This window comes from Citrobacter rodentium NBRC 105723 = DSM 16636 (genome assembly GCF_021278985.1).
In the GTDB taxonomy this organism is placed as follows: Bacteria; Pseudomonadota; Gammaproteobacteria; order Enterobacterales; family Enterobacteriaceae; genus Citrobacter_A; species Citrobacter_A rodentium.
This window is the reverse complement of record NZ_CP082833.1, coordinates 4477464-4535134: the sequence shown is the minus strand read 5'-3', so window position 1 is coordinate 4535134 and position 57671 is coordinate 4477464. Positions and strand designations below refer to the sequence as shown.

44 protein-coding genes (2 of these 44 cut by a window edge) are annotated in these 57671 nt (G+C 55.5%); 25 read left to right on the top strand and 19 right to left on the bottom strand.

Annotated features, from left to right (window positions below):
- The 3 genes in view from K7R23_RS21590 to K7R23_RS21580 are tightly spaced (at most 17 nt apart) and all read right to left on the bottom strand, a layout consistent with a single transcriptional unit that may run on beyond the window.
- Window positions 1-620, bottom strand: the 5' portion of a protein-coding gene (locus tag K7R23_RS21590) for a transketolase (RefSeq protein WP_012905290.1). Its footprint begins 178 nt before the window's first position; the window shows 620 of its 798 coding nt (coding positions 1-620); it begins with the start codon at window positions 618-620; the stop codon falls past the left edge of the window.
- A 12-nt stretch (window positions 621-632) separates the two neighbouring features.
- The gene (locus tag K7R23_RS21585; protein ID WP_012905291.1) at window positions 633-1898 is read right to left on the bottom strand and encodes a PTS ascorbate transporter subunit IIC; all 1266 of its coding nucleotides are present in this window, start codon (window positions 1896-1898) and stop codon (window positions 633-635) included.
- A gap of 17 nt (window positions 1899-1915) precedes the next feature.
- The gene (locus tag K7R23_RS21580; protein ID WP_024132576.1) at window positions 1916-2191 is read right to left on the bottom strand and encodes a PTS sugar transporter subunit IIB; all 276 of its coding nucleotides are present in this window, start codon (window positions 2189-2191) and stop codon (window positions 1916-1918) included.
- 120 nt (window positions 2192-2311) lie between these two features.
- On the opposite strand from K7R23_RS21580, the gene K7R23_RS21575 reads away from it, so the two are divergent.
- On the top strand, window positions 2312-3160 hold the full coding sequence (locus K7R23_RS21575; RefSeq protein WP_012905293.1) for a MurR/RpiR family transcriptional regulator: 849 nt from the start codon (window positions 2312-2314) through the stop codon (window positions 3158-3160).
- A gap of 5 nt (window positions 3161-3165) precedes the next feature.
- Here the strand turns inward: K7R23_RS21575 and K7R23_RS21570 are convergent, their stop codons facing one another.
- The 5 genes from K7R23_RS21570 to ycaO form a co-directional block, all read right to left on the bottom strand.
- Window positions 3166-3957, bottom strand: coding sequence for a PA3715 family protein (locus tag K7R23_RS21570; protein ID WP_012905294.1), 792 nt, complete (start codon window positions 3955-3957; stop codon window positions 3166-3168).
- Between the two features lie 66 nt (window positions 3958-4023).
- Window positions 4024-4764 (bottom strand): pyruvate formate lyase 1-activating protein, encoded by a 741-nt coding sequence (pflA, locus tag K7R23_RS21565; protein WP_012905295.1) that lies wholly within the window; start codon window positions 4762-4764, stop codon window positions 4024-4026.
- 191 nt (window positions 4765-4955) lie between these two features.
- Window positions 4956-7238 (bottom strand): formate C-acetyltransferase, encoded by a 2283-nt coding sequence (gene pflB / locus K7R23_RS21560; protein ID WP_012905296.1) that lies wholly within the window; start codon window positions 7236-7238, stop codon window positions 4956-4958.
- 57 nt (window positions 7239-7295) lie between these two features.
- Window positions 7296-8153, bottom strand: a complete 858-nt coding sequence (gene focA / locus K7R23_RS21555) for a formate transporter FocA (protein WP_012905297.1) — start codon at window positions 8151-8153, stop codon at window positions 7296-7298.
- A gap of 405 nt (window positions 8154-8558) precedes the next feature.
- Window positions 8559-10319 carry a 30S ribosomal protein S12 methylthiotransferase accessory factor YcaO gene (ycaO, locus tag K7R23_RS21550; RefSeq protein ID WP_012905298.1) on the bottom strand — a complete coding sequence of 587 codons (1761 nt, stop codon included), beginning with the start codon at window positions 10317-10319 and terminating at the stop codon, window positions 8559-8561.
- Between the two features lie 136 nt (window positions 10320-10455).
- Between ycaO and K7R23_RS21545 the strand changes: the two genes are divergently transcribed.
- From K7R23_RS21545 to K7R23_RS21485, 13 genes are all read left to right on the top strand, one after another.
- The gene (locus K7R23_RS21545; RefSeq protein ID WP_012905299.1) at window positions 10456-11148 is read left to right on the top strand and encodes a DUF421 domain-containing protein; all 693 of its coding nucleotides are present in this window, start codon (window positions 10456-10458) and stop codon (window positions 11146-11148) included.
- Window positions 11149-11345: 197 nt separating this feature from the next.
- Entirely contained in the window at window positions 11346-12434 is a 1089-nt protein-coding gene (gene serC / locus K7R23_RS21540; RefSeq protein WP_012905300.1) for a 3-phosphoserine/phosphohydroxythreonine transaminase, read from the top strand.
- Between the two features lie 72 nt (window positions 12435-12506).
- Entirely contained in the window at window positions 12507-13790 is a 1284-nt protein-coding gene (gene aroA, locus K7R23_RS21535) for a 3-phosphoshikimate 1-carboxyvinyltransferase (protein ID WP_012905301.1), read from the top strand.
- 337 nt (window positions 13791-14127) lie between these two features.
- Window positions 14128-14811 carry a (d)CMP kinase gene (gene cmk, locus K7R23_RS21530; protein ID WP_012905302.1) on the top strand — a complete coding sequence of 228 codons (684 nt, stop codon included), beginning with the start codon at window positions 14128-14130 and terminating at the stop codon, window positions 14809-14811.
- 112 nt (window positions 14812-14923) lie between these two features.
- Window positions 14924-16597, top strand: a complete 1674-nt coding sequence (gene rpsA / locus K7R23_RS21525; RefSeq protein WP_012905303.1) for a 30S ribosomal protein S1 — start codon at window positions 14924-14926, stop codon at window positions 16595-16597.
- Window positions 16598-16751: 154 nt separating this feature from the next.
- Window positions 16752-17036: an integration host factor subunit beta gene (ihfB, locus tag K7R23_RS21520; RefSeq protein ID WP_000167332.1), complete on the top strand. Its 285-nt coding sequence runs from the start codon at window positions 16752-16754 to the stop codon at window positions 17034-17036.
- A gap of 200 nt (window positions 17037-17236) precedes the next feature.
- Window positions 17237-19501, top strand: coding sequence for a ComEC family protein (locus tag K7R23_RS21515; protein WP_012905304.1), 2265 nt, complete (start codon window positions 17237-17239; stop codon window positions 19499-19501).
- Window positions 19502-19537: 36 nt separating this feature from the next.
- A complete protein-coding gene (msbA, locus tag K7R23_RS21510) occupies window positions 19538-21286 on the top strand; it encodes a lipid A ABC transporter ATP-binding protein/permease MsbA (protein ID WP_012905305.1) in 1749 nt (582 codons plus the stop codon).
- On the top strand, window positions 21283-22260 hold the full coding sequence (gene lpxK / locus K7R23_RS21505; protein ID WP_012905306.1) for a tetraacyldisaccharide 4'-kinase: 978 nt from the start codon (window positions 21283-21285) through the stop codon (window positions 22258-22260). The genes msbA and lpxK overlap by 4 nt, the downstream gene beginning before the upstream one ends.
- A gap of 41 nt (window positions 22261-22301) precedes the next feature.
- Entirely contained in the window at window positions 22302-23534 is a 1233-nt protein-coding gene (locus tag K7R23_RS21500; RefSeq protein WP_012905307.1) for a winged helix-turn-helix domain-containing protein, read from the top strand.
- Between the two features lie 51 nt (window positions 23535-23585).
- Window positions 23586-23768, top strand: coding sequence for a protein YcaR (gene ycaR / locus K7R23_RS21495; protein ID WP_012905308.1), 183 nt, complete (start codon window positions 23586-23588; stop codon window positions 23766-23768).
- Window positions 23765-24511 (top strand): 3-deoxy-manno-octulosonate cytidylyltransferase, encoded by a 747-nt coding sequence (kdsB, locus tag K7R23_RS21490; RefSeq protein ID WP_012905309.1) that lies wholly within the window; start codon window positions 23765-23767, stop codon window positions 24509-24511. The genes ycaR and kdsB overlap by 4 nt, the downstream gene beginning before the upstream one ends.
- A gap of 151 nt (window positions 24512-24662) precedes the next feature.
- Entirely contained in the window at window positions 24663-25556 is an 894-nt protein-coding gene (locus K7R23_RS21485; RefSeq protein WP_012905310.1) for a YcbJ family phosphotransferase, read from the top strand.
- Window positions 25557-25620: 64 nt separating this feature from the next.
- On the opposite strand, the gene elyC is transcribed toward K7R23_RS21485, so the two are convergent.
- A complete protein-coding gene (gene elyC, locus K7R23_RS21480; protein WP_012905311.1) occupies window positions 25621-26388 on the bottom strand; it encodes an envelope biogenesis factor ElyC in 768 nt (255 codons plus the stop codon).
- A gap of 134 nt (window positions 26389-26522) precedes the next feature.
- Here elyC and cmoM point away from each other — a divergent pair, with 134 nt between their 5' ends.
- The 8 genes from cmoM (at window position 26523) to K7R23_RS21440 (ending at window position 41708) form a co-directional block, all read left to right on the top strand.
- Complete coding sequence (gene cmoM / locus K7R23_RS21475) at window positions 26523-27335, top strand: tRNA uridine 5-oxyacetic acid(34) methyltransferase CmoM (protein WP_012905312.1); 813 nt, start codon at window positions 26523-26525, stop codon at window positions 27333-27335.
- A complete protein-coding gene (gene mukF, locus K7R23_RS21470) occupies window positions 27328-28650 on the top strand; it encodes a chromosome partition protein MukF (protein WP_012905313.1) in 1323 nt (440 codons plus the stop codon). Before cmoM ends, mukF begins: the two co-directional genes overlap by 8 nt.
- A complete protein-coding gene (gene mukE, locus K7R23_RS21465) occupies window positions 28631-29335 on the top strand; it encodes a chromosome partition protein MukE (protein WP_024132578.1) in 705 nt (234 codons plus the stop codon). The genes mukF and mukE overlap by 20 nt, the downstream gene beginning before the upstream one ends.
- Window positions 29335-33783, top strand: a complete 4449-nt coding sequence (mukB, locus tag K7R23_RS21460) for a chromosome partition protein MukB (RefSeq protein ID WP_012905315.1) — start codon at window positions 29335-29337, stop codon at window positions 33781-33783. Before mukE ends, mukB begins: the two co-directional genes overlap by 1 nt.
- 484 nt (window positions 33784-34267) lie before the next feature.
- The gene (locus tag K7R23_RS21455; protein WP_231851603.1) at window positions 34268-38317 is read left to right on the top strand and encodes an Ig-like domain-containing protein; all 4050 of its coding nucleotides are present in this window, start codon (window positions 34268-34270) and stop codon (window positions 38315-38317) included.
- Window positions 38318-38494: 177 nt separating this feature from the next.
- Window positions 38495-40315, top strand: a complete 1821-nt coding sequence (gene ldtD / locus K7R23_RS21450; RefSeq protein WP_024132580.1) for a L,D-transpeptidase — start codon at window positions 38495-38497, stop codon at window positions 40313-40315.
- A 177-nt stretch (window positions 40316-40492) separates the two neighbouring features.
- Window positions 40493-41041, top strand: coding sequence for a peptidoglycan L,D-endopeptidase MepK (gene mepK, locus K7R23_RS21445; RefSeq protein WP_012905318.1), 549 nt, complete (start codon window positions 40493-40495; stop codon window positions 41039-41041).
- Window positions 41042-41060: 19 nt separating this feature from the next.
- On the top strand, window positions 41061-41708 hold the full coding sequence (locus K7R23_RS21440) for an MBL fold metallo-hydrolase (RefSeq protein WP_012905319.1): 648 nt from the start codon (window positions 41061-41063) through the stop codon (window positions 41706-41708).
- 84 nt (window positions 41709-41792) lie between these two features.
- On the opposite strand, the gene aspC is transcribed toward K7R23_RS21440, so the two are convergent.
- From aspC to pncB, 4 genes are all read right to left on the bottom strand, one after another.
- Entirely contained in the window at window positions 41793-42983 is a 1191-nt protein-coding gene (gene aspC / locus K7R23_RS21435) for an aspartate transaminase (protein ID WP_012905320.1), read from the bottom strand.
- Window positions 42984-43166: 183 nt separating this feature from the next.
- The gene (gene ompF / locus K7R23_RS21430) at window positions 43167-44291 is read right to left on the bottom strand and encodes a porin OmpF (protein WP_012905321.1); all 1125 of its coding nucleotides are present in this window, start codon (window positions 44289-44291) and stop codon (window positions 43167-43169) included.
- A gap of 585 nt (window positions 44292-44876) precedes the next feature.
- Window positions 44877-46277, bottom strand: a complete 1401-nt coding sequence (gene asnS / locus K7R23_RS21425) for an asparagine--tRNA ligase (RefSeq protein WP_012905322.1) — start codon at window positions 46275-46277, stop codon at window positions 44877-44879.
- A gap of 164 nt (window positions 46278-46441) precedes the next feature.
- Window positions 46442-47644, bottom strand: coding sequence for a nicotinate phosphoribosyltransferase (gene pncB, locus K7R23_RS21420; protein ID WP_012905323.1), 1203 nt, complete (start codon window positions 47642-47644; stop codon window positions 46442-46444).
- 266 nt (window positions 47645-47910) lie between these two features.
- Between pncB and pepN the strand changes: the two genes are divergently transcribed.
- Window positions 47911-50523 (top strand): aminopeptidase N, encoded by a 2613-nt coding sequence (gene pepN / locus K7R23_RS21415; protein WP_012905324.1) that lies wholly within the window; start codon window positions 47911-47913, stop codon window positions 50521-50523.
- Between the two features lie 171 nt (window positions 50524-50694).
- Here pepN and ssuB read toward each other — a convergent pair whose 3' ends face one another.
- Genes ssuB through ssuE form a run of 5 tightly spaced genes read right to left on the bottom strand, consistent with a single transcriptional unit; the run spans window position 50695 to window position 54946 of the window.
- Complete coding sequence (gene ssuB, locus K7R23_RS21410) at window positions 50695-51462, bottom strand: aliphatic sulfonates ABC transporter ATP-binding protein (protein ID WP_012905325.1); 768 nt, start codon at window positions 51460-51462, stop codon at window positions 50695-50697.
- Entirely contained in the window at window positions 51459-52250 is a 792-nt protein-coding gene (gene ssuC / locus K7R23_RS21405) for an aliphatic sulfonate ABC transporter permease SsuC (protein WP_012905326.1), read from the bottom strand. The genes ssuB and ssuC overlap by 4 nt, the downstream gene beginning before the upstream one ends.
- Before the next feature lie 11 nt (window positions 52251-52261).
- Window positions 52262-53407, bottom strand: a complete 1146-nt coding sequence (gene ssuD / locus K7R23_RS21400; protein ID WP_012905327.1) for an FMNH2-dependent alkanesulfonate monooxygenase — start codon at window positions 53405-53407, stop codon at window positions 52262-52264.
- Complete coding sequence (locus K7R23_RS21395; protein ID WP_024132581.1) at window positions 53404-54378, bottom strand: sulfonate ABC transporter substrate-binding protein; 975 nt, start codon at window positions 54376-54378, stop codon at window positions 53404-53406. The genes ssuD and K7R23_RS21395 overlap by 4 nt, the downstream gene beginning before the upstream one ends.
- On the bottom strand, window positions 54371-54946 hold the full coding sequence (ssuE, locus tag K7R23_RS21390; protein WP_012905329.1) for an NADPH-dependent FMN reductase: 576 nt from the start codon (window positions 54944-54946) through the stop codon (window positions 54371-54373). The genes K7R23_RS21395 and ssuE overlap by 8 nt, the downstream gene beginning before the upstream one ends.
- 243 nt (window positions 54947-55189) lie before the next feature.
- Here ssuE and pyrD point away from each other — a divergent pair, with 243 nt between their 5' ends.
- Together pyrD and zapC are read left to right on the top strand one after the other, a co-directional pair.
- Window positions 55190-56200 (top strand): quinone-dependent dihydroorotate dehydrogenase, encoded by a 1011-nt coding sequence (gene pyrD, locus K7R23_RS21385; protein WP_012905330.1) that lies wholly within the window; start codon window positions 55190-55192, stop codon window positions 56198-56200.
- Between the two features lie 176 nt (window positions 56201-56376).
- Window positions 56377-56919, top strand: a complete 543-nt coding sequence (zapC, locus tag K7R23_RS21380; RefSeq protein WP_012905331.1) for a cell division protein ZapC — start codon at window positions 56377-56379, stop codon at window positions 56917-56919.
- Here the strand turns inward: zapC and K7R23_RS21375 are convergent.
- Window positions 56916-57671, bottom strand: partial view of a YcbX family protein gene (locus K7R23_RS21375; protein ID WP_012905332.1) — the 3' portion only. It continues 354 nt past the right edge of the window; only the last 756 of its 1110 coding nucleotides appear in the window; its start codon lies beyond the right edge, outside the window — the gene reads right to left on this strand; it ends in the stop codon at window positions 56916-56918. The two genes, zapC and K7R23_RS21375, sit on opposite strands and share 4 nt — an antisense overlap.

Genomic DNA, 57671 nt, shown 5'->3' with positions numbered 1-57671 from the left:
TCATTGCCGTTTTGCATTTCCAGCACGTGCCAGCCGAAGCTGCGGATTTTATCGGCCAGCGGCTCAAGATTAATCACCTCGTTGACCGGATCGTGTGAGGAGAAGCCGTTGTAGTCGATCACCGCCACCAGGTTGTCCAGCTTCATATGGCTGGCCTGCTGTAGCGACTCCCAAACTTGCCCCTCGTGCATTTCGCCGTCGCCAAGAATCGCGAAGACGCGATGCGGATCCTTTGCGCGCTTCTTCGCCGCTGCCATCCCCAGCGCGATGGAGAGTCCTTGTCCCAGTAAACCGGTAGTGGCGTCCACCTCTGGCAGCGACTTCACGCTGGGATGACCCTGCAGACGTGAGTTGATCTGCCGAAAAGTGCTGAACTCGCTGCGCGCGATGTTGCCCTTCTGGTAGAGCATGGCGTACTGGGCGGCTACCGCATGGCCTTTACTCATCACCACCCTGGCGCGCGGCGAGGCGTTCAGGTCAACCTCCTGGTGATAGATCCAGGTCAGGACGTCAATAATGGAGAGTGCGCCGCCGGGATGGCCGAGCCCCGATTCATAAATCATGGTCACGATATCGCGGCGGGCCGCCAGCGCACGGGATTTTAGTTGCTCGATGTTCATGTTCATTCCTTATCAGGGCAGCATTTTGCCGATGTAGTAGACAACAAGCCCAAGGGCGACAAAGTCGGTTTCCGGGAAGCTGGTGCCTGAGAGGCCCACGGACTCCATGATGGGATAAATCAGCGCGGGTCCGATGCCGATAAGAATGCCGGTAATAAAGCTCCCGGCGATAGCGCCCTTCCAGCCGCCCGAGGCGTTACCGAAGACCGCGGCGGTGGCGCCAATAAAGAAATAGGGAATGGCGACCGGAATAATCACCGTCTGGCCAATCAGCGCAAGCACGCCCATTACCACCAGCCCGCCGATAAACGAGGATATGAAGCCGAGTACGGTGGCGGTCGGCGCATAGGGGAAGACGACCGGACAGTCGAGGGCCGGTTTCGCATTCGGGATAAATTTCTCCGAGATGCCGAGAAAGGCAGGGACGATTTCCGACAGCAGCAAGCGCACCCCGGTAATGATGATGTAGAGCGAAGCGGTGAAGGTCAGCGACTGGAACAGCGGATAGACCAGCCAGTGCATCCCTCCCGCCACGACGGAGACAGCGGTTTTACCGGCGGCCAGCGCGGCGATGTAATAGAAAATGCTGACTGAAATAGAGACCGAGACGATATAGTCTTTAAAAATCCCCAGCCACCCCGGCAGGTTGAGCTTTTCGGTTGACTCCTTTGGGTCGCCCACCTTTGCGCCAATCCAGCCGGAAGCCGCGTAAGCCAGCGTGACGTAGTGGCCCATGGCGATCTCATCGTTGCCGGTGATTTTTCGCATCCACGGCTGGGCGATAGCAGGGTAAATACAGGCCGCCAGGCCGAGGAGCACCGAGCCGACGATAATCGTGACGCCGTCGCTATAGCCCAGCGCCTTCAGCGTGACGGTGAGCAGGGCGGATAAATACAAATTATGCTGACCGGTTAAAAAGATATATTTGAACGGGGTAAAGCGGGCGAAAACCAGATTCCAGCCAAAACCAATGACCATTATTAACGAGACGCACATGGCAAATTTGGTTTGCGCCAGACCGGTCAATGCTTCGGCCAGCGGCATGACTCCCTTCAGGCCGAAACCATCGCTGAACAGAGTCTGGAAATTGCCCAGCGAGGTGACCGCCAGGCCTGCGCCGCCGGCAAAAACCAGAAAGCCGACGATGGTTTTAAACGTGCCGGACAGCACTTTCTCAATCGGCTTACGCTGGATAAGCAGGCCAATAAGTGCAATAAAGCCAACTAAAAGTGGGGTTACACCCAGAATGTCGAATACAATAAACCTGAGGAGATCCATATTGCCTCCGGGAGAGTTTAGTTGCCCTGAATGACGCTGATGAGCGCGGTTTCCATTTCTTCGCTATTCATCAGGTCGGTAATGCCGATGGCTTTGAAGCCGGCGGCTTCGATTTCATCGGTGAGGTCGCGCATAGTGAGAACAAAGTCAATTCCCTGCCACGTGGCAAGCCCGGAAAGCACGTCGTGTTCCAGTTCGATATCCCAGCCGTGCTTATCGATAATTTTTTGCGCTTTGATTTTGAGCATTAAGGAACTGCCCATGCCGGTACGACAGACGATAAGACCTTTCATCAATTTTCTCCTGTTTTGTAAAAATAATTATTTTTGTTGTTCATTTTTGGAAAAAAATTATTATCGTAACCAGGACAGAAAGATGTGATTGTGTTTGCATTTTGAGCAAAAAGGCGAAAAATGAGTCAGATTAATGCTAACCTGCTGATAAATATCAGAAATGAAGTTGCCGGGCTTAGCCCGATCCTGGAAAAAGTCGGCCGCTTTGTCACTGAAAATCCTGATTTTGTGATGCGGCACACTATCACCGAGCTGGCGGATTCCATTGAAACCAGCGAAGGAAGCATCACCCGTTTTTGCCGGGCGTTTGGTTTTAAGGGTTTTTCTGATTTCAGAACCGCGCTGGCGCTGGAGCAGGGGGCCGCACGTCCGGAAGCGCAGGGAAATGAAGAGATTGCGGACGTGGTGACCAGTATTCGCGACAGCTACGCCATCATCAACAGTCAGGAACTGCAGGCCGCCGCCGCCTGGCTCAACCAGGTCAATAATGTAGCGATTTATGCCGTGGGTACGGCTGTTCCCGTTGCGCTGTTCCTGCAGATGAACCTGATAAAAATGGGAAAATCTGCGAGCTTCGTCGATCGTTTTTATCTCACTACCTCATCGGTAATGCTGGAGCCGCAGAGTCAGGGGGTGATTGTGGTGCATACTGAGCAGACCTCGGCGGATATGATGCAGGCGCTGGCGCTGGCGAAACAGCACGGCGCGCGTATTTTATCCCTGACGCGCGGCACCTTTGCGCCGCTCAGTCGGCTCTCAGACTGGAACCTGCAGGCGGCCGTGGCGCTGAAAGGAGAAGGGGAGTTTGGCTTTGCGGAGATCGCCGGGGCGATGATGGTCGCCGACCGCTTGCTGAACGCGCTGGAAGAGCAGGATGAGCGCTATGCTGAGTGCCGTAAAGCACATCAGAAGAGTATTTTCTCGATCGAGAGCGTGGCCAGCAAGCTGTCGGAATATTTTATGTCTTAGCCCTGCTATTCAATTGGCGCCAGATTTTTCGGGACGACGTATTGGTTGCCATCATAGCGTAAGGTCCAGCTGGCTTTTCCCGGTTTATCCTTCGCGGTGCATTCACCGTTGCCGTCAATATAAGCCGTGGATGCCACGCTTTTTTCACTGACGCGAATATCGGCATAACCCTTGTGGGAAGAGGTGCCTATAGCAAGGGTGCGTTTTATATCATTAAACTCGCCTGCGCACGTCCCGTCCCATTCGCCGCTGTTATCTTCCAGAATGATCCCTGGAAGCAGAGTACGCAGCTGATTATTTTCGATCACGTACAGGGAGAGTGCATCCTCGCGAAAAGGGTTAACGCGCGAGCTACCGTCACGAACGATATGCAGGCCAAACGCGATCTGGTCGGGAGTGACTTTCCAGCGTGCGGTATCAAGGGTGAGTCTGGTGATGCGAAAGGCATCATCGCTCATACGGTTGGGGAGATGCAATCGCTGCCTCACCGCCAGCGTAGCGGAATCCAGCACCAGTAGTTCCAGATCGCCGGTGTGGTCGTAATCCGTTTGTTCATTCGACATCAGCGGAACGGCGGCCAGCGTCAGTTCCGGTCTGGCGGGCCAGACGCGGCAGATAGCGCGCTGCGGCGAGGCGTTAGAGATCGTAATGATCTGCCTGTCGCGGATGGTGAAGCCATCCGTTGTTGGCGTGGCATCCGGCCAGGCGTGTTGAACGATAGCGTTGATATCGCAAGAATTGGCAGCATTCGCGCACTGCGCTGAGAAAAGGAGTATTCCTGATAGTAATAAACGCATAGCACGTCCTTCCCTGGTTAATGATGGCAGATAACAAAACGGCTGCTCATATGCAGCCGCTCTAAATTAATACATCACTTTATGACCGTACTGCTCCAGAATTCCCTTCACGCGTTCCATGGTCTCTTTTTTCGGCGGCTTCACGCCATCGAGCTTGTACTCTTCGCCCATCGCTACCCATTTATGCTTGCCTAACTCGTGGTAGGGCAGCAGTTCGATTTTCTCGACGTTGCCCATATCGCGGGTAAATTCGCCCAGGCGATGTGCGGAATCGTCATCATCTGACCATCCCGGCACAACGACATAGCGGATCCAGACGTTGACGTTTTTCTTCGCCAGATACTGGGCGAATTCCAGCGTACGGTGGTTGGAGACGCCAACCAGATGCTGGTGGATCTCGTCGTTCATCTGCTTCAGATCAAGCATGACCAGGTCGGTCACTTCCAGCAGTTCGTCGATTACCGGGTCGTAACGGCGCACAAAGCCGTTGGTATCCAGGCAGGTATGGATACCCTCTTTTTTACAGGCGCGGAACCAGTCGCGAACAAATTCCGCCTGCAGAATCGCTTCGCCGCCGGAAGCGGTTACGCCGCCGCCGGAAGCATTCATAAAGTGGCGATAGGTCACAACCTCTTTCATTAGTTCTTCAACGGTGACCTCTTTGCCGCCGTGGGTATCCCACGTATCGCGGTTATGGCAATACAGGCAGCGCATCAGGCAGCCCTGGAAGAAGGTAATAAAGCGAATGCCCGGACCGTCAACGGTGCCACAGGATTCAAAGGAGTGAATGCGACCAATAACTGACATTGCGGTGTTTCTCCAGATGTGGCCCATCCGGGGCCGTGTTGGCGCACAGCTCATGGGCTGTGTCGAGTCTGTTTTGGCAGATACCCTAAGTATAGATAGCTGACAAACCAGGCTGTGAGGGCGGGCTACTTGCTAAAAAGGCCCCACTTACGTGGAGCCTTTATTCTACGCTTTTTCAGTCAGACAGGGAATTACATGGTCTGAGTGAAAGTACGGGTGATAACGTCCTGCTGCTGTTCTTTCGTCAGGGAGTTAAAACGTACTGCGTAACCCGATACACGAATGGTCAGCTGCGGATATTTTTCCGGATGTTCCATCGCATCCAGCAGCATTTCGCGGTTCATGACGTTCACGTTCAGGTGCTGACCGCCTTCGATGGACGCTTCGTGATGGAAGTAACCATCCATCAGGCCCGCCAGGTTAGTCTTACGCACTTCGTCGTCTTTACCCAGCGCGTTCGGCACGATAGAGAAGGTGTAAGAGATACCATCTTTAGCGTAAGCGAACGGCAGTTTTGCAACGGAGGTCAGAGAGGCGACAGCACCTTTCTGGTCACGACCGTGCATCGGGTTAGCACCTGGTCCGAACGGCGCGCCAGCACGACGACCATCCGGGGTATTACCGGTTTTCTTACCATACACAACGTTAGAGGTGATGGTCAGAACAGACTGAGTCGGGATAGCGTTACGGTAGGTAGTGAGTTTCTGAATTTTCTTCATGAAACGTTCTACCAGGTCAACCGCCATGTCGTCGACGCGAGCGTCGTTGTTACCAAACTGCGGATATTCGCCTTCAATTTCGAAGTCGACAGCCAGACCGTCTTCGTCACGAATCGGCTTAACTTTCGCATATTTGATAGCAGACAGGGAGTCGGCAGCAACGGACAGACCCGCGATGCCACACGCCATAGTACGGATAACGTCACGATCGTGCAGCGCCATCAGCGAGGCTTCGTAGCTGTACTTGTCGTGCATGTAGTGGATAACGTTCAGTGCGGTGACGTACTGCTTAGCCAGCCAGTCCATGAAGTGATCCATACGCTCCATTACTTCATCGAAGTTCAGAACGTCGCCTTTGATCGGTTCAGATTTCGGACCAACCTGCATTTTCAGTTTTTCATCAACGCCACCGTTGATTGCGTACAGCATGGTTTTCGCCAGGTTTGCACGCGCACCGAAGAACTGCATTTGTTTACCAACAACCATCGGGCTTACGCAGCAGGCGATAGCGTAGTCGTCGTTGTTGAAGTCCGGACGCATCAGGTCATCGTTCTCGTACTGCAGAGAAGAGGTGTCGATGGACACTTTAGCGGCGAATTTCTTGAAGTTCAGCGGCAGTTTTTCAGACCACAGAACGGTGATGTTCGGCTCCGGAGAAGGACCCATAGTGTACAGGGTGTTCAGGAAGCGGAAGCTGTTTTTGGTCACCAGAGTACGGCCGTCAACGCCCATACCGCCGATAGATTCTGTTGCCCAGATCGGGTCACCAGAGAACAGCTCATCGTATTCCGGAGTACGCAGGAAGCGAACCATACGCAGTTTCATGACCAGGTGGTCAATCATTTCCTGAGCGTCTTGTTCAGTGATTTTGCCCGCTTTCAGGTCACGTTCGATGTAGGCATCCAGGAAGGTGGATACACGACCGAAGGACATTGCCGCGCCGTTCTGAGACTTAACGGCAGCCAGGTAACCGAAGTAGGTCCACTGGATGGCTTCCTGAGCGTTAGTCGCCGGACCGGAGATATCGCAGCCGTATTTCGCCGCCATCTCTTTGATCTGACCCAGCGCGCGGTGCTGTTCAGCGATTTCTTCACGCAGACGGATAGTCGCTTCCAGGTTTACGCCGTTCTCCAGGTCAGACTGCAGAGAGGTAAACTGTGCGAATTTGTCTTTCATCAGGTAGTCGATACCGTACAGCGCAACGCGACGGTAGTCACCGATGATACGACCACGACCATAGGCATCTGGCAGACCGGTCAGGACGCCGGATTTACGGCAGCGCAGGATGTCCGGAGTATAAACATCGAATACACCCTGGTTGTGGGTTTTACGGTATTCAGTGAAGATTTTTTTCAGCATAGGGTCCAGCTCGCGATTGTACGCTTTGCAGGAACCTTCAACCATTTTGATGCCGCCGAACGGGATGATCGCACGTTTCAGCGGAGCTTCAGTCTGCAGACCAACGATTTTCTCGAGCGCTTTGTTGATGTAGCCAGCGTCGTGAGAAGTGATGGTAGAAGCAACAGAGGTGTCAAAGTCAACAGGCGCGTGAGTGCGGTTTTCCTGTTTAACGCCTTCCATTACGCTGTCCCACAGAGTTGTGGTTGCTTCAGTAGCGCCAGCCAGGAAGGACTCGTCACCCTCATACGGAGTGTAGTTTTTCTGGATGAAGTCACGGACGTTTACTTCATTCTGCCAGTCACCTTTGGTAAAACCTTCCCAGGCTGTGGCTAACTTTTCATTAAGCTCGGACATGTAACACCTACCTTCTTAAGTGGATTTTTTATTTACTGCGCAGTGCAAACATCAGGATTAGTGATGATCGTTGCCGCGCAGATAAATGACCCAGTATGTCAACCCAACCAGTAAACCGCCGCCGATAATGTTACCGATCGTAACCGGAATCAGGTTATCAGTGATGAAGCTCATCACGGTCAGGTGAGAAAAATTTTCCGGAGTGGAACCGACTGCGGTCCAGAATTCCGGCGTAGCGAAATCACGGACAACAATACCCATCGGAATCATAAACATGTTTGCGATACTGTGCTCAAAACCGCTGGCGACAAACATGGCGACCGGTAAAACCATGATGAACGCTTTATCCATCAGGCTGCGGCCAGAGTAGCTCATCCATACGGCCAGGCACACCATCAGGTTAGCGAGGATACCGAGACAGACGGCTTCAATAAAAGTATGGTGCATTTTGTGGTCGGCGGTTTGCAGGACGTTAAGCCCCCACTGGCCGTTGGCGGTCATATACTCGCCGGAAAGCCACATTAATAGCACAAAGAGCAGACAACCTACCAGGTTGCCGAAATAGACGTTAAGCCAGTTTTTGGCTAACTGACCCCAGGTAATGCGGCCGCTGGCTTTGGCAACGACAATCAGAACGGTTGAGGTAAAGAGATCCGCGCCGCAGATCACGCACAGAATCAGCCCCAGAGAGAAGCAGATGCCGCCAACCAGTTTCGCCATACCAAAGGGCATCGTTCCCGTGCCGGTCGTCGCAGTGATATAGAAAACAAAGGCGATTGAAATGAATACACCGGCGGTAATCGCCAGGTAGAAAGTCTTAAGCGGATGCTTCGTTGCTTTATAGACGCCTGCCTCTTCGGCCACTTTGGCCATCGCAGCAGGGAGTAAAAGATCAAAAGGGTTGTCAGCTTTCACACTAACTCTCTCTTTATTAAGTCGGCGACGAGATACTAACAAAGCATTATAGATGAGAAATTGATACAGATCATATCTCGCCTGGCTTATAGGCCCGCAATACGCATGGTTTTTATGCGATTTCGGCGTAATTTACTGATTATTTTGATAAAAATAAATTTTAATTTTTAGCAAATGAGTTGAAAATTTTCCTTCATGCCTGGAACGGTTAGTTAATTAATATGGAGTAATCAACAAATAAAGTAACAAATTAACGATATTCACCGTAATAACAATTACCAATATTTAACCTTGTCATTACATCTATTTTTGTCTGCGCAAAAATAAGTGAAACGGGGCACTAAAAGCGCCCCGTAATATAGCCCAGACAATTATTTACGCCTACAGTCAGTACGTTAATTGTCTTTATTTTGACCAGAATGCCGCTTTGGCGCGCTGGAGCTTTTCATACGCTTTCAGCAGCGACTGATGTGCGGCGAATGCCTGGAGATCGCTGTCCACCGGCTGCAGGCCGTAGAAGGGCGCTTCACCGCTTAACGCCGCGCTTGCCGCTTCTACCGCATCCGCGCCGTACATCCGCACAAAGGCGTTCAGATACTGCAGCGGTTCACGTTCTTCTTCCTGTGAAAGCAGCAGCAACGTTTGCAGGCAACGGTAATAGTTCGCACGCTCCGGCGTAAAGACGGAGGTGTTGAATTCCATCGTCCACTCGGTCCAGATCAGCGCCTGTTCCTGATCGCCGCCCGCCAGCGCCAGCATCGCTTTCAGTTCGCCAATGCGCAGGGTATACCAGCCGTTATCCTGACCGGTCGCCAGCCCCAGCAGTTCACGCACGCGGGTAAAGTCGTCAAATCCTTCTTCATCCAGCTGCTCAATAAGGTTGAGATAATCTTCTTTATCCCAGCTGCTGCCCGGCAGTGAAAGCAGGGTTTCACGCAGATGGCTGCCCATGCTGTTATTCGCAAGCCACAAATCTTCGGCAGGATAAATATCAGACATCCCCGGTACGATGATACGGCAGGCGTAGACGCCGAGATGCTCGTAATCGGCGATATACACCTCTTTATCTTCGGCGTGGAAGATCGCCATCAGCGTCGCAAACTCTTCTTCTGTCGTGCCGGAGAAGCTCCAGTCAGCGAACGGGTAGTCGGCATCCTGTTTAAACAGATCCCAGGAGATCAGGCCGCTGGAGTCGATAAAGTGCGTCTCCAGATTAGTTTGCTCCGCCACCTCTTCATCATCGAAGGTCGGCGGGGTAAAGACATCCAGATCTTTCAGTCCACGTCCCTGCAACAGCTCGGTGACGGTACGCTCCAGCGCGACGCCGAAATCCGGATGCGCGCCAAAAGAGGCGAAGCAGGTGCCGTTAGCCGGGTTGAACAGCACGACGCAGATCACCGGGTATTTGCCGCCCAGCGAACCGTCGTAGGCAAAGATGGGGAACCCTTCGGCTTCCAGCTTCGCGATCGATTCCACCACCGACGGATAACGCGCCAGCACCTCGTTCGGGATCTCCGGCAGACTGATGCTTTCCGCAATGATGCGGTTTTTGACATAGCGTTCAAAAACTTCAGACAGCCCCTGGACGCGCGCTTCGTTGCGGGTATTCCCGGCGGACATGCCGTTAGAGACGTACAGATTGCCGATAATATTCATCGGAATATAGACCGTCTGGTTATCCGACTGGCGGGTAAACGGCAGGCCGCAGACGCCGCGCTCTTCGTTACCGGATTGAAGATCGATCAACATGCTGCCGGTCAGTTCGTTTTCCGGATCGTAGAAGGCGCGCAGACGTTCGTCGAGCAGCCCTTCCGGTACATCGTCATTTTCATTCAGCGGGAACCATTTTTCGTTCGGATAGTGAACGAACGGGCCGTTGGCGATGGTTTCACCAAGCCAGAAATCGGCGAAGAAATAGTTGGTGGACAGACGCTCGAAATATTCGCCCAGCGCCGAAGCCAGCGCGGCTTTTTTAGTCGCCCCTTTACCGTTGGTAAAGCACAGCGCGCACTCTTTATCACGAATATGGACAGACCAGACGTTCGGCACCGGATTCAGCCAGGAGGCCTCTTCGATATGAAAACCGAGGTCGAGCAGTTTTTGCTGGAAGCGAGCGATGGAGTCTTCCAGTGCGGCGTCTTTGCCGGGAATAAATGTTTGCGTCATGAAAATCACTTTTGTCGTACGGAAAGCGCGCAATGATACGGCTTTTAGGCGACGGACGCTATCGCCGCCACCGGCGCGGCGAAAATAAAAGTTTTGGCTATGCTTTTAGGCAGTGAACTACCATAAGAGTATAAAAATGAAAGCTTTTGATTTACATCGTATGGCGCTGGATAAAGTGCCGCTGGAGTTTCTTGGCGAGGTTGCGCTACGTAGTTTGTACACCTTTGTGCTGGTCTATCTCTTTCTCAAACTGACCGGGCGACGCGGCGTGCGCCAGATGTCGCTGTTTGAAGTGCTGATCATCCTGACGCTCGGTTCGGCAGCCGGGGACGTGGCGTTTTATGACGATGTGCCGATGCTGCCGGTGCTGGTGGTCTTTATCACCCTTGCGCTGCTTTACCGGCTGGTGATGTGGCTGATGGCGCGCAGCGAGAAGCTGGAAGATCTGCTGGAAGGCAAGCCGGTGGTCATCATTGAAGATGGCGAACTGGCGTGGGAAAAACTGAACCGCTCGAACATGACGGAGTTCGAGTTCTTTATGGAGCTGCGGCTCAATGGCGTTGAGCAACTGGGGCAGGTACGGCTGGCGATCCTTGAATCCAACGGGCAGATCAGCGTCTATTTCTTTGAAGAAGAAAACGTCAAGCCGGGTCTGAGCATCCTGCCTAAATACTGTACGCAACGTTATAAAATCGCTCCTGATGTGGGCGACTATGCCTGCGTGCGCTGTAGCGAAGTGGTGACGTTGCAAGCCGGGGAGAGTCAACCTTGTCCGCGCTGCAAAAATCCGGAATGGTCGAAGGCCAGCGAGGCGAAACGGGTGCTCTGACAGCAAAAATATCGGACTTTGGCCATCAATCCGATAGATTCTGTTGTGTGAGCGAACGCTCATTTTCTCCCCGATGAGTTTTACCCGTTGCGGCGCGTGTCACTGAATGATAAAACCGATATCCACAGGAATAACGTTACCCAATGGCTGTATTACGCAGTGGTTGGGTGACTAACAACGCAACGTGGTGAGGGGAAATGGCTCAGGTCTTCAATTTTAGTTCAGGCCCGGCAATGCTGCCGGCAGACGTGCTTAAAGTGGCTCAAAAGGAACTTTGTGACTGGAATGGTCTCGGTACCTCCGTCATGGAAGTGAGCCACCGCGGCAAAGAATTTATCCAGGTCGCAGAGGAGGCGGAGCAGGATTTTCGCGATCTTCTCAACATCCCTTCCAGCTATAAAGTTCTGTTCTGCCACGGCGGCGGTCGCGGACAGTTTTCCGCGCTGCCTCTCAACCTGCTTGGCGACAAGACCACCGCAGATTACGTGGACGCCGGTTACTGGGCGGCCAGCGCCGTAAAAGAAGCGAAAAAGTACTGCACGCCGCACGTCATTGATGCCAAAGTCACCGTGGACGGCCTGCGCGCCGTGAAGCCGATGAGCGAATGGCAGCTCTTGGACGATGCGGCTTTTATGCATTACTGCCCGAATGAAACCATCGACGGCATCGCCATTAACGAAACGCCGAATTTTTCCTCTGACGTTGTGGTGACCGCCGATTTCTCCTCCACCATTCTTTCCGCGCCGTTAGACGTTTCCCGCTACGGCGTGATCTACGCTGGCGCGCAGAAAAATATCGGCCCGGCCGGACTGACGATTGTGATTGTGCGCGAAGATCTGTTAGGCAAAGCGCATGAAAGCTGCCCGTCAATTCTCGACTACAGCGTGCTGAACGATAATGACTCCATGTTCAATACGCCGCCGACCTTCGCCTGGTATCTCTCCGGACTGGTCTTTAAGTGGCTGAAAGCCAACGGCGGCGTTGAGGCGATGAATCAAATCAACCAGCAGAAGGCCGGGCTGCTTTACAGCGTCATCGATAACAGCGACTTCTATCGCAACGATGTGGCGAAAGCCAACCGCTCGCGGATGAACGTGCCGTTCCAGCTGGCGGACAGCGCGCTGGATAAACTCTTCCTTGAAGAGTCTTTCGCGGCAGGTCTTCATGCCCTGAAAGGCCACCGCGTGGTCGGGGGAATGCGCGCCTCAATTTATAATGCGATGCCGCTGGAAGGAGTGAAGGCCCTGACCGAGTTTATGGCCGACTTCGAACGTCGTCACGGCTAATCGGGCGCCGTTTTTCATCCCCACAGCCTCGTCTGTGGGGTTTTTATTGTTGTTTTTCGAGAGTTGAGTTTCATGGAATCCCTGACGTTACAACCCATCGCGCGGGTCGATGGCACCATTAATCTGCCCGGCTCCAAGAGCGTCTCTAACCGCGCGTTGCTTCTGGCGGCGTTAGCGCATGGCACCACCGTACTGACCAACCTGTTAGACAGCGATGACGTTCGCCATATGCTCAATGCGCTGAGCGCGTTGGGGATCGCCTGTACCCTTTCTGCGGATCGCACCCGCTGTGAAATCACCGGCAACGGTGGCGCATTACAGGCGCAGGGGGCGCTGGAGCTGTTTCTGGGTAATGCCGGAACGGCAATGCGTCCGCTGGCCGCGGCGCTGTGTCTTGGCGAAAACGACATTGTGCTGACCGGCGAGCCGCGCATGAAAGAGCGGCCGATTGGTCATCTGGTTGAGGCGCTGAGGCAGGGCGGGGCGAAGATTGATTATCTGGAGCAGGAAAACTACCCGCCGCTTCGCCTGCGCGGCGGTTTTACCGGCGGCGAAGTTACCGTCGACGGCAGCGTTTCCAGCCAGTTCCTCACGGCGCTCTTAATGACCGCGCCGCTGGCGGTGCAGGACACCACTATCAGTATTAAAGGCGAGCTGGTGTCGAAGCCGTATATCGACATCACCTTAAACCTGATGAAAACGTTCGGCGTGGAGATTGAAAACCAGCGCTACCAGCGTTTTGTGGTTAAGGGCGGTCAGCAGTATCAGTCGCCGGGCGTATATCTGGTGGAGGGCGATGCCTCATCGGCCTCATACTTCCTCGCGGCGGGCGCCATCAAAGGCGGCACGGTAAAGGTGACCGGCATTGGGCGCAACAGTATGCAGGGCGATATCCGGTTTGCCGACGTACTGGAAAAAATGGGGGCTACCGTTACCTGGGGCGACGACTTTATTGCCTGTACCCGCGGTGAGCTTAAAGCCATTGATATGGATATGAATCATATTCCGGATGCGGCGATGACCATTGCGACGGCGGCGCTGTTTGCCAAAGGCACCACCACCCTTCGCAACATCTATAACTGGCGGGTGAAAGAGACCGACCGGCTGTTCGCGATGGCGACCGAACTGCGTAAGGTCGGGGCGGAAGTGGAAGAGGGGCATGACTATATTCGCATCACGCCGCCGGCAAAATTACAGTTTGCAGAAATAGGCACCTATAACGATCACCGAATGGCGATGTGTTTCTCGCTGGTGGCGCTCTCCGACACCCCGGTCACCATTCTTGATCCGAAGTGTACCGCTAAAACCTTCCCGGACTATTTCGAGCAGCTTGCCCGTATCAGTACTCCCGCCTGAATGACTTTCGCGCCGGCTTCCGGGCTGGCGCGTCCCGGTCATGAGCTGAGATAACGACTGCGTTCAATAAACACGACATGCGAAACCTTTAATGGACACTCATCCCGCTTCTGCCGACCTTGCTCAACATAATACGCTACCGTATTACTGCCGACAAAAAGTAAAACATTGTCATCTTTTGGGCTGGTTACTCGCCAGCCCGCTATAATTGCGCAATTATTCTGCATTTAAATACAGACGATTCGGTTTTTTGCACGCAACGTTAACGATTGTGGACGTTGGCACGTATAATGCGCGGCGTTTACGTTAACGGTATGCCTGTTTTAAGGAGAGAAAGATGACGGCAATTGCCCCGGTAATTACCATTGATGGCCCAAGCGGTGCAGGTAAAGGCACCCTGTGCAAGGCAATGGCGGAAGCATTGCAATGGCATCTGCTGGACTCTGGCGCTATCTATCGCGTACTGGCGCTGGCGGCGCTGCATCATCATGTCGATGTCGCTTCCGAAGATGCGCTGGTCCCGCTGGCAACCCATCTTGATGTGCGTTTTGTCGCAACCAATGGGAATCTTGAAGTGATCCTCGAAGGCGAGGATGTCAGCGGTGAAATCCGCACTCAGGAAGTGGCTAACGCGGCGTCGCAGGTCGCAGCTTTCCCGCGCGTACGTGAAGCACTGCTGCGTCGTCAACGCGCCTTTCGCGAACTCCCCGGCCTGATTGCCGACGGGCGTGATATGGGGACGGTGGTTTTCCCGGATGCGCCGGTCAAAATTTTCCTTGACGCCTCCTCAGAAGAGCGTGCGCACCGCCGTATGCTACAGTTGCAGGAAAAGGGCTTTAGTGTTAACTTTGAACGCCTTTTGGCCGAGATCAAAGAACGTGACGATCGCGACCGAAATCGTGCGGTAGCGCCGCTGGTTCCTGCTGCCGATGCTTTAGTTCTGGATTCAACCCGATTAAGCATTGAGCAAGTGATTGAAAAAGCGCTACAATACGCGCGCCAAAAACTGGCGCTCGCTTAAATGCGACCGAATTTGCAGTACCCCCGTTGCAATGGAGTGACAGCGGGTATGTTAAACAACCCCATCCGGCATGGAGCCAGGTGGACGTTAAATATAAACCTGAAGATTAAACATGACTGAATCTTTTGCTCAACTGTTTGAAGAATCCTTAAAAGAAATCGAAACCCGTCCGGGTTCCATCGTTCGCGGTGTTGTTGTTGCTATCGACAAAGACGTAGTACTGGTTGACGCTGGTCTGAAATCTGAGTCCGCCATCCCGGCTGAGCAGTTCAAAAACGCCCAAGGCGAACTGGAAATCCAGGTGGGTGACGAAGTTGACGTTGCCCTGGATGCAGTAGAAGACGGCTTCGGTGAAACCCTGCTGTCCCGTGAGAAAGCTAAACGTCACGAAGCATGGATCACGCTGGAAAAAGCTTACGAAGATGCTGAAACTGTTACCGGTGTTATCAACGGCAAAGTTAAGGGCGGCTTCACTGTTGAGCTGAACGGTATTCGCGCGTTCCTGCCAGGTTCTCTGGTAGACGTTCGTCCGGTGCGCGACACGCTGCACCTGGAAGGCAAAGAGCTTGAATTCAAAGTAATCAAGCTGGATCAGAAGCGCAACAACGTTGTTGTTTCTCGTCGTGCCGTGATCGAATCCGAAAACAGCGCAGAGCGCGATCAGCTGCTGGAAAACCTGCAGGAAGGCATGGAAGTTAAAGGTATCGTTAAGAACCTCACTGACTACGGTGCATTCGTTGATCTGGGTGGCGTTGACGGCCTGCTGCACATCACCGATATGGCCTGGAAACGCGTTAAGCATCCGAGCGAAATCGTTAACGTTGGCGACGAAATCACCGTTAAAGTGCTGAAGTTCGACCGCGAACGTACCCGTGTCTCCCTGGGCCTGAAACAGCTGGGCGAAGATCCGTGGGTTGCTATCGCTAAGCGTTACCCGGAAGGCACCAAACTGACCGGTCGTGTAACCAACCTGACCGACTACGGCTGCTTCGTTGAAATCGAAGAAGGCGTTGAAGGCCTGGTTCACGTTTCCGAAATGGACTGGACCAACAAAAACATCCACCCGTCCAAAGTTGTTAACGTTGGCGACGTTGTGGAAGTGATGGTTCTGGATATCGACGAAGAACGTCGTCGTATCTCCCTGGGTCTGAAGCAGTGCAAATCCAACCCGTGGCAGCAGTTCGCGGAAACCCACAACAAGGGCGACCGTGTTGAAGGTAAAATCAAGTCTATCACTGACTTCGGTATCTTCATCGGCCTGGACGGCGGCATCGACGGCCTGGTTCACCTGTCTGACATCTCCTGGAACGTTGCAGGCGAAGAAGCCGTTCGTGAATACAAGAAAGGCGATGAAATCGCAGCCGTTGTTCTGCAGGTTGACGCAGAGCGTGAGCGTATCTCCCTGGGCGTTAAACAGCTTGCAGAAGATCCGTTCAACAACTGGGTTGCACTGAACAAGAAAGGCGCAATCGTAAACGGTAAAGTAACTGCAGTTGACGCGAAAGGCGCAACCGTAGAGCTGGCTGATGGCGTTGAAGGTTACCTGCGCGCTTCTGAAGCTTCCCGTGACCGCGTTGAAGATGCCACTCTGGTTCTGAGCGTTGGTGACGACGTTGAAGCGAAATTCACCGGCGTTGATCGTAAAAACCGCGCAATCAGCCTGTCTGTTCGTGCGAAAGACGAAGCTGATGAGAAAGATGCAATCGCAACTGTTAACAAACAGGAAGAAGCAAACTTCTCTAACAACGCAATGGCTGAAGCTTTCAAAGCAGCTAAAGGCGAGTAATTCTCTGATAATTCGGGATGTTTTATCCCGAAGTAAGATGAGTTTACTTGACAGGTTACAGAATTCGTTCTGTAATCAATGACAAAGGGCGGCTACGGTCGCCCTTAATCAATGCAACAGCAGAGCTTAATGCCATACAGGAACCGGAGGAATCATGACCAAGTCAGAATTGATTGAAAGACTTGCAACCCAGCAATCTCATATTCCCGCGAAAGCGGTTGAAGATGCAGTGAAAGAGATGCTGGAGCATATGGCCTCGACTCTTGCGCAGGGCGAGCGTATTGAAATCCGCGGTTTCGGCAGCTTTTCTTTGCACTACCGCGCTCCCCGTACCGGGCGCAACCCGAAGACCGGCGATAAAGTCGAGCTGGAAGGCAAATATGTTCCGCACTTCAAGCCGGGTAAAGAACTGCGCGATCGCGCCAATATTTACGGTTAAGTTTGCCGACCTGACTTGCGAAAAAGCACCTCTACGGTGCTTTTTTCATTTCTGCAAGCCTTAACTGGAAAACCGCTCGCAAAATATGCTGAATCTTACATTGCAGAGGTAAATTCAGCGGAACCCTCGCCGTAAAGCAATAAAAAGCCGCCAGACACGCACCGCATAAAGCGGCACACTTCCGCCACACGGAGGTGTTAATGAAGCTCACGACGGTCAGCCTGTGCGCATTAGGCGGTATTTTCCCGCTGATTCTATTGCCGGAACTTCCTGGCTCATTTGTTATTGTCAGCCTGTTTGCGCTGGCCTGCCTGCTAAGCCTTTTTCCCCATCAGCGGATACAGCTGGCCGGGCTTATAGTGCTGTTTTTCTTATGGGGCGTCATGGCGGCAAAACAGTCCCTATGGGCCGGGAATACGCTGACCGCGAAAATGCAGGATGCGATAGTCGAAATTACCTCTACGGATAACATGACTACCCATGTCGGGCGCATTACCCATCTTCAGGGGCAACGGCTTATTCCTGCCGTGGGGGTCATGTTGTACGATCAATACCTGCCCGCAGCGCCCTGCGCAGGGCAGCGCTGGGCGATGAGGCTTAAGGTGCGGGCGGTTCACGGCCAACTGAATGAAGGTAGGTTTGACAGACAGCGTTATGCCTTAGCGCAACACCAGCCGCTTAGCGGTCGTTTTTTGCAGGCCAGCCTTATCGATCGCGAATGCAGCCTGCGCGCCCGCTATCTGGCTTCGCTACGATTGACCCTTGCTGATTATCCCTGGCAACAGGTGATATTAGGGTTAGGCATGGGAGAGCGCCTGTCGGTGGCAAAAGAAGTAAAAGCGATTATGCGTGATACCGGAACAGCGCATCTGATGGCGATATCCGGTCTGCACATCGCCTTTACGGCTTTACTCGCCGCCGCTTTGCTGCGCGGCGCTCAGTTTTTGCTGCCGGTCAGCAGGATCCGCTGGCAGCATCCGCTCATTAGCGGACTCCTGTGCGCCACGTTTTACGCCTGGTTGACCGGGTTACAACCGCCCGCGCTGCGTACCATCATCGCGCTGGCGGTATGGGGCGCGCTGAAGCTAAGCGGCCGACAGTGGAGCGGATGGTCGGTATGGTGCTGCTGCCTGGCGGCGATTGTCATCGTCGACCCGGTTGCAATCCTCTCTCAGAGCCTGTGGCTCTCTGCTTTTGCCGTTGCGGCCCTGCTGTTCTGGTATCAGTGGTTTCCCTGTCCCGGCTGGCCTTTGCCGCGGGCAGGGCGTTTGCTACTGCAACTCATCCACCTGCAGCTGGGCATCACATTGCTGCTCCTGCCGCTACAAATCGCCCTGTTTCATGGGGTCAGCCTGACCTCTTTTATGGCAAATTTATTTGCCGTGCCGCTGGTCACCTTTGTAAGCGTACCGCTTATCCTTGCCGGGATGGTCGCGCATATCACCGGGCCGCTGGTTGTCGAATCCGGTTTATGGTTTCTGGCCGATCGCTCGCTTGCCATACTCTTCTGGGGGCTGGAAGGGCTGCCGCACGGCTGGATCAACGTCGACGTGCGCTGGCAGTGGCTTACCATTGCCCCCTGGCTACTGCTTATCGGCTGGCGTTTTTCCGCCTGGCGCACGGCGCCGGGGCTGTGTCTGGCGCTGCTGGTGCTGTTAAGCTGGCCGCTGTGGCGGCCGCAACGCTCCGATGCCTGGCAGGTGCATATGCTGGATGTTGGACAGGGGCTGGCGATGGTCATCGCGCGTAACGGAAAAGCGCTGCTTTACGATACCGGTCCCGCCTGGCCGGAAGGCGACAGCGCGCAGCAAACCATAATTCCCTGGCTGCGCTGGCACGATTTGCAACCTGAAGGCATTATTCTCAGCCATGAGCATCTCGATCATCGGGGCGGGCTACGATCTTTGCAGAGTACATGGCCGACGCTGTGGGTGCGCAGTCCGTTAGGCTGGCGCAATCATCTGCCCTGTCAACGCGGTGAGACGTGGCAATGGCAGGGGCTGCGCTTTAGCGCGCACTGGCCGTTAAAAGATGACCGCAGGCAGGGAAATAACCGCTCCTGCGTCGTGAAGATCGATGATGGTCAGCACAGTATTCTGTTGACGGGCGATATAGAGTCCCCGGCTGAACAAAAAATGCTGAGCTATTACTGGCGACATTTGCCGGCGACAGTCATTCAGGTTCCGCATCACGGCAGCAATACGTCATCGTCACTGGCGCTTATTCAGCGTGTTAACGGCGAACTGGCGCTGGCCTCCGCGTCGCGCTACAACGCCTGGCGACTACCGTCGTGGAAGGTAAGACAGCGCTATCGGCGGCAGGGCTATCAGTGGCGTGATACCCCTCACCAGGGGCAGATTACGCTGGATTTTTCAGCGCAGGGCTGGCGGGTAATCAGCCTGAGGGAGCAAATTTTACCGCGTTGGTATCATCAGTGGTTTGGCGTGCCAGACGATAACGGGTAGAATATGCGGCTATTTCAACAAATGCTGGTTTTTTGAATGCATAACGATAAAGATCTCTCTACGTGGCAGACGTTTCGCCGACTGTGGCCTACCATTGCGCCTTTTAAATCGGGTCTGATCGTGGCGGGTGTGGCGTTAATCCTTAACGCAGCCAGCGATACCTTCATGTTATCGCTTCTCAAACCATTACTGGACGATGGTTTTGGTAAAACCGATCGCTCAGTGCTGCTCTGGATGCCGCTGGTGGTTATTGGGCTGATGATCTTGCGTGGTATCACCAGCTATATTTCCAGTTACTGCATTTCCTGGGTCTCCGGCAAAGTGGTGATGACCATGCGTCGCCGTTTGTTTGGTCATATGATGGGGATGCCGGTCGCCTTCTTTGATAAGCAGTCCACAGGCACATTGCTGTCAAGGATCACCTACGATTCGGAACAGGTCGCTTCATCCTCTTCCAGCGCGCTGATTACCGTAGTGCGTGAAGGGGCGTCGATTATCGGTCTGTTCGCAATGATGTTCTATTACAGCTGGCAGTTGTCGATCATTCTGGTCGTGCTGGCGCCCATCGTGTCGATTGCGATTCGCGTTGTCTCAAAACGTTTTCGCGCGATCAGCAAAAATATGCAGAACACGATGGGGCAGGTGACCACCAGCGCCGAACAGATGCTGAAAGGCCACAAAGAGGTACTGATCTTTGGCGGCCAGGAGGTCGAAACCAAACGCTTCGACAAAGTCAGCAACAAAATGCGTCTGCAGGGGATGAAAATGGTCTCCGCGTCGTCCATTTCTGACCCGATTATTCAGCTGATCGCCTCCCTGGCGCTGGCGTTTGTCCTGTATGCCGCGAGCTTCCCGAGCGTCATGGAAAGCCTGACGGCCGGTACGATCACCGTAGTCTTCTCCTCCATGATTGCCCTGATGCGCCCGCTGAAATCGCTGACGAACGTTAACGCCCAGTTCCAGCGCGGTATGGCGGCCTGCCAGACGTTATTTGCCATTCTGGACAGCGAGCAGGAAAAAGATGAGGGAACACGCGTTATCGAACGCGCGACCGGCGAACTGGAGTTCCGCAATGTTACCTTCACCTATCCGGGACGCGAGATACCTGCGCTGCGCAATATCAATCTGAAGATCCCGGCAGGTAAAACGGTGGCGCTGGTAGGGCGTTCGGGGTCCGGTAAATCAACCATCGCCAGTCTGATTACGCGCTTCTATGACATTGACGAAGGTGAAATCCTGATGGATGGTCACGATCTGCGTGAATATACGCTGTCGTCCCTGCGTAATCAGGTTGCGCTGGTGTCGCAGAACGTACATCTGTTCAACGATACGGTGGCGAATAACATCGCCTATGCGCGCAACGAGCATTATACCCGCGAGCAGATTGAAGAAGCCGCGCGCATGGCCTATGCGATGGATTTTATCAATAAGATGGATAACGGCCTTGATACGGTTATCGGTGAAAACGGCGTACTGCTCTCCGGCGGCCAGCGCCAGCGTATCGCCATTGCGCGAGCGTTGCTGCGCGACAGCCCGATCCTGATCCTTGACGAGGCCACTTCGGCGCTGGATACCGAATCTGAGCGCGCTATTCAGGCGGCGCTGGACGAGCTGCAGAAAAACCGCACCTCGCTGGTTATTGCGCATCGCCTGTCCACGATTGAACAGGCTGATGAAATTGTGGTGGTGGAAGACGGCGTGATTGTCGAACGCGGGACGCATAGCGAACTGCTGGAGCACCGCGGCGTCTATGCTCAGCTGCATAAAATGCAGTTTGGTCAATGATCGCCCGCATCTGGTCCGGTGAGTCGCCGCTGTGGCGGCTGTTACTCCCGCTCTCCTGGCTGTATGGCCTGGTAAGCGGTGGTATTCGTCTGTGCTACCGGCTGGGGATTAAACGCGCCTGGCGCGCGCCGGTGCCGGTTGTGGTGGTCGGTAATCTGACGGCGGGCGGCAACGGCAAAACGCCGGTCGTTATCTGGCTGGTGGAACAGTTGACACTGCGCGGCCTGCGCGTTGGCGTTGTCTCTCGCGGCTACGGTGGAAAAGCCGCCAGTTATCCGTTACTGCTGAGTGAACAAACCACCACGGCAGAAGCGGGGGATGAACCGGTGCTGATTTATCAGCGAACCGGGGCGTCGGTCGCCGTTGCGCCCAATCGCGCAGAGGCGGTCAGCGCGCTGCTGGCGCAGCATAACGTGCAGATCGTGGTGACCGACGATGGACTGCAACACTATCGCCTGGCGCGCGATGTGGAGATCGTGGTGGTTGACGGCGTGCGCCGTTTTGGTAACGGCTGGTGGCTGCCGGCAGGCCCGATGCGTGAACGCGCAGGTCGCCTGAAGTCGGTGGATGCGGTTATCACCAACGGCGGCGTACCGCAGGCAGGAGAGATCCCGATGCGCCTGGCGCCAGGGCAGGCCGTTAATCTGCTTACCGGTGAGCGCTGCAACGTGGCGCAGTTGCAGAATGTCGTCGCGATGGCCGGTATTGGTCATCCGCCGCGTTTTTTCGCTACTCTGGAAGCCTGCGGCGTACATCCGCAGAAATGCGTGCCGCTGGCGGATCACCAGGCGCTGAGCGCGCATGATGTCCGCGCGCTGCTGAACGCCGGACAAACGCTGTTAATGACGGAAAAGGATGCCGTGAAGTGCCGTGCTTTCGCCGAAGATAACTGGTGGTATCTCCCTGTCGATGCGCATCTTTCAGGGGATGAACCGGAGGCATTACTTAAAAAATTGACCTCGCTGGCACGTTAACGTTCTGACGCAACGGCGGCGAATGCTGGATGGAGACATCAATGTCGTTGCCGTACCTCTCACTCAAAGCTGCCCGTCATCTGCATCTTGCCGCGCAGGGATTGCTGAAAAAGCCGCGCCGCCGCGCGCTGGAATCTGACATCCTGCCGACGATCTCCCGCATGTCGCTGTTGCAAATCGACACCATTAATATTGTGGCGCGCAGCCCTTATCTGGTGCTGTTCAGTCGTCTGGGCGCCTATCCCCCTCACTGGCTGGACGCGGCTCTGTCGCGCGGCGAACTGATGGAGTACTGGGCCCATGAGGCCTGCTTTCTGCCGCGCAGCGACTTCCCGCTTATTCGCCATCGCATGCTGTCGCTGGAAAATATGGGCTGGAAGTTCAGTGCGGCGTGGATGGCGGAACATGCTGATGAAATTGAGCAACTGTTGCAGCATATTCAGCAAAACGGTCCGGTGCGTTCGGCTGATTTTGCGCATCCACGTAAAGGCGCCGGCGGGTGGTGGGAATGGAAGCCGCAGAAGCGCCATCTGGAAGGACTGTTCACCGCCGGAAAGCTGATGGTGGTTGAACGGCGTAATTTCCAGCGCGTCTACGATGTCACTCAGCGCGTAATGCCGCACTGGGATGATGAACGCGATCTGCTGCCGCGCGCGCAGGCTGAACTGTTGATGCTGGATAACAGCGCCCGCAGCCTGGGGATTTTTCGCGAGCCGTGGCTGGCTGATTACTACCGCCTGAAGCGCCTGGCATTACCGCTCTGGCGAGAGTCGCGGGCGGCGCAGGGGAAGATTGTTCCCGTTGAGGTCGAAACGCTCGGCGCCCTGTGGCTGCATGCCGATCTGCTGCCGCTGCTTGAACAGGCGCAGGCAGGTACGCTGAGCGCAACCCACAGCGCGGTGCTGTCGCCATTTGATCCGGTAGTCTGGGATCGCAAACGGGCGGAACAGCTCTTTCATTTCAGCTATCGGCTGGAGTGCTACACCCCGGCACCGAAGCGTCAGTTTGGTTATTTTGTCCTGCCGCTGCTGCATCGGGGGCAGTTGGTAGGGCGGATGGATGCCAAAATGCATCGTAAAACGGGCGTGCTGGAAATTATTTCGCTTTATCTGGAGGAGGACGTTAAGGTCGGGGCCGCTCTGCAAAACGGCTTACGTCAGGCGATAAGCGATTTTGCCCGCTGGCAGCAGGCCAGTCGTGTGACAATCGGGCGCTGCCCGGCGCAGTTGTTTGCCGACTGTCGGCAGGGATGGGAAATAGACGCAGCCCAATGAATGATTATGATAAGATTTACCGATTCACTATCCGGTCCATCTGGAGGAACTATGGATCATCGTCTGCTTGAAATCATTGCCTGCCCGGTCTGCAACGGCAAACTCTGGTATAACCAGGAAAAACAAGAACTGATTTGTAAGCCGGATAACCTGGCCTTTCCCCTGCGTGATGGTATTCCCGTATTACTGGAAACCGAAGCCCGTGTCCTGACTGCCGACGAGCGTAAATCATGAGTTTTGTCGTCATCATTCCGGCGCGCTATGCGTCCACGCGCCTGCCCGGCAAACCGCTGCTGGATATCAATGGTAAGCCGATGATCGTGCATGTGCTGGAGCGCGCCCGTGAGTCCGGCGCCGAACGCATCATCGTCGCCACCGACCACGAAGAGGTGGCCCGCGCCGTTGAGGCGGCGGGCGGCGAAGTCTGCATGACCCGCGCCGATCACCAGTCGGGCACAGAGCGTCTGGCTGAAGTAGTGGAAAAATGCGGTTTCAGCGACGATACCGTCATTGTCAACGTGCAGGGCGATGAGCCGATGATCCCGGCGGTTATTATTCGCCAGGTGGCAGAAAATCTGGCCCAGCGTCAGGTGGGAATGGCCACGCTGGCTGTGCCGATTCACGGCGCGGAGGAGGCGTTTAATCCCAATGCGGTGAAGGTGGTGCTGGACGCCGAAGGCTATGCGCTTTACTTCTCACGCGCGACCATCCCGTGGGATCGCGATCGTTTCGCCAAAAGTCTGGAAACCGTCGGTGACACCTTCCTGCGGCACCTGGGAATTTACGGCTATCGCGCCGGTTTTATTCGCCGTTATGTGAACTGGCAGCCCAGCCCGCTGGAAAATATCGAAATGCTGGAGCAGCTTCGCGTACTCTGGTACGGCGAAAAAATCCACGTGGCGGTGGCAAAAGAAGTCCCTGGCACCGGGGTGGATACTGCCGAAGATCTTGAGCGCGTTCGCGCTGAGATGCGTTAATTTCCCTTCCGGGGCGTCGTTCAGACAGCAGCGGCGCCCCGTATCGTTACCGTTTTCCCCGTTTTTCTTGTCAACAATTGATCTCATCCGGGTGACATCTGCCGGTGTGGCGCTCATTATAAAAGCAGTAGCTTTTATGAGGGTAAACTGAATGGAACAGCTGCGCGCCGAATTAAGCCATCTGTTGGGCGAAAAGCTTAGCCGTATAGAGTGCGTCAACGAAAAAGCCGATACGACGCTGTGGTCGCTCTATGACAGTCAGGGCAATCCTATGCCGCTGATGGCCAGAAGTTTCACTACTCCTGGCATCGCTCAACAGCTGGCCTGGAAAACGACCATGCTGGCGCGAAGCGGCACCGTCCGTATGCCGGTGATTTACGGCGTGATGACCCATGACGACTATCCCGGTCCCGACGTGCTGCTGCTGGAGCGGCTGCGCGGCGTCCCGGTTGAGGCGCCAGCCCGCACTCCGCAGCGCTGGGAACAGCTTAAAGATCAGATTGTCGAAGCGTTACTCGCCTGGCACCGTCAGGATAGCCGCGGTTGTGTCGGCGCGGTGGACAATACCCAGGAGAACATCTGGCCGTCCTGGTATCGCCAGCGTGTTGAGGTGCTGTGGAGCACGCTTAACCAGTTCAACAATACCGGTCTGACGATGCAGGACAAAAGAATTCTGTTTCGCACCCGCGAATGTCTGCCGACGCTGTTTGAAGGTTTTAATGACAACTGCGTGTTGGTGCACGGTAATTTCAGCCTGCGCAGTATGCTGAAGGATGCCCGAAGCGATCAGCTTCTGGCGATGGTTGGGCCGGGCGTCATGCTCTGGGCGCCGCGCGAGTATGAACTGTTTTGCCTGATGGATAACGCGCTGGCGGAAGGGCTGCTCTGGCACTATCTTCAGCGCGCGCCGGTGGCGGAGTCGTTTATCTGGCGGCGCTGGCTGTACGTGTTATGGGATGAAGTGGCGCAACTGGTCAACACCGGCCGCTTTAACCGCGCTCATTTCGATCTTGCAGCGAAATCACTCCTGCCGTGGCTTGCCTGAGATCCCACAGGCCGGATAAGGCGCGTCAGCTGTGTCGCGTTGCGCTTATCCGGCCTGCAAACAGTTAAGCGTTATCCACTCCTTTCAGCCATTGCCAGAGGCGACCCAGCGTCTCGTAGCCTACGCGATCGCTATGCATCAGCCAGTAAGGAGAGGGGATAGCCCGCTCCCAGGGATTTAACGGCGAATCAATAGCCATTTGATTCGCGGGCGCGGGTAAAGGATGCGTCCCCGCCTGCTGAAAGAAAATCATCGCCCGCGGCAGATGAGACGCCGAGGTAACCAGTAAAAACGGCGTATCGCCGATAGTCTGTTTTACCGCTGCGGCTTCCTCTTCGGTATCTTTCGGCCGATCGAGCACAATGATATCGCTACGCGGCACGCCCAGCGATTCGGCGACCCGCGCGCCAGCCTCCGCGGTGCTCACCGGATTGGTCAGCGCCCTTGCGCCGGTAAAGATCAGCTTCGCGCCCGGATTGGCCCGCCAAAGACGGATTCCCTCGTTGAGACGCGGCAGGCTGTTATTGAGCAGGTTTGAGCTGGGCGCCCACTGTGGATTCCAGGTATAGCCGCCGCCCAGCACCACGATATAGTCGACTTTTTGCGTCGCCTGCCAGGTGGGATAGCGGGTTTCGATCGGGCGCAGCAGGCCGTCGGCCACCGGTTGCAGGCTTAACAGCAGCAGCGCCAGCCAGCTGAGAGCGATCAACCCCTTGCCGGTTTTCTGAAAACGGCTAAACCACAGCAGCGCCAGCCCAACGCCCATGACCAGCAGCAGAAAAGGCAGTGGCAGCAGCAGACCGCCCACCACTTTCTTTAGCGTAAAAAGCATCCTTTTTGGTTCCTTTTTTAACCATACAGCAGAAGAATAATCAGGATATTACACCAGACAGGTTCATTCTCCGCGCGGGTGTGACAAAATAGCCGTTTTGATAAAGCACCCTGAAGCCGTTTGTGGAGAGTCCTATGCGGGATCGCAATTTTGATGACATTGCAGAGAAGTTTTCCCGTAACATTTACGGCACCACCAAAGGGCAGCTTCGACAGGCGATCCTGTGGCAGGATCTCGACCGCCTGCTGGCGACGTTCGGCGCGCAAAAACTGCGGGTGCTGGACGCCGGTGGCGGAGAAGGGCAGACCGCCATCAAAATGGCCGAACGCGGACATCACGTTACGTTATGCGATCTTTCTGGGGAAATGATTGCCCGTGCGCAGCAGGCGGCGGAGGCAAAAGGTGTGAGCGATGACATGCATTTTATACAATGCGCCGCTCAGGACGTTGCTTCGCATTTGGAAAGCCCGGTTGATCTGATATTGTTTCACGCGGTGCTGGAGTGGGTGGCTGAACCGGTCAGCGTATTAGAGACGCTGTGGTCGGTATTGCGTCCCGGTGGCGCGCTGTCGTTAATGTTTTACAATGCCAACGGTCTGTTGATGCACAATATGGTGGCAGGCAATTTCGATTACGTGCAGGCGGGGATGCCAAAGCGCAAGAAGCGTACGCTTTCGCCGGACTACCCCCGAGAACCGGAGCAGGTATATCAGTGGCTGGAACAGATTGGCTGGCAAATTAGCGGCAAAACCGGCGTGCGCGTGTTTCATGACTATCTGCGCGAAAAGCACCAGCAGCGGGACTGTTATGACATGCTGCTTGAACTCGAAACGCGTTATTGCCGTCAGGAACCCTGGATCAGCCTTGGTCGCTATATACATGTCACTGCGCTGAAAAGCTTGTCCCATGAGGCTTTACCCGCAGATGCAAGGATAACCTATGAGTGAATTTTCCCAGACAGTCCCCGAACTGGTTGCCTGGGCCAGAAAAAATGATTTTTCTATCTCGCTGCCGGTAGACAGACTTTCGTTCCTGCTGGCCGTCGCCACGCTGAACGGCGAACGTCTCGACGGCGAGATGAGCGAAGGCGAACTGGTGGATGCGTTTCGCCATGTAAGTGATGCGTTTGAGCAAACCAGCGAAACCATTGGCGTGCGCGCGAACAATGCGATCAACGATATGGTCCGTCAACGTCTGCTGAACCGCTTTACCAGCGAGCAGGCGGAAGGAAACGCCATTTATCGTCTGACGCCGCTCGGCATCGGCATTACCGATTACTACATCCGCCAGCGAGAATTTTCCACCCTGCGCCTGTCGATGCAGCTGTCGATTGTGGCCGGCGAACTGAAGCGCGCGGCGGATGCCGCCGATGAAGGCGGCGACGAGTTCCACTGGCACCGTAACGTCTACGCGCCGTTGAAATATTCGGTGGCGGAAATTTTCGACAGCATCGATCTCACCCAGCGCATTATGGATGAGCAGCAGCAGCAGGTGAAAGACGACATCGCGCAACTGCTGAATAAAGACTGGCGGGCGGCAATCTCCAGCTGCGAACTGCTGCTTTCGGAAACCTCGGGCACCCTGCGCGAATTACAGGACACGCTGGAGGCGGCGGGCGATAAGCTGCAGGCTAACCTGCTGCGCATTCAGGACGCGACGCTGGCCCTTAACGACCTGCATTTTGTCGACCGCCTGGTATTCGACTTGCAGAGTAAGCTGGACCGCATTATCAGTTGGGGGCAGCAATCTATCGATCTGTGGATCGGCTACGACCGTCACGTGCATAAATTTATCCGTACCGCTATCGATATGGATAAAAACCGCGTCTTTGCCCAGCGTCTGCGTCAGTCTGTCCAGACCTACTTTGACGAGCCGTGGGCGCTGACTTACGCCAATGCTGACCGTCTGCTGGATATGCGCGACGAGGAGATGGCGCTGCGCGATGAAGAGGTGACCGGGGAACTTCCGCCGGATTTAGAGTACGAAGAGTTTAACGAGATCCGCGAACAGCTGGCGGCGATCATCGAAGAACAGCTGGCGGTCTACAAAACCAAAGAGACGCCGCTGGATCTCGGCCTCGTGGTGCGCGAGTATCTGGCGCAATATCCGCGCGCGCGTCACTTCGACGTGGCGCGCATTGTTATCGATCAGGCGGTACGTCTTGGCGTAGCGCAAGCAGACTTCACCGGACTGCCAGCCAAATGGCAGCCGATTAATGATTACGGAGCCAAGGTACAGGCGCATGTCATTGACAAATATTGAACAAGTGATGCCGGTTAAGCTGGCGCAGGCGCTGGCGAATCCGTTATTTCCGGCGCTGGACAGCGCCTTACGTTCAGGCCGTCATATCGGTCTGGATGAGCTGGATAATCATGCTTTTTTAATGGATTTTCAGGACTATCTGGAAGAGTTTTACAGCCGCTATAACGTGGAATTGATCCGCGCGCCGGAAGGGTTTTTCTACCTGCGTCCGCGTTCGACAACGCTCATTCCGCGTTCCGTTCTCTCTGAACTGGATATGATGGTCGGTAAAATCCTTTGCTACCTCTATCTCAGCCCTGAGCGGCTGGCGAATGAAGGCATTTTTACCCAGCAGGAGCTGTACGACGAACTACTGACGCTGGCTGATGAAGCCAAACTGTTGAAGCTGGTGAACAACCGTTCAACCGGTTCCGACGTTGACCGTCAGAAGCTGCAGGAAAAAATGCGCTCGTCCCTGAACCGCCTGCGCCGCTTAGGGATGGTGTGGTTTATGGGGCATGACAGCAGCAAATTCCGCATTACGGAGTCGGTGTTCCGCTTTGGCGCGGATGTGCGTACCGGCGACGATCCGCGCGAAGCGCAGCGCCGCCTGATCCGCGATGGCGAGGCGATGGCGGTGGAAAACCACCTGCAGCTCAACGATGAAACCGAAGAGAATCAGCCGGACAGTGGAGAAGAAGAATAATGATTGAACGCGGTAAATTTCGCTCACTTACGCTGATTAACTGGAACGGTTTCTTTGCCCGTACCTTTGACCTTGATGAACTGGTCACCACGCTTTCCGGCGGTAACGGGGCGGGTAAATCGACCACTATGGCGGCGTTTGTTACGGCGCTGATCCCCGATTTGACCCTGCTGCACTTTCGTAACACCACCGAAGCCGGGGCGACCAGCGGTTCGCGCGATAAAGGCCTGCACGGCAAGCTGAAGGCGGGCGTCTGCTATTCAATGCTCGACACGATCAACTCGCGCCATCAGCGGGTGGTGGTGGGCGTGCGTCTGCAACAGGTCGCCGGTCGCGACCGCAAAGTCGACATTAAGCCGTTTGCCATTCAGGGGCTGCCGATGTCGATACAGCCGACGCAGCTGGTGACGGAAACGCTGAACGAACGTCAGGCGCGCGTGCTGACCCTCAACGAGCTGAAAGACAAGCTCGATGAAATGGAAGGCGTACAGTTTAAGCAGTTCAACTCCATTACTGATTACCATTCGCTGATGTTCGACCTCGGCATTATTGCCCGTCGTCTGCGCTCAGCCTCCGATCGCAGCAAATTCTATCGCCTGATTGAAGCCTCGCTGTACGGCGGGATCTCCAGCGCCATCACCCGCTCTCTGCGCGACTACCTGCTGCCGGAAAACAGCGGCGTGCGCAAGGCGTTCCAGGATATGGAAGCGGCGCTGCGCGAAAACCGGATGACGCTGGAGGCCATCCGCGTCACTCAGTCCGATCGCGATCTGTTCAAACACCTCATCAGCGAAGCCACCAACTACGTGGCGGCGGACTACATGCGTCACGCTAACGAGCGACGCATTCATCTGGACAAAGCGCTGGAGCTGCGGCGCGAGCTGTATACTTCGCGCAAACAGCTTGCCGCGGAGCAGTATAAGCACGTCGATATGGCGCGCGAGCTTGCCGAACACAACGGCGCCGAAGGCGATCTTGAAGCCGACTACCAGGCGGCGAGCGATCACCTGAATCTGGTGCAAACTGCGCTGCGTCAGCAGGAAAAAATTGAACGTTACGACGCGGATCTCGACGAACTGCAAATCCGCCTCGAAGAACAAAATGAGGTTGTCGCCGAAGCCATTGAGCGTCAGGAAGAGAATGAAGCGCGCGCCGAAGCCGCCGAACTGGAAGTGGATGAGCTGAAAAGTCAGCTTGCCGACTACCAGCAGGCGCTGGACGTACAGCAGACCCGCGCCATTCAGTACAACCAGGCGATTGCCGCGCTACAACGTGCGAAAGAGCTGTGCCATCTGCCGGACTTAACCGCCGACAGCGCCGCTGAGTGGCTGGAAACCTTCCAGGCCAAAGAGCAGGAAGCCACCGAGAAAATGCTCTCTCTCGAACAGAAAATGAGCGTCGCGCAAACCGCGCACAGCCAGTTCGAGCAGGCGTATCAGCTGGTGGTGGCGATTAACGGCCCGCTGGCGCGTAACGAAGCCTGGGACGTGGCGCGTGAACTGCTGCGCGAAGGCGTCGATCAGCGCCACCTGGCTGAACAGGTTCAGCCGCTGCGGATGCGCCTGAGCGAGCTGGAACAGCGCCTGCGCGAACAGCAGGAAGCCGAGCGTCTGCTGGCGGAGTTCTGCAAGCGGCAGGGTAAACAGTTTGATATTGATGAACTGGAAGCCCTGCACCAGGAGCTGGAGGCGCGCATCGCCTCGCTCTCCGACAGCGTATCCAGTGCCCATGAACAGCGAATGGCGTTGCGTCAGGAACAGGAGCAGCTCCAGTCGCGCATTCAGCATTTAATGAAGCGCGCGCCGGTGTGGCTGGCGGCGCAGAACAGCCTGAGCCAGCTCAGCGAACAGTGCGGCGAAGAGTTCACCTCCAGCCAGGAGGTGACGGAGTATTTGCAGCAGTTGCTGGAGCGCGAGCGTGAAGCGATCGTCGAACGCGACGAAGTGGGCGCGCGTAAAAACGCCGTTGATGAAGAAATTGAACGCTTAAGCCAGCCGGGCGGGGCGGAAGATCAGCGACTTAACGCGCTGGCGGAGCGTTTCGGCGGCGTACTGCTGTCGGAAATTTATGATGACGTCAGCCTTGAGGATGCGCCGTACTTCTCCGCGCTGTATGGGCCGTCGCGCCATGCCATCGTGGTGCCGGATCTGTCGCAGATTGCCGACCAGCTGGAAGGCTTAACGGATTGCCCGGAAGATTTATACCTGATCGAAGGGGATCCGCAGTCTTTTGACGACAGCGTATTCAGCGTTGATGAACTGGAAAAAGCGGTGGTGGTGAAAATCGCCGATCGCCAGTGGCGCTATTCGCGTTTCCCGTCGCTGCCGATCTTTGGTCGCGCGGCGCGTGAAAACCGCATCGAAAGCCTGCATGCCGAGCGTGAAGGGCTGTCCGAGCGTTTCGCCACGCTCTCCTTCGACGTACAGAAAACCCAGCGTCTGCATCAGGCGTTCAGCCGCTTTATTGGTAGCCATCTCTCGGTGGCGTTTGATGCCGACCCGGAAGCGGAAATTCGCCAGCTGAACGCCCGTCGCGTTGAGCTGGAGCGCGCATTAAGCGCGCATGAGAACGATAACCAGCAGCAACGGCTGCAATATGAGCAGGCCAAAGAGGGCGTTTCCGCCCTGAACCGCCTGCTGCCGCGCCTGAATCTGCTGGCGGACGACAGCCTGGCGGATCGCGTGGATGAGATCCGCGAGCGACTGGATGAAGCGCAGGAGGCCGCGCGTTTTGTTCAGCAGCACGGTAACCAGCTGGCCAGGCTGGAGCCCGTCGTGTCGGTGTTGCAGAGCGATCCGGAACAGTTTGAACAGTTGAAAGAGGACTATGCGTATTCGCAGCAGACGCAGCGCGATGCGCGTCAGCAGGCGTTTGCGCTCAGCGAAGTGGTGCAGCGTCGCGCCCACTTTAGCTACTCCGACTCTGCTGAAATGCTCAGCGGCAACAGCGATCTGAACGAAAAACTGCGTCAACGTCTGGAGCAGGCGGAAGCTGAACGAACCCGCGCCCGCGAAGCGCTGCGTGGTCACGCCGCACAGCTGAGCCAGTACAACCAGGTGCTGGCGTCGCTGAAAAGTTCTTACGACACCAAAAAAGAGCTGCTCACCGATCTTCAGCGTGAATTGCAGGATATCGGCGTGCGCGCCGACAGCGGGGCGGAAGAGCGTGCGCGTATGCGCCGTGACGAACTGCATGCGCAGCTCAGCAACAACCGTTCGCGTCGCAATCAGCTTGAGAAAGCGCTTACCTTCTGTGAAGCGGAGATGGACAACCTGACCCGTAAACTGCGCCGTCTGGAGCGTGATTATTTTGAAATGCGCGAGCAGGTGGTAACCGCGAAAGCTGGCTGGTGCGCGGTGATGCGCCTGGTGAAAGACAGCGGCGTTGAGCGTCGTCTGCATCGTCGCGAGCTGGCCTATCTTTCCGGCGATGAACTGCGTTCTATGTCGGATAAGGCGCTCGGCGCGCTGCGTCTGGCGGTGGCGGACAACGAACACCTGCGCGACGTTCTGCGCCTGTCGGAAGATCCAAAACGGCCGGAACGTAAGATTCAGTTCTTTGTCGCGGTTTATCAGCATCTGCGCGAGCGTATCCGTCAGGATATTATTCGCACCGACGATCCGGTGGAAGCGATTGAGCAGATGGAGATTGAACTGGGCCGTCTGACCGAAGAGCTGACCTCCCGTGAACAGAAACTGGCGATCAGCTCGCGCAGCGTGGCGAATATCATTCGCAAAACCATTCAGCGCGAACAGAATCGTATCCGCCAGCTTAACCAGGGGCTACAGAGCGTTTCCTTCGGCCAGGTCAACAGCGTGCGGCTGAACGTCAACGTGCGTGAAACCCACGCCACGCTGCTGGACGTGCTGTCTGAACAGCATGAGCAGCACCAGGATCTGTTCAACAGCAACCGTCTGACCTTCTCGGAAGCGCTGGCGAAGCTGTACCAGCGCCTGAATCCGCAGATCGATATGGGTCAACGCACCCCGCAGACCATCGGCGAGGAGCTGCTGGACTACCGTAACTATCTCGAAATGGAAGTCGAAGTTAACCGTGGTTCCGATGGCTGGCTGCGCGCCGAGTCCGGCGCGCTGTCAACGGGTGAGGCGATCGGTACCGGGATGTCGATTCTGGTAATGGTGGTGCAGAGTTGGGAGGATGAGGCGCGCCGTCTGCGTGGGAAAGATATCTCCCCATGCCGTCTGCTGTTCCTCGACGAAGCTGCTCGTCTCGATGCGCGCTCCATCGCCACGCTGTTTGAACTGTGCGAGCGTTTGCAGATGCAGCTTATCATCGCTGCGCCGGAAAATATCAGTCCGGAAAAGGGCACCACCTATAAGCTGGTGCGTAAAGTGTTCCAGAATACGGAACATGTGCACGTGGTGGGGCTGCGCGGCTTTGCGCCGCAGCCGCCGGAGTCGTTGCCGGGAACGGCTGAAGTATCTTAATCATTTTATTAAATGATAAAAAAACGCAACCCATAAAGGTTGCGTTTTTTATTTTAAATAAAGACAGGCTTAAAACAATTTTCATAAATTCTAAAAACAATAGAATTATCATTTTTCGTGTAAGTTTATTATCAAGATGAATGTGTTTTGCTATTTAAAATGAAATTAAAGGCTTTTTGCTGCTTGTTTATTTGTATGGTTGATGAATTGGTTGAAGAGTAATTAACGCTCCATTGCTTGCTCTGGTTAATGTATAGAGATGTGCTGGCGAATAATATACCATTTAATGGTAATGTTATTTTTCCGGAGCACTCATATGCGTTCGAAAACAAGGAAGTTACTGGCCTGCATACAAATAGTATTACAATTAGCCCCCCCTTCATCATTAATTTATTTGTCCTCTGTATTTAATGCGAATGCAGAGGAGATAACGTCTTCTGCAGAAAAAGAGCAGGGGAACCCTTCGGATCAAAACGCGAGCAGCGTGGCTCAGACGGCCGTTCAGGCGGGGTCGTTGCTCAGCAGTGACAACGCCTCTGATGCCCTCGGCAGTGCGGTGGTGTCTGCGGTAACGGGCAAAGCGGCCTCCAGCGCGCAGGAGTGGCTGAGCCAGTTTGGTACCGCCCGGGTCAATATCAGCACCGACGAACATTTCACCCTCAGTGATTCCGAACTCGATTTACTGGTTCCGTTATATAACGAAAATGAAAACCTGCTTTTCACCCAACTGGGTGGCCGTCGCCACGATGATCGGAATATTGTGAATGGCGGGTTTGGCTATCGCCATTTTAATGACGGCTGGATGTGGGGCACCAATGTTTTTTACGATCGGCAGGTTTCAGGTAATCAGCATCAGCGTCTCGGTCTGGATACTGAACTGAGATGGGATTATCTTAATGTTTCGGCTAACGGCTATTTACGCCTGAGCGACTGGATGTCCTCATCCAGTTATCAGGATTATGACGAGCGAGTGGCTGACGGTTTTGATATTCGTGCAACCGGTTATTTACCGGCGTACCCGCAGTTGGGCGCTAATATTATTTATGAGCAGTACTTTGGCGACAGCGTTGGACTGTTTGGCGATGACGAAGACGATCGCCAGAAGGATCCGTATGCTGTCACCGTCGGACTGAACTATACGCCTGTTCCGCTGGTCACGATGGGTCTGAATCAGAAGATGGGTAAGAGCGGTGAGAATGACACCCAGGTGAACCTGGGCCTGACCTGGACGCCGGGTGTGCCGCTAAGCGCCCAACTCGACCCGTCACAGGTGGCGCTGCGTCGTACGTTGCAGGGCGGCCGCCTGGACCTTGTCGATCGCAACAACAACATCGTGCTGGAGTACCGCAAGCAGGAGCTGATTTCGCTCGCGCTGCCGGCTGAACTGGAAGGGGCGGAGCAGTCGAAACGGCCCGTGACGGCGAAAGTGAAGGCGAAGTATGGCCTTGACCGCATTGAGTGGCAGGGCGACAGCTTCTTCAGTCACGGTGGGAAAATCACCCCGGGCAGCAATCCGGAGCAGGTTGTCATGACGCTGCCGGTATGGGTGGGCAGCGGCAGTAACAGCTACACCCTGAGCGCCACCGCGTGGGATAAAAAGGGCAATGCTTCGGCAGCGGAGCGGGTAAATGTCACGGTGAACGGGATTGACGTCAACACCCTGCTGTCCGCCACGACCGTTTCGCCGACGAAAGTACCGGCAGACGGGAAAACACCTGCCACGGTGAGCGTGACGCTGAAAACCAGTGCGGGTGAAGCGGCAACGGGTCTGGCTTCGCGCCTGACGGCGGCGCTGACCTCTTCGGTCACCGCTGTCGCGAAAACGGAGGGTACAACGCCTGACAAGGCGCCGACGATGGGGGCTTTTACGGAATCCGGCAGCGGCGTTTACATGGCTACGCTGACCAGCGGCACCACGCCGGACACCCTGACCATCCAGCCGCTGATTGATGGCGCCATAAAGCTGGCCTCCGCGAAGCTGATTGAAGAGGCAACGGTGATGATACCGCAGTTGACCACGCTTGACGCCTCCGGCACCAGTGCGCTGGCGAGCGGCAGCGCGCCCGTTACGCTGACGGCGCATGTGACGGACCAGTATGGCAGGGCGCTGAAAGATGCCGTGGTGAACTGGTCTGCCGACAATGCTCAGGCATTGCTGTCCGCGTCGCAGAGCAGTACCGATGAGAGCGGGGCGGCGCAGATCCAGGTGACCAGTCAGAATATCATCACCACGGTGGTGACGGCGCAGCTGCAAGGGGGTAATGCCCTGAGTACGTCGCCGCTGACGTTTACTGCGGACAGGTCTACGGCAAAAGTGGTGACGATAGACAGCAACAAAAAGCAGGTAGTGGCGAACAATAACGATACAGGCAGGGTAACGGCTCTGGTCATGGACGGCTACAGCCATCCGCTTTCCGGAGTGACGGTAAACTGGAAGGTAGAGAAAACGGATAACACGCCGGTCACGACCAGCACTTCGACCACCGACAGCAGCGGTATTGCCGTACTGACGCTGAAAGCATCGAAAACCGGTACCGTCACGGTGAGTGCTGAAGTGAATGGCACCATGCAGGAAACGGATCCCATCACTTTTGTGGCAGACAGCAGCACGCAAAGCGTGAGCGTGCTGATGGCGGATAAACCGCAGGCCACGGCGAACGGAACGGATAAAATTACCTATACCGCGACGGTGACGGACATGCAGGGGAACGTCGTGCAGGGCGCTACGGTCAACTGGTCTGCAGACAGCGCCGATGCGAAGTTGAGCTCCACCCGTACCACCAGCGGCGCTGACGGTACGTCGCAGATTACCGTGACGTCCATTAAGGCGGGCGATGTGGTAGTGACGGCGCAGACCCTCGAAGCGACGGCAACGGCGGCGGATAAGGTAACATTTGTAGCGGATGCCGCGACGGCGAAAGTGAATACCATCACCAGCGATAAGCCGACGGCGCTGGCGAATGGATCGGATGCCATTACCCTCAGCGCCACGATCGCCGATGCGAACGGTAACCCACTGGGCGGCATGGATGTCAACTGGCAGGCGTCACCGACCACCGGAAAACTGTCGGCGAATAGCAGTAAAACGGATGCCAACGGCGTGGCCCGCGTGGCGCTGGCCTCAGACAATGTGGCGACCTACACTGTGGCGGCCAGCATTAACGGGACAGTGAAGTCGATGGAGAATCTGCGTTTTACGGCAGACAGCAGCACCGCGCAAATCACATCCCTGACGGCAGATAAAACCACGGGTATTGTGGCAGATCGGGACACGGTGACTCTCACTGCTCTGGTCGTGGATGCACAACAGCATCCTGTCTCTGGGGTGACAGTCAACTGGACCAGCAGTGAAGCTGCCAGTCGCCTCAGCGTAAATTCGTCAGTGACGGGCGATGATGGTACGGCAACCGTGGCCTTCAGCAGCCTGAAAGCGGGCGCTATCGACGTGACGGCCACTACGGGCGGCAGCAGCAAAATTCAGACGTTACAGGTAATAGGGAACGTGGCGACGGCGAAGGTTACCGGCATCGTCGCGGACAAACCGCAGGCGGTGGCTGATGGCGCCGAAACCATCACCTGGACGGCCACCGTGACGGATGCCAACGGTAATATTCTGACCGGCGCCACCCTGAACTGGAGCAGCAGTCTGAGCGGGGTTACGCTGACGCCAGCAAGCAGCGATACCGATGCAGAGGGTAAAGCGACAATGAAGGGCACCTCGCTGAAGTCGGGCGAAGTGAAGGTGACGGCCACCCCAGTAGTAAACGCCGGAGGTCAGAAGACGGGCGGTGATACGAAGTTTATTGGTGATACGAAAACGGCGAGGCTGATTTCCCTAAGGCCAAATATGATAAACCCTGTTATTAACAGTACAGGGGTGACCTATAACGCAGTTGTGAATGATGCCAACGACAACCCTGTAGAAGGGCTGACTGTCGCCTGGACAACCAACCTGAACACATTGTCAGCACAGGAAACTACGACGGACAGCTCAGGTAACACAGCGGTGAAATTGAAAGGGAGTACTGTCGGGATCGCCACTGTTACTGCGACAGCCAATGGCACAAATCTCAGCAATAATGAGGTTTCATTTGTTGATACTCTATATGTTGACTGGAATATAACAGGAAACAGTTCGAGTTATACCGGTAATGATGCCGTATCGACGACTACAGCATCTGTTGGCTTCGTAGTAATTGGCGAGACTCAGGGGCCCACCTCGTTAATATGGAATAGTCATGTTGGTGCGACTACAAGGTTGACGGTACCAATGACAACCGATAATGGGGAAACTGTTAATGTCATATTTAAGGGGCAACGATCAACTGGCGGATGCGGCAGAGTCGAATTTAACAACGCCATAAGCTGTTATAATTCTGGTACAAGTGCACCGGTTATTAATTTCAGTGCGGATGATAACCCAACCCTCTCTCCAGGACGTTATACTGGCCGCATCACGTTCAAAGGAACGGAATGGCATAATGATAATAATTTACTGGTCTACGACATCACAGTCTCTTTAACCGTACAGTAAACCTCACCCCCGTAGCGATCACGCTGCGGGGCTTTTCTCTTAATGCTTAACTTCTTTCCTCTGCTGCGTTATCTTTAAACTTCTTTACATAAGGTAAGGCAACAGGGTTCTGGCCTTTCTATAATGAAGAAAATCCCCAGAATAATGGGCATGTCGTTTAAAAACAGGGGGCAAGGGATGTTGCTAAAGAAAAATCGTGGTCGTCAGCTGTCAGCGCTGAGTTTGTGCCTAGTGACGTTTGCTCCGCTGTTCACTGCGCAGGCCGACGAGCCTGAAATTGTACCGTCTGACAGCTCAGCAATAATGGGCGCACAGCCAACGTCGCTGTCGCAGCCGCTGGAACAGTCGCCAGTGACCGGCATTATGGCGGGCATTAAGCCCTTGCCGGAAGGTATTGATATCGGCTCGGTTCGCCAGCAGCTGCTTACCGGATTGCCTTCCGGGTACACGCCTGCCTATATGGATCAGTTAACGCTGCTTTATGCTGCGCGCGAAATGAAACCGATGTGGGAAAACCGCGATGCGGTTCGCGCCTTCCAGCAACAGCTGGCGGAGGTCGCGATTGCGGGTTTCCAGCCGCAGTTTACCCGTTGGGTTGAGTTGCTGACCGATCCGGCAGTCAGCGGGCAAGCCCGTGACGTGGTGCTTTCCGACGCCATGATGGGCTATCTCCAGTTTGTGGCGGGTATTCCGGTCAATGGCAACCGCTGGTTATACAGCAACAAACCGTACAAGCTGGCGACGCCAGCGCTGTCGGTCATCAATCAATGGCAGCTGGCGCTGGATAATGGCGAATTGCCGCGCTTTATTGCCAGCCTGGCGCCTGCGCATCCGCAATATGCCAGAATGCATCAGTCGCTGCTGGCGCTGGTGGGGGATTCCCGTCCCTGGCCGCAATTGCGCAGCGCCGCGACGCTGCGTCCGGGGCAGTGGAGCAGCGATGTTCCCGCCCTGCGCGAGATCCTTAAACGTTCCGGTATGCTGGACGGTGGGCCAAAAATTGCCCTGCCTGGTGACGATGCGCAAAACGTGGTCGTCAGTCCATCCGCGCCGGTGAAAGAGAAGCAGGCCGCGGTCGTGAGTAACAAACCGGCGGCTTACGATCGTGAACTGGTTGCGGCGGTCAAGCAATTCCAGGCCTGGCAGGGGCTGGGGGCGGATGGCGCGATTGGGCCCGCCACCCGCTATTGGATGAACGTCACTCCGGCGCAGCGCGCAGGGGGGCTGGCGCTAAATATTCAGCGTCTGCGTTTGCTTCCGGCAGAGCTGTCGACGGGCATTATGGTGAATATTCCGGCCTACTCGCTGGTTTATTATCAGAACGGCAGCCAGGTGCTGGCCTCCCGCGTTATTGTCGGGCGTCCCGATCGGAAAACGCCGATGATGAGCAGCGCGTTAAATAACGTGGTGGTTAATCCGCCGTGGAACGTGCCGCCGACGCTGGCGCGCAAGGATATCTTACCGAAGTTGTGGAACGATCCGGGCTATCTTGAGCGCCACGGGTATACCGTTATGCGCGGCTGGAACAGCAAAGACGCTATCGATCCGTGGCAGGTTGACTGGTCAACGATTACCCCGTCAAATCTGCCGTTCCGCTTCCAGCAGGCGCCCGGGGCGCATAACTCACTGGGGCGGTATAAATTTAATATGCCGAGCTCCGATGCCATCTATCTGCACGATACGCCGAACCATACTCTGTTCAGTAAAGATGCCCGGGCGTTAAGTTCCGGCTGTGTGCGGGTGAATAAGGCGTCTGAGCTGGCTAACATGCTGTTGCAGGACGCAGGCTGGAACGACACGCGCATCTCCGACGCGCTGAAGCAAGGAAACACCCGCTATGTCACCATTCGCCAGACGATCCCGGTCAACCTGTACTATCTGACGGCATTTGTTGGCGCAGATGGACGCACGCAATACCGCACGGATATTTACAATTACGATCTGACGGCGCGATCCAGCGCACAAATTGTGGAAAAAGCGGAACAATTAATCAGGTAAATGAAGACGTTCTGGTCATTATGGTGTCGTAGTAACTGGCAATAGCGGGGCTGTCTCGCCGCAAGCCCCGTTGTTGCTGAGGTTGGGTTATCTTGACGGCAGCTTTTTTGCCGGTTAAGGTGCCCTTCGTGCGCTAAGCATATTGTTGATGACCTTTTACCTGTAGACCTTATTACCATGGACAATTTTGACGCTAATCGCCGCAAACTGCTGGCGTTAGGTGGGGCTGCCCTCGGCGCCGCCATCCTGCCCGTGCCTGCGTTTGCCACACTCTCCACCCCTCGTCCGCGTATTCTGACGCTGAATAATCTCCATACCGGAGAGACAATCAAAGCGGAATTTTTTGATGGCAGAGCTTATATTCAGGATGAATTAGCCAAACTTAACCATTTTTTCCGCGACTATCGCGCAAATAAGGTGAAATCCATCGATCCGGGACTTTTTGACCAGCTTTTCCGTCTGCAAGGACTGTTGGGCACCCGCAGGCCCGTTCAACTGATTTCCGGGTATCGCTCGCTGGATACGAACAATGAACTGCGCGCGCACAGCCGTGGGGTGGCGAAGAAAAGCTACCACACCAAAGGCCAGGCAATGGATTTTCATATTGAAGGCGTTTCGTTAAGTCATATTCGCAAAGCCGCGTTGTCTATGCGCGCAGGTGGTGTAGGATACTACCCACGCAGTAACTTTGTGCATATCGACACCGGTCCCGTACGGCACTGGTGATTAACGAAACAGGAGCAGTATGAACTATCGTATTATTCCGGTCACCGCCTTTTCTCAGAACTGCTCTTTGATCTGGTGTGAGCAGACTCGTCTGGCGGCGCTTGTCGATCCTGGCGGCGACGCTGAGAAAATCAAACAGGAAGTGGACGCCAGCGGCGTAACGTTAATGCAAATCCTGCTGACCCACGGTCATCTCGATCACGTGGGCGCGGCGGCGGAGCTGGCGGCGCATTATGGCGTACCGGTTATCGGTCCGGAAAAAGAAGATGAGTTCTGGTTACAGGGATTACCTGCCCAGAGTCGCATGTTCGGCCTTGACGAGTGTCAGCCTCTGACGCCCGATCGCTGGCTGGAGGAAGGAGAGAGCGTAAACGTAGGGAATGTGACTTTACAGGTGTTGCATTGCCCCGGCCATACGCCCGGCCACATCGTCTTTTTTGACGATCGCTCCCGTCTGCTTATTTCCGGCGATGTGATCTTTAAAGGCGGAGTAGGGCGCAGCGATTTTCCGCGCGGCGATCACAGCCAGTTGATTGATTCAATCAAGAGTAAGCTGCTGCCGTTAGGCGATGACGTGACGTTTATTCCCGGCCACGGACCGCTGTCGACGCTGGGTTATGAACGCCTGCATAATCCGTTCCTGCAGGACGAAATGCCGGTCTGGTAAATGCCTGAAGGCTGGCAATACGCCAGCTATCCACCGGCGAAAAAAAGCCCGCGTCTGTCGCGGGCTTTCTCTTTTCAGGCTGGCTTACAGCACGGCGACGATAGCTTCGCACAGCGGCGCCATGTTGTCCGGGGTCATTCCGGCGACGTTAACGCGACCCGATGCAACCGCATAGACGCCAAACTCTTCGCGCAGACGCAGTACCTGCTCTTTGGTCAGGCCGCTGAACGAGAACATGCCGTTCTGCTGGATGATGAAGCTGAAATCACGATTAGCGCCTTTCTCCTGTAGCGTATTGACGAACAGCAGACGCATACGCTGAATACGCTGGCGCATGTCGGTCAGTTCCTGTTCCCAGATGGCGCGCAGCGCGTCGTTGCTGAGGATCGTGGCGACAACGGAAGCGCCGTGCGCTGGCGGGTTGGAGTAGTTGGCGCGAATCACTGATTTCATCTGGCTGAATGCGCGGTCGACGGTTTCCGCATCGGTGGCCACCAGCGTACAGGCGCCGACGCGCTCATTGTACAGGCCGAAGTTCTTCGAATAGGAGCTGGCGACGATAAGTTCTTTATGCAGCGCGGCGAAGGCGCGCAGTCCCTCTGCGTCCTCTTCCAGACCGCGGGCAAAGCCCTGGTAGGCAAAGTCAAACAGGGGCAGCCAGCCTTTGTCGACGGCAAGCTGAGCCAGCGTCTGCCACTGCTCCAGCGTCGGATCGATACCGGTCGGGTTGTGGCAGCAGCCGTGGAACAGCACCACGTCGCCAGCCTGCGCTTCGCTGAGGCTGTTCAGCAGCGCGTCGAAGTCCAGCGCGTGGTTTTCCGCGTCATAGTACGCATATTCACGCACTTCCAGACCCGCAGAGCTGAAGACGCTCTTATGGTTCGGCCAGCTCGGGTTGCTGACCCAGACACGCTTAACCGCCGTGTTTTTAGCAAGGAAATCGGCCGCTACGCGCAGCGCGCCGGTACCGCCAGGCGTCTGCGCCGTACGGGCGCGCTTTTCGTTGACCAGCGCGCTACCTTTGCCGAACAGCAGTTCCTGGGTGCAACGGCCAAATTCCGGAATACCGTCAATGCCGAGGTAGTTTTTTGTCGTTTCATTTTCGAGTAAATACTGCTCGGCTTTTTTAACGCTGGTCAGTACCGGCGTTTTGCCAGTCTCATCTTTATAGACGCCGATACCAAGGTTAATTTTCCCGGGGCGGTCATCAGCACGAAACAGATCGGCCAGGCCCAGAATCGGGTCGGCGGGAGCGGCGGTAATGTTCTCAAACATGACGAGGTTCCATTGTAGTTACAGAAGGGAAATCCGCTATCAGGTTAACGGTAGATTTACAAAATGCCAACCGTTACTCGTGAAAACTCTCAAGGTTTTGTGAAGTCGCAAGATTTTGCTGACAGGCATAAAAAAACAGGACCGAAGTCCTGTTTTTTAGGCATTTAACAAAGCGGACTGCTATCAGAACTGGTAAACGATACCGACTGCGACGGTGTCGTCAGAGCCTACGCCCAGTTTGTTGTCAGAGTCGATCTGGTTGATGATGTAGTCAACATAGGTGGACATGTTTTTGTTGAAATAGTAGGTTGCGCCTACTTCAACGTAGTTCACCAGGTCTTCGCTGCCTACGCCTTCAACGTCTTTCGCTTTAGATTTGGTGTAAGCGATGGACGGACGCAGGCCGAAGTCGAACTGATACTGAGCGACTAACAGGATGTCCTGGGTCTTGTTGGCAAAACCGCCACTGATCGGAGTGGCGTTACGGGTTTCACCGTAGTTAGCCGCCAGGTAGAGGTTGTTGGCGTCGTATTTCAGACCGGTTGCCCACTGTTCAGCTTTTTCGCCTTGGCCGCGCAGCGCCGGGTTAGTCTGCGCATTGGTACGATCGGCGGCGCCGTAAGCACCCACGATGCCGAAGCCTTCGAATTCGTAGCTCAGAGAGCCACCCCAGCCGTCGCCGTTAGAACGACGCACATCGCTGAAGTTGTTGTCGGACGGATCCAGCGGATCAACGTCGTAGCTGCTGGCGCGCTCGTTTTTGCCCAGGTACTGGACGCCAAAGTTCAGACCTTCAACCAGACCGAAGAAGTTGGAGTTACGGTAGGTAGCAACGCCACCCACACGACCCACGAAGAAGTTATCGCTGTAAGCGGTATCGCCGCCAAATTCTGGCAGCATATCGGTGTAGCCCAGCGCATCGTAAACGATACCGTAGTTACGACCGTAGTCCAGAGAACCTGCATCGCCGAATTTCAGACCGGCGAACGCCAGACGGGTTTTGTTGCCGTCCTGCGCGTCAGAACCGCCTTCAGAGTTGTTACCCTGGAACTGATATTCCCACTGACCATAACCGGTCAGCTGATCGTTAATCTGTGTTTCCCCTTTGAAACCAAGACGGGCATAGGTCTGGTCGCCGTCGCCAGCGTAGCTGTTTTCACCGTTGCCTTTAGAAAAATAGTGCAGACCAACCGCTTTACCGTACAGGTCCAGCTTGTTGCCGTCTTTATTATAGATTTCTGCAGCGTTCGCCGCACCCGCTGCCATCAGAGCAGGGATAACCACTGCCAGAATATTGCGCTTCATCATTATTTATTACCCTCATTGGTTTTTTTATGACACCTGCCACTGCCGCCAATAAGATCTGTCAATAAAAATTTACGGAACTATTGATGAGAGTTTGGTGTCTTTATGTGTCTGAAGGCATCTTTCCATTCAAAACGGCCTTTCGCTACCGTCAAAGTGCTACAAATATAAAGATTTAGTTTCAAAAAGAAAAAATATGTAACTAAATGTGTCTTTTCTGGAACTTTGTGAACGATATCAAATTTCGTCACGATTTATGCTTCAAATCTCGTTCCTGTTATCTATTTATATGATTTTCTTATATTTAATTAGCATTAAACAAAAAAGTCGTACAGAAAACAGGCGGTGAAGGTTTTCTGTAAACCGTTTTCACTGCGTCAAAAAGCGGATGGTTTTGTCTGAAAATTGTGCTATTGCGTCAGAAAAAACTAAACCGCAATAAGAATGTGGGTAAATTTTTGTACAGAGTTGTTACGGTCAGGTATTCGTTGATGAAGGGCAGGTTAAGCAGAAAAAGAGATCGTCGCCTTTCAAATGCAGGCGAAGCGGGTTAAAAGGCCAGCGATGCTGGCCTTTTCCGATACGCGTTTAGAAGCTTGCGTTACGCGGGGTGCGCGGGAAGGGGATCACGTCGCGAACGTTTTGTACGCCGGTCACGTAGGCGATCAAACGTTCGAAGCCGAGACCAAAGCCGGAATGCGGAACCGTACCGTAGCGACGCAGATCGCGATACCACCAGTAATCTTCTTTATTCAGACCCATTTCCAGCATGCGCGCATCCAGCACATCCAGACGCTCCTCACGCTGCGAACCGCCGATGATCTCGCCGATGCCCGGCGCCAGGACGTCCATCGCCGCCACGGTTTTACCGTCGTTGTTAAGGCGCATGTAGAACGCCTTAATGTCTTTCGGGTAGTTTTTCACAACTACCGGCGCTTTGAAGTGCTCTTCCGCCAGATAGCGCTCATGCTCGGAAGAGAGGTCCACGCCCCAGTAAACCGGGTTCTCGAACGTCTTACCGCAGTTTTCCAGGATGGTCACCGCATCGGTGTAGTCAACCTGGGCGAAGTCAGCCGCAATGAAGCGTTCGAGACGCGAGATCGCCTCTTTGTCCACGCGCTCAGCGAAGAACTTCATGTCGTCCGCGCGCTCGGTCAGCACGGCGTTAAAGGCATATTTCAGCATGGCTTCCGCGAGAGCTGCGATATCGTTCAGGTTGGCAAACGCCACTTCCGGCTCCAGCATCCAGAACTCAGCCAGATGGCGGCTGGTGTTGGAATTTTCCGCGCGGAACGTCGGGCCAAAGGTGTAGATTTTGGACAGCGCGCAGGCGTAGGTTTCGCCGTTCAGCTGGCCGGAGACGGTCAGGAACGACTCTTTGCCAAAGAAGTCCTTATCGAAATCGACTTTACCCTGCTCGTTACGCGGCAGGTTTTCCAGATCCAGCGTCGAGACGCGGAACATTTCGCCTGCGCCTTCGGTATCCGAGGCGGTGATCAGCGGGGTGGACACCCAGAAAAAGCCCTGCTCATCAAAGAAACGGTGCAGCGCCTGCGCCAGCGTGTGGCGAACGCGGGCAACCGCGCCAATCATGTTGGTGCGCGGACGCAGGTGCGCCACTTCACGCAGATACTCGATGCTGTGGCGCTTCGCCGCCATCGGGTAGGTATCCGGATCTTCAACCCAGCCGCTGACTTCAACGTGGGTGGCCTGAATTTCAAAGCTCTGACCCTGCCCCGGAGAGGCGACAACCTTACCCGTCACGATGACCGAGCAGCCGGTGGTCAGGCGCAGCACTTCTTCATTGTAATTGGGCAGAGAATTATTGATGACAGCCTGTACAGGATCAAAGCAGGAACCGTCATAAACGGCGAGGAAGGAGATGCCAGCTTTTGAATCTCGGCGGGTACGTACCCATCCGCGTACGGTGACTTCGCTGTCAACGTCTACGCGGCCCTGGAGTACGTCGGCTACAGGCACAACGCTCATAATATTCTCTCTGTTAATAGTCCAATATAGAAATACATATCCCCGAAATGGGGGAATACCTATGTTACCTGGCATCTGCAATCAGACAAGCAGAATTCATTGGCAGAGAGAAAAATTTCGGAAATTAAATGTGAAAAGGGAGCCGAAGCGGCTCCCTCAGGCGATTAACTGGCTTTTTTGACGTGCGGCAGGTCAAACGCTTTACGCAACGCCCGGACAAAGGCTTTATCATGGCAGATGGTTTTACCCGGACTGTCCGACAGTTTGGCCACCGGCTTGCCGTTGCATTCCACCAGCTTGATAACGATATTCAGCGGCCTGACCTGCGGAATATCGCAGGTCAGACGCGTACCGATACCAAAGCTCAGCTTAATGCGCGAAGAGAAATGGCGGTAAAGATCCACCGCTTTGCGCAGATCAAGATTGTCGGAAAAGACCAGCGTCCTGGTCTGCGGGTCGATCCCCAGCTTTTCATAATGCGCGATAGCTTTTTCACCCCATTCCACCGGATCGCCGGAGTCGTGACGCAGCCCCTGATAACGGCTGGCGAACTCGGGGCCAAAGTCGCGTAAAAACGCGTCCATCGTAATGCAGTCGGTCAGGGCGATACCTAACTGGTCAGGATACTCCTTCAGCCACGCCGCGAGAGCGGCCCGCTGGCTGGTCGCCAGTTCAGGACTGATTTGCTGATGCGCCTGGAACCATTCGTGCGCCTGGGTGCCCATCGGCGTCAGCGACAGGCGACGCGCGAGGTCGTAATTGCTGGTGCCGACAAACCACGGCTCCTGCTGAAGCCGCATGACGATCGCCTGCTGCACCTCGCGGGAAAAACGGCGGCGGGTGCCGAAATCCATCAGGTGAAAGCGGGACATATCAAGATCGGCGGTTAACGCCGTGAAATCGGCCAGCTTGCTTTCCAGGGTATCCAGCGCCTGCGCGACGCCGGCTTTCGGCGAGCGATAGCGATGGACCAGTTCACTGATCACCGCCAGCAGGGGAACTTCCCACATGATGACTTCACGCCACGGACCGGTTAAGCGGATATTGAGCTTCCCGTTGTCATTGGTAACAGTGACCTGCTGCGGGTTATAGCGAAACTCGCGCAGCCAGTTCAGGTAGTCCGCTTTGAAGAAAGGCAGGCCGGAGAGCCACTGATACTCATCGTCCTGCAGGCGAAGATGCTGCATGGCATTGACCTGCTCGCGAATGGCGTCGGCATAAATGCCCAGCAGATCGTCACCGCGGCAACGAAATTCCGCCGCTACCTGCACATCATAGTAGTGGTGAAATACGGCTTGCTGCATATGCAACTTATAAGCGTCTGTATCCAGCAACGTGTGCAGAACAGGAGAAGCGAATTGTGTCATAGGTGCGCAGTAGCATCCTCTTACGGGAGCGTTTAGTACAATAAACAACTAAGAAAACCGCTGGAGTATACCTTGTTTAGCGATTTATTGAACCCCGATCACACCATAAACTGACTTTGGGGTCGAGCGCATTTCGTGCCGCGTGTTATAAAAATGTAGCATAAAGCCGGTTTGTGCCTGAAAAGATGAACATTCTGCATAGCGTGATTTGCGCAACAGGAATAGACTGGAGTCGGAACTCTACAAAAGATGCGAAAGGTTTTTTTATGACACAACAGCCACAAGCCAAATACCGCCACGACTATCGTGCGCCGGATTACCAGATTACTGATATTGACTTGACCTTTGACCTGGATGCTGAAAAAACCGTGGTTACAGCGGTGAGCCAGGCTGTTCGTCATGGCGCATCGGATGCCCCGCTTAAGCTCGATGGCGAAGCGTTGACGCTGATCTCCATCCACGTCAACGATGAACCGTGGACGGACTATAAAGAAGAAGAAGGCCAACTGGTCATCAGCAATCTGCCGGAGCGTTTTACCCTGCGGATCGTTAATAGCATAAGCCCGGCGGCGAATACCGCGCTGGAAGGACTGTACCAGTCCGGCGATGCGTTATGCACCCAGTGCGAAGCGGAAGGTTTCCGCCATATTACCTGGTATCTCGACAGGCCGGACGTGCTGGCGCGTTTTACCACCAAAATTATTGCCGATAAAACCCAATATCCGTTCCTGCTTTCAAACGGTAACCGCACTGGCGAAGGGGAGCTGGAAAATGGCCGTCACTGGGTTCAGTGGCAGGATCCGTTCCCGAAACCGTGCTATCTGTTTGCGCTGGTGGCCGGTGATTTTGATGTCCTGCGCGACACCTTCACCACCCGTTCCGGACGGGAAGTGGCGCTGGAGCTGTACGTTGACCGCGGTAATCTGGACCGCGCGCCGTGGGCGATGACCTCGCTGCAAAACTCCATGAAGTGGGACGAAGAGCGCTTTGGCCTGGAGTACGATCTCGACATCTATATGATTGTCGCCGTCGACTTCTTTAATATGGGGGCGATGGAGAATAAAGGGCTTAACATCTTTAACTCCAAATACGTGCTGGCGCGTACCGACACCGCAACCGACAAAGATTATCTTGATATTGAACGGGTGATCGGCCATGAATATTTCCACAACTGGACCGGTAACCGCGTCACCTGCCGTGACTGGTTCCAGCTCAGCCTGAAAGAGGGCTTAACCGTCTTCCGCGATCAGGAGTTCAGCTCCGACCTCGGTTCCCGCGCGGTGAACCGCATTAGTAACGTACGCACCATGCGTGGGTTACAGTTTGCGGAGGACGCCAGCCCGATGGCGCACCCAATCCGTCCGGATAAGGTTATTGAAATGAATAACTTCTATACCCTGACCGTTTACGAAAAGGGTGCGGAAGTCATTCGCATGATTCACACCCTGCTTGGCGAAGAGAATTTCCAGAAGGGGATGCAGCTCTATTTTGAGCGTCATGACGGCAGCGCGGCGACCTGCGACGATTTTGTTCAGGCGATGGAGGATGCGTCGAACGTCGATCTTTCCCATTTCCGCCGCTGGTACAGCCAGTCCGGTACGCCGGTGGTCACGGTAAAAGATGACTACAATCCGGAAACCGAACAGTACACGCTGACCATCAGCCAGCGCACGCCGCCCACCCCGGATCAGGCGGAAAAATTACCGCTGCACATCCCGTTCGCCATTGAGCTGTATGACAACGAAGGGAAGGTGATCCCGCTACAGAAGGGCGGTCATCCGGTGAATGCCGTGCTGAACGTCACGCAGGCGGAACAAACGTTCGTGTTTGATAAGGTCTATTTCCAGCCGGTTCCGGCGCTGCTGTGCGAATTTTCCGCGCCGGTGAAACTGGAATATAAATGGAGCGATCAGCAACTGACCTTCCTGATGCGCCATGCCCGCAACGACTTTTCGCGCTGGGATGCGGCGCAAAGTCTGCTGGCGACTTACATCAAACTGAACGTGTCGCGTTGTCAGCAGGGGCAGCCGCTCTCGCTGCCGGTTCACGTTGCCGATGCTTTCCGTGCGGTGCTGCTGGATGAGACGATCGATCCGGCGCTGGCGGCGGAAATTCTGACCCTGCCTTCGGTCAACGAAATAGCCGAGCTGTTTGAGGTTATCGATCCGCTGGCGATTACGGAAGTCCGCGAAGCCCTGACCCGGACGCTGGCGACCGAGCTTGCCGACGAATTCCTTGCTATTTATAACGCCAACCATCTGGCTGAGTATCGCGTGGAACATGCGGACATTGGTAAGCGCACCCTGCGCAACGCCTGTCTGCGCTTCCTCGCCTTTGGTGAAACGCAGCTGGCTGATACGCTGGTCAGCAAGCAGTACCGCGAGGCCAACAACATGACCGATGCGCTGGCGGCACTGTCGGCGGCGGTAGCGGCGCAGCTGCCGTGCCGTGACGCGCTGATGCAGGCGTACGACGACAAGTGGCATCAGGACGGTCTGGTGATGGATAAGTGGTTTATTCTGCAAGCCACCAGCCCGGCGGATAACGTGCTGGCGACGGTACGAGGTCTGTTGCAGCACCGCTCGTTCAGCATGAGCAACCCGAACCGTATTCGTTCTTTGATTGGCGCCTTTGCCGGCAACAACCCGGCGGCGTTCCACGCCGAAGACGGTAGCGGCTATCAGTTCCTGGTCGAAATGTTGACCGAGCTGAACAGCCGTAACCCGCAGGTGGCTTCACGTCTGATTGAACCGCTGATTCGCCTGAAGCGTTACGATGCGCAGCGTCAGGAAAAGATGCGCGCGGCGCTGGAGCAACTGAAAGGGCTGGAAAATCTTTCCGGCGATCTGTTCGAGAAAATCAGCAAAGCGTTAGCCTGATAAATTGTTTGACTGGCCGGATAAGGCGCAGCCGCCATCGTGCAAAACGCCCGGTGGCGCTACGCTTACCGGGCCTACGTTTTGAGTTGTCCCTGGCCGGATAAGGCGTAGCCGCCATCCGGCAAAATACGCGATGGCGTTCACGCTTGTTGGCCGATAACGGCCTGCATATCAGCCATGCCGACGAACCGGCTGCTCCGTTTCGCTTCGCTGCATCACCCGGTTCAGTACCTCCGCTTCAAGTTCCGCTAAACGTACCGAGCCCAGACGGCGCGGGCGCGCAAGATCCACCGTCAGATCGAGACCGATCCTGCCATCTTCAATCAGCAACACCCGATCGGCCATCGCTACGGCCTCGCTGACGTCGTGGGTGACAAGCAGCACCGTAAAACCGTACTCCTGCCACAGCGAGACGATCAGATCCTGCATTTCCAGACGGGTCAGGGCATCCAGCGCGCCGAGCGGTTCATCCAGCAGTAGCAGGCCGGGGCGGTGGATCAGCGCGCGCGCCAGCGCCACCCGTTGCTTCTGGCCGCCGGAAAGCGTGGCAGGCCATTCCGCCGCCCGGTTTTCCAGCCCTACCGCCGCCAGCGCCTGACGCGCGGCGTCGCGCCAGTTTCCCTTCAGCCCCAGCCCGACGTTATCGATAACCGACTTCCACGGCAGCAGACGCGCATCCTGAAACATCATTCGCGTATCCTCCTGAATAGCCGAAAGTGGCGTGGTGCCGGCTAACAGTTCGCCCGCGGTCGGCGTTTCCAGCCCCGCCAGCAGGCGCAGCAGGGTGCTTTTCCCGCCGCCGCTGCGTCCGACGACGGCAACGAACTGGCCGGCCGGGATGTGTAAATCAAGCCGGTTGAGCACGGCGTATTCGCTATATTTTTTCGTTACCGCATTCAGCAGCAGCGGCGTTCCCTGATTCAGACGGGCGGTATTCATACGTTGGCCTCCTTCATATGATAAGCCGGATGCCAGCGCAGCCAGACGCGTTCCAGCAGCTGCGCGCTGACGTCGGCCAGCTTGCCGAGCAGGGCGTAGAGAATAATGGCGACGACCACGATATCCGTTTGCAGAAACTCCCTGGCGTTCATCGCCAGATAGCCGATTCCGGAACTGGCGGAAATAGTCTCTGCCACAATCAGCGTCAGCCACATCAGGCCAAGAGCAAAACGCACCCCCACCATCACCGAGGGCAGAGCGCCGGGGAGGATCACGTGGAGAAACAGCGGCAGGCCGGATAAACCATAGCTGCGCGCCATCTCCACCAGCCCGCGATCGATATTGCGGATCCCGTGCCAGGTGTTGATATAAACGGGGAACAGCGTGCCCAGCGCCACCAGGAAGATCTTCGCGGTTTCGTCAATGCCAAACCACAGGATGACCAAAGGAATCAGCGCCAGATGCGGGACGTTGCGCAGCATCTGGATAGAGGTATCCAGCAGACGTTCGCCCCAGCGTGAAAGGCCGCTGATCAGCCCCAGCGTCAGTCCCAGGGACCCGCCAATCGAAAAGCCAATCAGCGCGCGCCAGGCGCTGATCGCCAGGTGCTGCCAGAGTTCGCCGCTGACGGAGAGCGTCCAGAAGGCGGTCAGTACCCCCTCCGGCGAGGGGAAAATGCGTCCGGAAAGCCAGCCCAGCGAAGAGGCCAACTGCCAGACGGCGACGATGCCCGCCGGTAAAAACCAGGGGGCGACGCGCAGCAGCCATTTACGTGTCGGTGTTGCCATAAACGGACTCCTTAGCTCTGGGCCACTTTTTGCGGAATAAAATCATTGGCGACCGCTTCGCCCTGCAGATGCCGACGCTGCGGCTGCGGGATGGCCGGGGTCGCGACGTCAAGGTGCGGGAATAACAGTTCGCCCACTTTCCAGGCCTCCTCCAGATGCGGATAGCCTGAAAGCACGAAGCTGTCGATGCCCAGCGCGGCATATTCATTGATGCGCGCCGCAACGATCGGCCCGTCGCCAACCAGCGCCGTTCCTGCGCCGCCGCGCACCAGCCCCACGCCCGCCCACAGGTTAGGGCTGATCTCCAGTTTGTCGCGCCTGCCGTTATGTAACGCCGCCATCCGCTGCTGGCCGACGGAGTCGGTGCGGGCGAATGCGGCCTGGGCCTTGGCAATGGTGTCGTCGTCAAGATGCGCGATCAGCCGATCCGCCGCGCGCCAGGCCTCATCGTTGGTTTCGCGTACAATGACGTGCAGACGAATGCCAAAACGAATGGTGCGGCCGCGCGCTGCGGCTTTCGCCCGCACCTGGGCAATTTTTTCTTTCACCTGCTCCGGTGGTTCGCCCCAGGTGAGATAGAGATCCACCTGCTCCGCGGCGAGATCCTGCGCGACGTCGGATGAACCGCCAAAATAAAGCGGCGGGTGCGGCTGCTGAACCGGTGGGAAGAACAGCTTCGCCCCGTTCACGTGAATGTGCTTACCGTTGAAATCAACGGTTTCACCCTGCAACAGACGCCGCCAGACCTGAGTGAACTCCGCGGAGGCTTCATAGCGCTCTGTATGGTTGAGAAACACGCCGTCGCCCGCCAGCTCCTGCGGATCGCTGCCGGTCACCAGGTTAAACAGCGCCCGACCATCAGACAGCCTGTCGAGCGTGGCCGCCTGACGCGCCGCCACCGTCGGCGAGGTGACGCTCGGGCGCAGCGCCACCAGGAACTTAAGACGCCGGGTCACCGGGATCATCGATGCCGCCACCAGCCAGGCGTCTTCGCAGGAGCGTCCGGTCGGGATCAATACTCCGGTAAAGCCGAGACGATCCGCCGTCTGGGCAATCTGTTGCAGGTAGCTGTGATCCACCGGGCGCGCGCCTTCATCCGTTCCCAGATAGTGACCGTCGCCGTGAGTCGGCAGAAACCAGAACATATTCAGGCTCATAACTGTTTTCCTTCCTGTTGAGTGGGCTGCCAGATGCGCTGGCGGATATCGATTTTTTTCGGTACCAGACGGTTGTCGTAAAACAGATCTGCCGTTTGCTGCTGCAATGCCGCAACAGAGGCGCTGACCGGCGAAATGGCGGTGGGCGGACGGTGATCGAGATACGAGGCGATGACCGGTTCCGGTAGTCCCATCGTTTTTGCCAGCAGGGCGATGCTCTCCGGGCGCTGAGAAATCGTCAGCGCATCGGCCTGGCTGAAGGTTTCCAGCACGCCCTGAACAAACGCGCCGTTTTTCTCCGCATAAGGCCGGGCGGCGAGATAGAACGAACCGGTCTGCTTCAGGTCGGTGCCGTCCTTCAGCACCCGCACGCCGCCGTGCAATAACGCTGCGGAATAGTAGGGATCCCAGATAGCCCAGGCATCGACGTCGCCCTGCTGGAAGGCGGCGCGGGCGTCGGCGGGGGTCAGATACACCGGCTGGATATCGGTAAATTTCAGTCCGACCTGCTGTAGCGCGCGCAACAGCAGATTGTGCGAGCTGGAGCCTTTCTGAAACGCCACCTTATGGCCTTTCAGCTCAGCCACCGATTTTATCGGGCTGTTTTCCGCCACCAGAATGACTTCCGCTTTCGGTTTGGCCGGTTCGACGCCGACGTAAACCAAATCCGCTCCGGCGGCCTGAGCGAAGATAGGCGGAATATCGCCGGTGCTGCCGAGATCGATACTGCCGACGTTAAGGGCTTCCAGCATCTGCGGCCCGGCCGGGAATTCAACCCAGGCGATCCGCGTTTGCGGGTAACGTTTCTCCAGAAGCTGATGACTTTTCGCCAGCACCATGCTGATGCTGCCTTTCTGGTAGCCAATGCGTAATGCTTCGGGTGATGGCTCCGCAGCGTGGGTCACGGCGGAAAGCATCAGCATTCCGCCCAGCGCCAGCCACGGTGAACGCAGTTTAAGCAGATTAAACATGGGCGGCTCCTCGCTGAACGGTGACGACGGACGGCGTCGCATCACGACGATGCAGAGCCTGCCAGAAAGTTTCCAGCGCGCTGTCGAGGCGCCGCTGTAAATTGGGCGTGAACTGCGGCTTATGCTGATAGTCGATGACCTGTGAGTCGTCGGCGAACACGCCATGTAAAATTTCCTGGGCCTTCAGCGCGTTAAGCACCGGTTTCAGGGCATAATCAACGGCGAGCAGGTGCGCAACGGTGCCGCCGGTAGCCAGCGGTAGCACGACTTTTCCCTCCAGCGCCCGCTCGGGCAGGAGATCCAACAGCGTTTTTAACGCGCCGGAGTAAGCGGCTTTGTAGATTGGGGTGGCGACAATCAGGCCGTCCGCTTCATGCAGCTGTTCGCTCAGGGTTTGCAGCGCCGGGCTGTCAAAACGCGCATATAAAAGGTCTTCCGCGGCGAAGTTGTGCAGATGCCAGTGGCAGACCTCTACGTCCAGCGCGCTTAATTTTTCCCGCGCGTACTCAAGTAACGCGCTGGAGCGAGAAGGGAAGCGTGGGCTTCCCGCCAGAGTGATGATACGCATAGTGTCTGTTCCCCTTATAACTGAATGTTTGTTTTTTGTTAAAATTAATAACATTTTGCGCAGTCTGACATGGGGAGCGGGGGGAACCGAAATGATTTATGTGCAATTGAAAAGCTGAAAAAGGCATAAAAAGAGGGACGCCAGGGAAACGATTGCTTTTTATTGCCGCAGGTCAATTCCCTTTTTGTGCGATATCGCCCATAATACGCCCCCGGTTTGCACACCGGGAATCCAGGAGAGTTCATGTACTACCCCTTCGTTCGTAAAGCCCTTTTTCAGCTCGATCCAGAGCGCGCCCACGAATTGACCTTTCAGCAGTTACGCCGCGTGGCGGGAACGCCGTTTGAAGCGCTGATCCGTCAGAAAGTGCCTGCAAAACCGGTCTCCTGCATGGGACTGACCTTTAAAAATCCGCTTGGTCTGGCTGCCGGCCTTGATAAAGACGGGGAGTGCATTGACGCGCTGGGCGCAATGGGATTCGGTTCGATCGAGATCGGTACCGTCACGCCGCGTCCGCAGCCGGGTAACGATAAGCCGAGGCTGTTTCGTCTGGTCGATGCCGAAGGTTTGATCAACCGGATGGGCTTTAATAACCACGGCGTCGATAACCTGGTTGAGAACGTGAAAAAGGCCCATTACGACGGGGTGCTTGGCATTAATATCGGTAAAAATAAAGACACGCCGGTTGAGCAGGGCAAAGATGACTACCTGATTTGTATGGAAAAAATCTATGCGTATGCCGGTTATATCGCCATTAACATCTCTTCGCCGAATACCCCGGGATTACGCACATTGCAATATGGCGAAGCGCTGGATGATTTATTGAGCGCAATTAAAAATAAGCAAAACGATCTTCAAACGATCCATCAGAAATATGTTCCGATCGCCGTAAAGATCGCCCCGGATCTTTCTGAGGAAGAATTGATCCAGGTGGCTGACAGTTTAGTTCGCCATAATATTGATGGTGTTATTGCCACCAATACTACGCTCGATCGTTCTCTGGTACAGGGAATGAAAAATTGCGATCAAACCGGTGGCTTAAGCGGTCGTCCACTGCAATTAAAAAGTACAGAAATTATCCGCCGTCTTGCTCAGGAATTAAAAGGCCAGCTGCCGATTATTGGCGTCGGCGGAATCGACTCGGTTATCGCAGCGCGCGAAAAACTGGCTGCCGGGGCGTCGCTGGTGCAGATATATTCCGGCTTTATTTTTAAAGGACCGCCGCTGGTTAAAGAAATCATTACCCATATTTGATTTTCCCGCGCTTTGTCTACATATCGAGCAATCAGGGGTTTATTTCCACGCCTGGTTGCTTTATATTCTCTCACTGTTGCTTATTTACACATTTTAAGCTTTGCTTATTAGGGTAATAAGCGAAGCGGCAAAAAAAGGACATTTTTGCAGCGGGATAATGGCAAGGGGAGAGAAAAATGCGAATTAAACCTGACGATAACTGGCGCTGGTATTATGACGAAGAGCATGACCGAATGATGCTCGACTTAGCCAATGGCATGTTATTCCGCTCGCGTTTTGCCCGTAAAATGCTCACCCCGGATGCATTCTCCCCGTCCGGTTTTTGCGTTGACGACGCCGCGCTTTACTTCTCATTCGAAGAAAAGTGCCGTGACCTCGACCTTTCCAGAGAACAGAAAGCGGAACTGGTGCTCAATGCGCTGGTGGCAATCCGCTACCTGAAGCCGCAGATGCCGAAAAGCTGGCATTTCGTCGCGCATAACGAGAACTGGTCGCCAGCCACTGGCGATACCGCCTGCGTCTGGCTGAGCGATACGCTGGAGCAAGTCAGTCTGCTGGTGGTTGAACCCGGTGAAAATGCGACGCTGTGTTTACTGGCGCAGCCTTGCGTGGTGGTGGCGGGGCGTACTATGCAGCTTGGCGATGCGATTAAAATTATGAACGACAGGCTGAAGCCGCAGGTTTATCCCGACAGCTTCAGCCTCGGTCAGGCGGTTTAACGCGCCAGCTTCAGCGCGGTTTTTGGCACGCAGCTACAGCTCAGAATCGTTCCGTCCGCTCCCAGCGCCGACTTCTTCAGCGGGCTGACCTCACCCTCCAGTAGTTTGATACGGCAACTGCCGCAAATTCCCGTCCGGCATGAATAAGGAATCCGAATTCCCTGGCTTTCCAGCTGTTCAAGCAGCACCTGTTGGTTATTACCGCGAAACGCCTGTCCCTGCCAGTCGATGTCAACCGCAGCGTCCGCCTGCGGCGCAACGGCGACAGTATCATCCTGCCTGGCCGCACCGTAGACGCGCGCAGGTCCGGTCGACAAAATTTCCACTTCATCACCGACGCGGATGACGCCGCTGTTGCGGGCAATCAGGTTCTGGCCAAAATCAACGTCGCCGTTGTCCGGCGCGGTGCGGAAGCACTGCAGCGTCGCCAGCGGCTCGCCGGAAGGATGCTTCAGCCCTTTTTCCGGGCTGACGGTGGTAAAAATGCAGCGGCTACAGGGTTTTACCACGTCAAAGACGACCTCGCCGATGCGGATCGCTTTCCAGGTGTCCTCTTCCCAGGCGCTTGCGCCGGATACCACGATATTTGGGCGGAACTGTTCAACCTGAACGCCTGCCGGACAGCGCCGCTGTAAGTCGCGCAGCGAGGCGTCATTCACCAGCAGGTAGGGATATCCATCGGCAAAAGAGAGCGGAACGCCCGCGTGACGCTTCACCCGGCGGGTAAGCTGCGGCCCGACCCAGCGTAGCTG

Coding starts and splice junctions, on each gene's coding strand:
- K7R23_RS21585 (WP_012905291.1), bottom strand. CDS start 1,898: ATGGATCTCCTCAGGTTTATTGTATTCGACATTCTGGGTGTAACCCCA.
- K7R23_RS21580 (WP_024132576.1), bottom strand. CDS start 2,191: ATGAAAGGTCTTATCGTCTGTCGTACCGGCATGGGCAGTTCCTTAATG.
- K7R23_RS21575 (WP_012905293.1), top strand. CDS start 2,312: ATGAGTCAGATTAATGCTAACCTGCTGATAAATATCAGAAATGAAGTT.
- K7R23_RS21570 (WP_012905294.1), bottom strand. CDS start 3,957: ATGCGTTTATTACTATCAGGAATACTCCTTTTCTCAGCGCAGTGCGCG.
- pflA (WP_012905295.1), bottom strand. CDS start 4,764: ATGTCAGTTATTGGTCGCATTCACTCCTTTGAATCCTGTGGCACCGTT.
- pflB (WP_012905296.1), bottom strand. CDS start 7,238: ATGTCCGAGCTTAATGAAAAGTTAGCCACAGCCTGGGAAGGTTTTACC.
- ycaO (WP_012905298.1), bottom strand. CDS start 10,319: ATGACGCAAACATTTATTCCCGGCAAAGACGCCGCACTGGAAGACTCC.
- K7R23_RS21545 (WP_012905299.1), top strand. CDS start 10,456: ATGAAAGCTTTTGATTTACATCGTATGGCGCTGGATAAAGTGCCGCTG.
- serC (WP_012905300.1), top strand. CDS start 11,346: ATGGCTCAGGTCTTCAATTTTAGTTCAGGCCCGGCAATGCTGCCGGCA.
- aroA (WP_012905301.1), top strand. CDS start 12,507: ATGGAATCCCTGACGTTACAACCCATCGCGCGGGTCGATGGCACCATT.
- cmk (WP_012905302.1), top strand. CDS start 14,128: ATGACGGCAATTGCCCCGGTAATTACCATTGATGGCCCAAGCGGTGCA.
- rpsA (WP_012905303.1), top strand. CDS start 14,924: ATGACTGAATCTTTTGCTCAACTGTTTGAAGAATCCTTAAAAGAAATC.
- ihfB (WP_000167332.1), top strand. CDS start 16,752: ATGACCAAGTCAGAATTGATTGAAAGACTTGCAACCCAGCAATCTCAT.
- K7R23_RS21515 (WP_012905304.1), top strand. CDS start 17,237: ATGAAGCTCACGACGGTCAGCCTGTGCGCATTAGGCGGTATTTTCCCG.
- msbA (WP_012905305.1), top strand. CDS start 19,538: ATGCATAACGATAAAGATCTCTCTACGTGGCAGACGTTTCGCCGACTG.
- lpxK (WP_012905306.1), top strand. CDS start 21,283: ATGATCGCCCGCATCTGGTCCGGTGAGTCGCCGCTGTGGCGGCTGTTA.
- K7R23_RS21500 (WP_012905307.1), top strand. CDS start 22,302: ATGTCGTTGCCGTACCTCTCACTCAAAGCTGCCCGTCATCTGCATCTT.
- ycaR (WP_012905308.1), top strand. CDS start 23,586: ATGGATCATCGTCTGCTTGAAATCATTGCCTGCCCGGTCTGCAACGGC.
- kdsB (WP_012905309.1), top strand. CDS start 23,765: ATGAGTTTTGTCGTCATCATTCCGGCGCGCTATGCGTCCACGCGCCTG.
- K7R23_RS21485 (WP_012905310.1), top strand. CDS start 24,663: ATGGAACAGCTGCGCGCCGAATTAAGCCATCTGTTGGGCGAAAAGCTT.
- elyC (WP_012905311.1), bottom strand. CDS start 26,388: ATGCTTTTTACGCTAAAGAAAGTGGTGGGCGGTCTGCTGCTGCCACTG.
- cmoM (WP_012905312.1), top strand. CDS start 26,523: ATGCGGGATCGCAATTTTGATGACATTGCAGAGAAGTTTTCCCGTAAC.
- mukF (WP_012905313.1), top strand. CDS start 27,328: ATGAGTGAATTTTCCCAGACAGTCCCCGAACTGGTTGCCTGGGCCAGA.
- mukE (WP_024132578.1), top strand. CDS start 28,631: ATGTCATTGACAAATATTGAACAAGTGATGCCGGTTAAGCTGGCGCAG.
- mukB (WP_012905315.1), top strand. CDS start 29,335: ATGATTGAACGCGGTAAATTTCGCTCACTTACGCTGATTAACTGGAAC.
- ldtD (WP_024132580.1), top strand. CDS start 38,495: ATGTTGCTAAAGAAAAATCGTGGTCGTCAGCTGTCAGCGCTGAGTTTG.
- mepK (WP_012905318.1), top strand. CDS start 40,493: ATGGACAATTTTGACGCTAATCGCCGCAAACTGCTGGCGTTAGGTGGG.
- K7R23_RS21440 (WP_012905319.1), top strand. CDS start 41,061: ATGAACTATCGTATTATTCCGGTCACCGCCTTTTCTCAGAACTGCTCT.
- aspC (WP_012905320.1), bottom strand. CDS start 42,983: ATGTTTGAGAACATTACCGCCGCTCCCGCCGACCCGATTCTGGGCCTG.
- ompF (WP_012905321.1), bottom strand. CDS start 44,291: ATGATGAAGCGCAATATTCTGGCAGTGGTTATCCCTGCTCTGATGGCA.
- asnS (WP_012905322.1), bottom strand. CDS start 46,277: ATGAGCGTTGTGCCTGTAGCCGACGTACTCCAGGGCCGCGTAGACGTT.
- pncB (WP_012905323.1), bottom strand. CDS start 47,644: ATGACACAATTCGCTTCTCCTGTTCTGCACACGTTGCTGGATACAGAC.
- pepN (WP_012905324.1), top strand. CDS start 47,911: ATGACACAACAGCCACAAGCCAAATACCGCCACGACTATCGTGCGCCG.
- ssuB (WP_012905325.1), bottom strand. CDS start 51,462: ATGAATACCGCCCGTCTGAATCAGGGAACGCCGCTGCTGCTGAATGCG.
- ssuC (WP_012905326.1), bottom strand. CDS start 52,250: ATGGCAACACCGACACGTAAATGGCTGCTGCGCGTCGCCCCCTGGTTT.
- ssuD (WP_012905327.1), bottom strand. CDS start 53,407: ATGAGCCTGAATATGTTCTGGTTTCTGCCGACTCACGGCGACGGTCAC.
- K7R23_RS21395 (WP_024132581.1), bottom strand. CDS start 54,378: ATGTTTAATCTGCTTAAACTGCGTTCACCGTGGCTGGCGCTGGGCGGA.
- ssuE (WP_012905329.1), bottom strand. CDS start 54,946: ATGCGTATCATCACTCTGGCGGGAAGCCCACGCTTCCCTTCTCGCTCC.
- pyrD (WP_012905330.1), top strand. CDS start 55,190: ATGTACTACCCCTTCGTTCGTAAAGCCCTTTTTCAGCTCGATCCAGAG.
- zapC (WP_012905331.1), top strand. CDS start 56,377: ATGCGAATTAAACCTGACGATAACTGGCGCTGGTATTATGACGAAGAG.